This is a genomic window from Actinomadura harenae, assembly GCF_003696215.1.
Lineage (GTDB): Bacteria > Actinomycetota > Actinomycetes > Streptosporangiales > Streptosporangiaceae > Spirillospora > Spirillospora harenae.
Genome location: NZ_RFFG01000045.1, coordinates 1 through 55,409, shown reverse-complemented (window position 1 = coordinate 55,409; position 55,409 = coordinate 1). Strand labels below are relative to the sequence as shown.

Below are 55,409 nucleotides of genomic sequence, written 5' to 3'. Positions count from 1 at the left end.
GGTGGCTCGGACGGGACGACGCGTCCAAGCCGTCCTCGACGACGCTCCGCCTGGCGAGCCCGGCGCCCGCGCCGTCCGACTACTTCGCGGGCAGCCCGGCCGCCGCCTACCAGGACGGCGAGGCCGGGATCGCCATGCCCGCCGCCCAGGCGATGGCCGGTCTGACCAGCACGGACGTCGAGGCGGCCTACGCGCGCATCAAGCGGATCCTCGTCGCGGCCGACCTCGACCCGGCGACCGTCTACGCCGGTGACGTCAAGCCGCTCGCGGCCACGCTCGACCCCGAGCAGGCCAAGGGCCTGTCCTCGCGGCGGGTCTGGACGAACGCGTTCGCGCCCGGCTCGGCCGTGGCCGCGACGCCGACCGTGAAGGTCCACGGCACGGTCACGCCGTCCGCGGCCAAGGACGGCCTGAGCGTGCGGACCGACCACAACTTCGTCTACGCCGTCCACCCGCCGCAGCGCGCCGACCTTGTGCAGCGGGTCGTGGTGCGACGGTCGGTCACGTTCACGGTGACCCGCGACGGCGGCGACGTGCGCGTGTGGATCAGCCAGATGGGACGTAGCGCCGCGCCCGCGCCCTGCATGTCCACCGACGGCTGGATCCACCCCACCTACCCCGGCGACCCGGGCGGCGGCGGCACCTCCCAGACCGAGGACCCCTACGACATGTCGCAGCCGCCGGTCTTCGACGGCGGCTGCCGCCAGGTCACGGGCACCTGACCCGGACGAGATCGATCATGAGCCGAAGCGCCCTCGCCTGCGCCGGGCTCAGGCCGCCGGGCACCTCGTCCAGCCAGGACGCGTCGCCCGGCTGCTCGCGCATCATCGCCGCCATCTCGTCCGGGACGTGCGCGGCGAGGTCGCGGGCGAGCTCGCCGACGCGGGGGTCGTCCGCGTCGGCGTCTGCCAGGGCGTCCAGGCGGGCGTAGAGGGCCTCGGCCATCGCCTGCGCCTCGGCGTCGGCGAGCGGTTCCAGCATCGCGGCGACGCGGTCGCGGTCCGCGTCGCCGGCGACGGCGTCGACGAGGGTGAGCATCTCGCGGTCGAACTCGGCGAACCGCGAGCCGGGCCGCGAGCCGGACCCGTCCGGGAGGACGTTCAGCACCGCGGCCATCCGCGGCGACACCGCCGAGTCGGGGCCGAGGTCCGGGTCGGCGAGGAGCTCGGCGAGGCGGTCGCGGCGCTCGGCGATGTCCCGCTGCTGCGCGGCGAGGTCGGCGTCCAGCCCGGTGAGGATCTCCCTCAGCTCGCCTCCCGTGCCGCTCCCGCCGACTGCCAGCACGTCGCGGATCTCGTCCAGCGACAGCCCGAGTCCGGCCAGCCGCCGGGCCCGGGCCAGCGCCACCGCGTCCCTCAGGTCGTACTCGCGGTAGCCGTTCGCGCGCCGCGTCGGCTCGGGCAGCACCCCGGTGCGGTGGTAGTGGCGGACGGTCCGGGTGCTCACGCCGACGATGCCGGCCAGTTCTCCGATGCGCATGAGTCCATGGAAGACCTTGACGCCGCGTCAAGGTCAAACCGAGGTGACCAGGAGTCTGGCGTAGGTGGGCACGAGGGCGCGGCGCGCCTCCGTGCGGCCGACGATCCGGTAGGGGCGGCCCGGCGTGTGGAGGGCCCGCAGGGTCGCCGCGACCTGGGCGCGGGCGATGGCCGCTCCGAGGCACAGGTGGCGTCCCGCGCCGAACCACAGCTGCCGGGTCTCGCGGACGTAGGGACGCGTGATGTCGAACGGCCCGGCCGCGTTGTTCGCCAGGTGGGTGAGCAGCAGAACGCGTTCGCCCGCGAAGAGGCGCGCGTGCGGGGTGAGCCGGACGTCGCGGGCCACGTGACGGCCGATGACCGGCGCCGGGGTCGCGACGCGCAGCCCCTCGCGGACGGCGTCCGGGAGCAGGCCCGGCTCGTCCAGGAGCAGGCGCTGCTGGCGGGCGTCGTGCAGGAGCGCGACCGTGCGCAGCGTCCCGGACACGCCCGTCTCGGTGCCCGCGACGACGAGCAGCGTCGCGAGACCGCGCGCCACCTCCTCGGGGAGCCCGAGCATGCGGCAGCGGCCCAGCAGGGTGGACGGCCCGGACGAGCGGTACGCGGACGGGACGGCGGCGGTCAGCTCGTCCACGATGGCATGGGCCTCCGACAGGACGCGCGCGGGAAGCCGGGTGGACGACGTCGTGCCCAGGGCGAGCGACGCCAGGTTCTCGCCGAGCGTGAACAGGCGGCGGTAGTCCTGCGGGGGGAGTCCGAGCAGGTCGCAGACCATGCGCCCGGCCAGGACGCGGGCCGTGTCGGCGAGGTCGACGGTCGCGCCTCCGGCGAGGGCGTCCGCGAGGCGCGCGTGGTGCGGGCCCTGCGTCCGCGCGATCAGCGCCCGCGCGGCGTCCTCGGTGAACAGGTCCCGGACGGACGAGCGCAGCTCGGTGTGGGCCGGCCCGTCGAAGAACCGTCCCATCTCCGGGCCGAACAGCTGCGCCCACAGGTGCCCGACGCCGCCCTCGCCGCCCATCGTGAACGTCGCGTGGTCGTTGAGCACCCGCCGGGCGAGGACGGGATCGGTCACCACCCAGCCCACGCGCGGCACCCGCGTCACCGGTCCGGCGTGCCGGAACGCGCAGATCAGGGCGTACAACCACGGATTGGCGGCCCAGAGCAGCCGGGCCTCGTTTCTGGTCAGCACGACCTTGATCCTTCCGACCGGGACGGGCCGCCGTATGGGCGAAGGTACTCAGGCCGGGATGAGTGCCCCGCACACCCTCACCACGTACGAAGCACCTGGTGAGGGCACGGGCGGCGGGCGACTCTGGAGGGGAACCGCCCAGACCAGAGACCCGGGGGACGACCGTGATCAGAGCGCGCATCGCCGGCGCCGCCGCCTACCTGCCCGAGACCGTGCTGACCAGCGCGGACGTGGAGGCGCGGATCGAGGGCCACCGGCCGCACCCGACCATCGTGGAGCGGATGACCGGCATCCGCGCCCGGCACGTCATGCGGCCCGACCAGCAGGCGTCGGACCTGGCGGTCGAGGCCGCCCGGCGGCTCGGCGCGGACCCGGCGAGCCTGGACCTGCTGGTCTTCGGGTCCGCCTCGCAGGACCTCGTCGAACCCGCCACCGCGCACATCGTCGCCGCCAAGCTCGGCGCGACCTGCCCGGTCTTCGACGTCAAGAACGCCTGCAACAGCTTCCTCAACGGGCTCCAGACGGCGGACGCGCTGATCCGGACGGGCCAGGCCGAACGGGCGCTGGTCTGCACGGGCGAGGCGCCGTCCCGGGCCGTCCGGTGGCGGGTCCGCGACCGGGCCCAGTTCGTCGACGCGTTCGCCGGGTACACGCTGTCGGACGCGGGCGCCGCCGTCCTCGTCGAGGCCGACCCGGACGGCCGCGGGATCTTCTACCGCGACTTCGCCGCCGTGTCGTCCGCGTGGGGTATCGGGACGCTGCCCGGCGGCGGGTCCATGCGGCCGCGCGACCCGGACGCGACGTACTTCAGCGGGGACGGGCGGAGGCTGAAGGACGCGTTCCTGGCCGCCGGACCCGAGATCTTCCTGACCGCGCTGGAAAAGACCGGCCTGACCTGGGACGACTTCGCCGTCGTGGCCGTCCACCAGGTGACGCTCCCCTATCTGGAGGTGCTGCGGTCGCTCCTCGGGATCCCGGCGGAGCGGCTCGTCGTGACGCTGCCGGAGCACGGGAACATGGCGTCCGCGACGCTGCCCGCGCAGCTCGCCGCCGCCTGGCGGGACGGCCGCTGCGGCCCCGGCGACCGGGTCGCGATGATCGGGCTGGCGGGCGGCGTCAGCCTCGGCGTGACCTTCATGGAGCTGTGATGGACCTCTGGGTCGTCGTCCCCGCCTACAACGAGGAGCGCTCGATCGGCGCGACGCTCCGCCGCCTCGCCGAGCAGACCGACCCCGGGTTCACCGTGGTCGTCGTCGACAACGCGAGCACCGACCGGACGGCCGAGGTCGTCCGGGACTTCGCCGCCGCGCATCCCAAGCCCGGCATCCGGATCGTCCACGAGCCGGAGAAGGGCACCGGCGCCGCCGCCGACACCGGCGTCCGGCACGCGATCTCCGCCGGGGCCACGCACGTCGCCCGCACCGACGCCGACTGCCTGCCCGGACCGGGCTGGGTCTCCGCCGTGAAGCGCGCCTTCGACGACGGGCTCGACATGGTCAGCGGGCCTCTGCGCCCGCGCACCGACGAGTTCCCGCTGAGGTTCTGGGAGCGGCGGCTGCTGCCGTCGGTCATCTCGGTCGCCGCCCTCTTCGGACGGTTCCGTCCCGGCAACCAGGACCCGCTGTTCCTCGGGCCGTACGTGATGATGCCGGGCTGCAACGTCGCCATCACCGCCGACCTGTACGAACGCTCCGGCGGCTTCCCGCGCACCCGCATCGAGGACGTCCACGAGGACCGCGCCCTGGTCAACCGCGTCCGCTACCTGACCGACCGGTACGGCCTGCGCCCGGACGTCGTCGTCTACGGCTCCGTCCGCCGCCTCCGCGCGTTCGGCCTGGTCCGCACCCTCGGCTGGTACGCCGACCACCGCTACCGTCCGCCGATCGTCGACATCCGCTGAAGGGAGGCAGGCACGTGGGATCGCCTTTCGCGCGGTTCGACTGGGAGACGCGGCTGTACCTGGCGGCGCATCCGGTGGCGTACCCGCTGCTCCGCGGGCTCGCGCGGCTCGGACCCGTCGTCCGGGTGCCGGGCGTCGGGGTCGTGGTGAACGACGCCCACCACGCCCGCGACGTCCTGATGGACGGCGAGACGTTCCGCAAGGACGGCCCGGGATCGCCCGGCGAGCTGTGGACGCCGGTGCTCGGCCCGTCCGTGCTGCTCAACATGGAGGGCGACGCCCACCGCGCGCTGCGCCGCCGCCTCACCGGCCTCTTCGCGCCCGGCTACGCCGAATCCCTGGTGGACGACGTCCTGGCCGTTCCCCTCAGGGACGTGTCGGACCGGCTCGCGCGCGGCGAGGAGGTCGACGTCGTCGCGCTGATGCGCGTGATGGCGGGCGCGGTGATCAGCCGGGTCATCGGACTGGAGACGGCGTCCGAGCACGACTACCGCGCCCTCTTCGAGGCGGGCGAGCGGATCGTGTCGATGATCTCCCTGCGGACCCGGCGCCTCACGCCGTCGCAGATCGCGCGCGCACGAGCCGTCCTGAACCCGCTCGGCGACATCGCCGCGCAGGCGTACGCCGAGGGCTCGCCGTCCACCGTGATGGGCCGCATGCGGACCCTCGGCCTCACCGAGAGCGAGGCGCGCGGCGCGGCCGGCGCCTTCTTCCTCACCGGGACCGAGACCGTCGCCACCCTCGTCCCGCGCCTCATCGCCCTCCTCCACGACACCGGCACGATGGACGCCCCCGACCTGGACCGCGCGATCGACGAGGCCATGCGCGTGACGACGCCGACGCCCGTCATGCTGCGCAGCGTCCACGCCGAGACCCGGATCGCGGACGTGGCCGTGGGGCCCGGCGACCGCGTCCTCATCGCCACCTCCAACTGCTGCCGCGCGTACGGCCCGTTCGACCCGAGCCGGCCCACGCCGCCTGAGCTGCGGCGACTCTGGTTCGGGGCGGGTCCGCACTTCTGCCTCGGTTACCCGCTCGCCCTGGCCGAGACCCGGGCCGTCGGCCGCGCGCTGCTGGCCGCCGGGCCCCTGACGATCACGCACCGGACCGCCGCCCGGGGCGTCCTGATCCCGACCTACCGCCACCTCCGCGTCCGCCGCGGTGAGGAGAACGCCCGATGACCCTGATCCGACGCCTCCTGGACCAGGCGGCGCGCACCCCGTCCGCCGTCGCGCTCGTCGCGGGCGACGGGACCGAGATGACCTACGGCGAGCTGCGCCACCGGATCCTCGCCGTCCGGCACGGGCTGCGGGCGAACGGCATGCGGGCGGGGGACGGCGTCCTGTTCTCGGTGCGGCCGTCCCGGGACAGCCTCGTCCTGGCGCTCGGCGTCGTCGCCGCCGGGGGAGTGGTCGTGTTCGCCGACCCCGGTGCGGGCCCCGAGATGTTCGCCGCCCGCCTCCGCCTCGCGTCCCCGCGCTGGTCGGCGGCCGAATCCGTCCTGTACGCGGCGAGCCGCCTCCGGCCCGTCCGCGCCCTGGCGCGCCGCCGCGGCCTCCTCCTGCCCGACCTCGCGGACCTTCCGCTCCGGCACATCCACACCGGGCCCCGCCTGCCCGGCGTCCCGCGCGACTCGCTCAGCCTCCACAGCCTCCTGACCGGGCACGACGCGTCCGACCCCGGCCCCGAGGCGGACCCCGATCCGGACGCGCCCGCGGCCGTCATCTTCACCTCCGGGACCACGGCGAAGCCGCGGGCGGTCGTCCACACCCAGGCGTCGCTCGTCGCCGCGCTCGACCTGTTCCGCGAGCGGCTGCCTCTGGGGCCGGGCGACGTCGTCCACACGGACCAGCTGATGCTCGGGCTTCCGACGCTGGTCTCCGGGGCGCGCTGGTCGATGCCGCCTCTGTCCGCGTCGCCGAAACGGTTCGCGCTGCAGCTCCGCGAACGCGGCGCGACGCACACCTTCTGCGTCCCCGTGCACCTGGCCGAGGTCTTGGACGCCGAGCCGTTGCTGCCCAAGTCCTTGCGCTACGTCCTGCTGGGTGCCGCGCCCGCTCCGGCCGGTGTGCTGAGGCGCGCGATCGAGGCCGCACCGCATGCGGAGGTGCTCTCCGTGTATGCGATGACCGAGATCCTGCCTGTCGCCATTGCGTCCGCTCAGGAGAAACTCGCCCACACCAGTGGTGGCGACAACCTCGGCACCCCGCTCGTGCACACGCGCGTAGCTTCGGACGGCGAACTCTGGCTCTCCGGCCCGAACCTGTGCCGCGGCTACCTCGGCGAACCGCCGCTCACCGAACTCCCCACGGGCGACCTCGTCCGCAGGGAAAGTGACCGGCTGGTACTCATCGGCCGCAAGAAGGACATGCTCATCCGCGGCAAGTTCAACTTGTACCCGGGGCTCTACGAACCCGCGATCACCACCCTGGACGGCGTGGACGAGGCCGCCATCGTCGGCGTCCCCGACCCGGAGACCGGCGACGAGGAGGTCGTCCTCGCCGTCACCGGGACCGCCACCCCCGATGAGCTGCGGCGACGTCTCCCGCAGCTCATCGACCACGACGCCCTGCCGGACCGGATCGTCGTCCTGCCGTCCCTGCCGCGCTCCGGCCGGACCCGCAAGCTCGACCGCGACCGGCTGCGGGAGGCCGTCCTGCCGCGCGAGGCCGTCCGATGAGGATCGCCGTCACCGGCGCGTCCGGCTTCGTCGGCGGAGCCGTCGCCCGCGCCCTCGCCGCCGCCGACCACGACGTCCTCACCTTCGGACGCCGTCCCGGCCACCGCTTCTGGGACATCACCCACGGCCCCCTCGGAACCCCGCCGCCCGTCGACGCCGTGATCCACTGCGCGGGCGGCGTCACCGACTGGGGCCCCGCTTCCGACCTGTTCGCCGTCAACCTGCTCGGCACCCGCAACGTCCTCGCGACCTGGCCGGGCGCCCGGTTCGTCCATGTCAGCACGGCGAGCGTCTACGACGCCCGCGTCCCGCATGTCATGACCCCCGAGTCCGCGGGTCCCGCCGTCCGGCACCTCAACGCGTACAGCGCGTCCAAGGCCGCCGCCGAGCGCCTCGTCCTGAGCCGCCCGGACGCCGTCGTCCTGCGTCCCCACGCCGTCTACGGGCCGGGCGACACGACGCTGCTGCCCCGTGTCCTGTCGGCCGTCCGGGGGCCTGTCCTCCCCGCCGTCGGCACCGGCCGTCAGCGGATCAGCCTCACGTCGATCGGCAACCTCGTCCACGCCTGCCGTCAGGCCCTGACCGGTCCGCCCGGCGTCTACAACGTCACCGACGCCGAGCCCGTCCTCCTCGACACGGCGCTCCGCGCGCTCTTGGCCGAGCGAGGCGTCCGGGCCCGCCCCCTCTACCTTCCGCACCGTCCGGCCAAGGCCCTCGCCGCTCTCGCCGAGGGCACCTACCTTCTGGCGCGCAGCCCCCGCCCGCCCCACCTGACCCGCTACGCCATCAGCCACCTCGCCCAGCACCGCACCTACGACATCACCGCCGCCCGCGCCGCCCTCGCCTACCTCCCCGCCGCCACGAGCTTCAAGGGGGCCGCTACTTGGTAGCCCCCGGCGTCTACGGGCGCAGCGAGATGAAGAGGGCCTCGCCCTGCTTCTGGTAGCCGACGCGTGCGTAGACGCTGGCCGCCCGGTCGTCGGCCGGGGTGAGGAACAGGGTGGTGATTCCGGCTCGTGCGCCCGCGCGGGTGAGGGCGGCCGTGACGGCGCCCCCGACGCCCCGGCGGCGGTGGGACGGGGCGGTGGCGATGCCCGCGACCTCGGCGACGCCCGACTTCGGGGCGAGGAGCATGCCCGCGCCGATGATCTCGCCCGAGGTCGTGTCGCGGGCGGCGGCGACCAGGCCGTCCCCGGCGAGGACGCGGCGCAGGCGCGTGAGGTCGTGCTCGGCGGGCGGGGGCGCGCCGAACGCGGCGTTGGTGACCCGGGCGACGGCCCACAGGTCGTCCGTCGCGGACGCGGGGACGAGGCCGACGCCGACGCCGACGCCTGGGCCGACCGGCGCGTCCACGTCCTCGGACGGCGGGCGGACCAGCAGCGGGAAGCGGCCCTCGGGGGTGAACCCGGCGGCGAGGAGGGCGGCCTCGACCCTCGGCGCGGCGCGCGGGACGTATTCGAGGCGGGGAACGCGGGACCGGTCCCGGAAGGCCCTGATCAGGGCGTCGATCTCGTCCGCCGTCGGGTCCGCGTCGTCGTCGGGGACGGCGAAGTTGAACGGCAGGTCGGGATCGTCCGCGTTGATCTTGGCGGTGAACGGCCCGACCCGGAGCCGCTGGTCGTCGGGGATGGTCCGCAGGAACGCCTGCACGTCGTTGATCAGCACGACCGCGCAGGCTACGCCGGACGCGGCGGCGGCGGCCAGCGATTTTGCGGGTCGGCCCCGGGACGCGCGAGGGCGTTCCGGGGCCGGGGGCGGAGGGTCAGGAAATGGTGCTGCCGCCGTCGACCGGGAGGATCGTTCCGGTGACGTAGTCGGCGGTGACCAGGTAGGCGATCGCGTCCGCGACCTCCTCGGGACGGCCGGGGCGCGGGACCGGCAGCGCGCCGGTGAAGCGGCCGAACGTCTCGTCACGCTGGTCCTCCGGGACGAACGACCACCAGGGCGTGTCGATCAGGCCCGGGGCGACGACGTTCACGCGGACGGGCGCGAGCTCGGCGGCGAGCGGCGGGACGGTCCGCTCGATCGCGCCGTTCACCGCCGCGAGCACGGCCGTGCCCGGGTTCGCCGCGCGGGCGGACGCGGCCGACAGCATGGTGATCGAACCCTTGACCTTGCCCTGCGACAACCGGATCGCCGACAGGTACGCGAAAAGCTTGCCCTCGAACATCCGCCGGACGGCGTCGTCGCCGACCTCGGCCACCGGGCCCAGGGCGTCCGCGCCGGGGCTGAAAGCGAGGACCAGGTGGTCGAACTCCCCGGTCCGCTCGAAGAACTCGCGCACCTGGGTCTCGTCGGTGCCGTCGACCTGCTCGGCGGCGGAAACGGTGGCCTTGAGCTCGGCGAGCTTCTCGGGGGCACGCCCGGTGACGATCACCTCGGCGCCCTGCGCGGTGAGCCGCTCGGCCGCCGCGCGGCCGATTCCGGACGTGCCACCCATGACTACGACGCGCATCTGCTTACTTCCTTTTCTAGACGGTACGTCTCGATTTTATACGAGACGTACCGTCTTGTAAATTGGCGGGATGACCGGACAACGCGGCCCCGGCCGTCCGCGCAGCGAGGCGGCCCGGCGGGCGATTCTCGAAGCGGCCATGGGCGAGCTCCAGGAGCGCGGGTACGCCGCGCTGACCATGCAGGGCATCGCGGCCCGCGCGGGCGTGGGGAAGCAGACGGTCTACCGCTGGTGGCCGTCCAAGGCGGAGGTCGTGCTGGAGGCCATGGCCGGGCTGGTGGAGGCGGCGGTCGCCGTCCCCGACGAGGGGTCGCTCGGCGCCGACCTGGACGTCTTCCTCGCCCCGACCTTCCGCCAGCGCGGGCAGCGCGCCGCCCTCGTCGGGCTGATGGCCGAGGCGCTGCTCGAACCGGGGTTCGCGGCGCGGTTCCGGGAGCGCTTCCTGCTCGTGCGGCGCGAGGTGTTCCGCTCGATCCTCGACCGCGCGGCCGCGCGCGGCGAGGTCGCGCCGGACGCCGACCCCGAGCTGCTGACGGACCTCGTCTACGGCGTGCTCTGGTACCGGCTCATGCTGGAGCACGCCCCGCTCGACGAGGAGCTCGGCCACCGGCTGAGCCGCCTGGTCGTCCGCGAGGCCGCCGATCCGTCCTGACCGTCCCGGTCCGGGGAACTCAGTCGTCGATCGTGACGCCCAGCGCGGTGGCGAAGGACGGCAGTAGCGAGCGCGCGTCGGACGGCCCGACCGTCGCGCCGTCCAGGCCGTCCACGCCGCCGAGGCCGGACAGGTCGCACCCGTCGAACCGGACGTCCCGCACGGACGCCTGGCTGAACTGGGCCGCGACCAGCGCGCAGTCCTCGAACCGGACGTCGCGCAGCTCGGCGTTCTGGAAGTTCGCCTCGGTGAGGTTGCAGTCGCGGAACACCACGTTCCGGAGCACCGCGAAGCGGAATCCGGACAGGTCGGCGCGGCAGCCCTCGAACGTCACGTCGCGCAGGCCCGACTCGGTGAACTGCGTGCCGGTCATCCGGCAGGTGGTGACCGCGGTGTTGAAGAAGCGGGAGTCGAACAGCCGCAGGTTGGCCAGGTCGCAGCCGCGGAACGCGACGTCGGCGAAGCCCGCGCGGTGCAGGGTGAGCCCGGCGAGCCGCGTGTCGGTGAAGCGGCAGCGCTCGAACGTGACGTCCTCCGGGTCCTCCCCGGGGGTGACCAGGTCGAGCGCGCCGTAGTCCAGGGTCAGGAACTTGGCGTCGTGGACGAGTTCGGCGTCGTCGCGCCCGGCGGGGACGAGCCCCTGGGGAAGACGCGGAAGGCGCGGGAGGCGCGGAAGGCGCGGTTGCCGGGGGGAGCGCGGACTCGTGCTTGACGCGGACATGCCGCCGACCGTACCCGACCCGGCCGTACCCTGGCCGGGTCGTATTCCCGGGGGACGGAGGGCGTGGCGCGGTGCCGAAGAAGGTCGATCACGAGCAGCGGCGCAGGCAGATCGCCGGGGCGCTGCTGCGGATCGCGGGCGCGCGCGGGCTCCAGGCGGCCACGATGCGCGAGGTCGCGGCCGAGGCGGGGGTGTCGGTCCGGCTCGTCCAGTACTACTTCGAGAGCAAGCTGGAGCTGCTCCTCGGCGCGGTGCCGTTCCTGGGGGAGCAGATGTCGGCGCGGATGGTCTCGCGGATCGCCGAGGAGAGCGGCGGCGCGTCCCCGCCGCCGCCGCGCGCGGTCCTGGAGGGCGCGCTCACCGCGGTCATGCCCCTGGACGACGAGGGCCGGCGGCTCTGGCGCACCTACAACGCCTTCTTCCTCCTCGTCCTGGACGATCCCGGCTTCGCCGAGCGGGTCGGGTCGCCGCACCACAGCGCGACGGACCGTTTCCTCGCCGAGCACATCACGCGCGCGCAGGAGGCCGGCGAGATCGACCCCGGCCTGGACGCGCTGACCACGGCCGCCGGGCTGTTCACGATGGCGCAGGGGCTCGGCTCCGGCGTGATGGCCGGGCACCGGGACGGCGCGGAGGCCCGCGCGATCCTCGTCTACCACCTGGACCGGCTGTTCCGGCGTTAGTGATACGCCTGTACCATTTCTAAGTGGTACAGGCGTATCATCATGCTCGGGAGGGCCGCCGCATGCCGACCGCACCGTCCGCACCGATCCCGCGGATCGCAGCCGACGAGTTCCACGCCCCCGGCGGGGAGCTGTTCCAGTGGGGGCCGCTCTGGCCGGGTGTGCTGCCCGACTGGATCACCAAGCCGGTGCTGCTGATCGTGCTCTCGGCCGTGGCGGTGATCGTCTTCTCCTGGCGCGCGTTCGGGCGCCCGGCGCTCGTCCCGCGCGGGGTCCAGAACCTCGGGGAGGTCGGCCACCTGTTCGTCCGCGACCAGATCGCGCGGCCGATGATCGGCGCGGACGGCGACCGGTGGATGCCGTTCCTGCTGCCGCTGTTCCTGTTCGTCCTCGCCATGAACCTCATGGGGGACGTGCCCGTCCTGCAACTGCCCGCGACCTCGCACTTCGCGATGCCGCTGCTGCTCGCGCTGCTCTGCTACGCGCTCTACCTGGTTATCAGCGTCCGCGAGCAGGGGCTCGCCGGATACCTCCGGAACATCATGTTCCCGCCCGGCCTGCCCGTCTGGGTGTACGTGTTCTACGCGCCGATCGAACTGCTCCAGCACCTGGTCCTGCGGCCGTTCACGCAGTCGGTGCGGCTGTTCGCGAACATGTTCGCCGGGCACATCCTGCTGGCCTTCTTCGCGACCGTGGCGTGGTGGTTCCTCCTGGAACGGCCCACGGTCGCGGGCCTCGGGCTGGGCGTGGTCGGGGTGCTGATGTCGGTGGTCCTGACCGCCTTCGAGATCTTCGTCCAGGTCCTTCAGGCGTACATCTTCACGCTGCTCGCCGCGTCCTACATCGGCGGCGCGCTGCACCCCGACCACTGAGGCCGTCCGGCCCGGGTCAGTGGCGGGCGGTGATCCGGGTCGGGAGCGCCACGAAACCGCGGTCGTTGGACGAGTAGATGCGCTTCACGCCCGCCTCGTCCACCTCGAAGTCGGCGACGGCGGACGCGATCTCCGACAGCGCGATGCGCGCCTCCAGCCGTCCGAGCGCCGAGCCCAGGCAGTGGTGGCGGCCGATGCCGAACGACAGCGCCCGCCCGGTGTCGCGGTCGAGGTCGAAGGTCTCCGGGTCCTTGAAGACGCGCGGGTCGCGGTTCGCCGAGCCCAGCAGGGCCAGTACGCGGCCGTCCTTCGGGACGGTGACGCCGTGCAGCTCGACGTCCTCGGTCGCGGTCCGCGCCAGCGCCTGCGTGGACGGGTCGTACCGCAGGGTCTCCTCGATCCACGCGTTCACGCGGCCGCCGCGCAGCGCCGCGGCGCGGGCGTCCGGGTGCGTCCAGGCGGCGTGCCAGCAGTTGCCGATCAGCAGCATGGACGTCTCGATCCCGGCCCCGACCAGCAGGATCAGCACCCCGACGATCTCCTCGGGGGTCAGCCGGTCCTCGCCCTCGCCGACGTCCAGCAGGCCGGACAGCAGGTCGTCGCGGCGCTCCCCGGCGCGCTCGATCGTCAGCTGCGTGTAGTAGCCGACGAGCTCGCCGATCGCCTGCAGCGCCTCCGGCGGCAGGTCGGTCACCGGGCCGGGGACGTCCTCCGGCCGGTGCATGATCGCCGAGCCGAGGTCGCGGACCCGGTCCCGGTCGGCCTCGGGGACGCCGACCAGCTCGGAGATCACGTCGGTCGGGAACCGGGCGGCGAAGTCGGTCATCAGGTCGAACTCGCCGGCCTCCAGCAGTGGCGCGAGGTGGCCGCGCGCGATCTCGCGCAGGCGCGGCTCGAGCGCGGCGATCCGCCGGGCCGTGAACGCGCGGGACACCAGGCCGCGCATCCGGGTGTGCTTGGGCGGGTCCATCGCGACGAACGAGAAGAACCGCTCCGCGTCCGGACCCCAGAACGCGGGCTCGATCCGCAGCCCGTTCACGCTGGAGAAACGCGCCGAGTCGCGCAGCGCCGCCTCGACGTCCTCGTGCCTGGACAGGACCCAGATGTCGTCCTCGTCGTTCCGGTGGACCGGGGCTTCCTCGCGCAGGCGCTCGTACACCGGGTACGGGTCCTTCTGGACATCGAAGTCGAACGGGCTGTAACGGACACTCATGGGGAAGGGCCTTCCGCGTCGTCGCGACCGAAGAGTGAGACGATCATGGCTGGAAAAGTCCCGGCGATCCACCCCGAAACGCGTGAACCCGGTGACGTCCGGCACAATTGATCACGCATCGACCCGCTCGAAAACGAGGTGCACCGTGAGCGCCGAGCGCGCCCCCCGTGGGATCGACCCCAGCAAGCCGCATCCGGCCCGTCGCTACAACTACTGGCTCGGCGGCAAGGACAACTTCCAGGCCGACCGCGTCTCCGGCGAGGCCGTCGCGTCCGGCTTCCCGACGATCCGGCACGCCGCGATCGAGAACCGCCGGTTCATGCAGCGCGCCGTCCGGTACCTCGCGGAGGAGGAGGGCATCCGGCAGTTCCTGGACGTCGGCACCGGCCTGCCGTCCGCGGGCAACGTCCACGAGATCGCCCAGGAGATCGACCCGGCGAGCCGCATCGTCTACGTCGACAACGACCCGATCGTCCTCGTGCACGCGCGCGCCCTGCTGACCAGCTCGCCCGAGGGCGCGACCGCCTACCTGGACTCCGACCTGCGCGAACCCCGGCGCATCCTCGCCGACCCGGCCCTGCACAAGACCCTCGACCTGACCGAGCCGGTCGCGCTGATGCTGGTCGCCATCACCCACTTCCTCACCGACGAGGACGACGCGTACGGCACCGTCCGCACCCTCGTCGACGCCCTCGCCCCGGGCAGCTTCGTCGTCATCACCAACGCCACCCAGGACCACCTCACCCCCGAGGAACGCGCCGCCGTGGACGAGGCGAACCAGCGCAGCGGCATCCCCTTCCGCAACCGCTCCGCCGACGAGGTCGCCCGCTTCTTCGACGGCCTCGACCTCCTCGCCCCCGGCGTCGGCTCGGTCATCGACTGGCGTCCGGACCCCGCCCGCGACGACCACGCCCCGACCGTCAAGCAGGTCTCCATGCACGGCGCTGTAGCCCGCGTCCCCTGACCGGCGTCAAGACGCGCGGTCACGCTGGCGATTTATGTGATTACATAGAGTGCCTAGCGCCCCGCGTGGGTTTTCGGCAGGCTTGAGGGGGAAGCCCGAAGTAGGGGGAGGTTAGAGAAGCGATGCTGCTGAGTTTCCGCGCGGCTAACCACAGATCGATCCGGAGTGAGCAACAGCTGCTGCTCACTCCGTCCTACGCTTCGGACCTTCCGGACGCGACCCCCCGGCCGGCGCTCCCGGTGGTCGGCATCTTCGGGCCCAACGCCTCCGGAAAGTCGAACGTGTTCGATGCCTTCCGGTTCGCCCAGGCGATGGTGATCGGCTCGTTTCGTGAGAGCGAGCCCGACGAGGGGGTGCGCCGCTACCCGTTCGCCGGAGCGGACGGCAGTCCGTCCAGTTATGTGACCGACCTGTCGATCGACGGCGACCACTTCACGTACGGGTTCTCCGTGGACGACGGCGGCGTGGTCGAAGAATGGATGTACAGCTATCCGCGCGGACGTGAGCGCACGCTGTTCCACAGGCGGCGGGCGGACTATCGGTACGGCGAGAAGACGCCCCAGAGCCTGAAGGACATCGAGCAGTTCACCGAGCCGAACGTGCTGTTCATCTCGGTGGCCGCGAGGGCGCGGCAGGAGTCCGTCCGGCCGGTCTATGACTGGTTCGCCCTTACCGACTTCCGCGACCAGTCCACTGGGGGCATCCGCCGTTACCGCCTGTTCCAGGAGCGGGTGCTACGGCGAGCCGGATATCTCGACCGGCTCTCCGTTCTCCTTCGTGCGGCGGATACGGGCATCGAACAAGCGGAGATCCTCGAAGAGGGGGATGGCGAGTACCAGGCGCGTATGGCTCGCTTGGAGGCGGGGGTGCAGGGAGGGCTGAGTAAGGAGAGGCGCCGCGTCCTGAGCCTCCGCCACCGGAGTGAGGACGGGACCTTCTCGCTGAGCGTGGATGAGGAGTCGGCCGGAACAAAGGCGCTGCTCGACCTGAGTCTCCCGGCGTTCGCCTCCCTCGACCGGGGCACCCTGCTCATGGTGGACGAGCTGGACGCGAGCCTGCATCCGTTCCTGAGCGCCCAGTTGATCAGGCTCTTCCAGGATCCTGAGACCAACCCCCGGGGTGCCCAGCTCGTCTTCACCAGCCACGACGCCTCACTTCTGGGACGGATCCAGGGAGCGGAAGTGCTCCATCGCGACCAGATCTGGTTCACTCAGAAAGACGATTCGGGGGAGACGGAACTCTTCCCGCTGTCCGAGTTCAGGCCGCGGAAGGACGAGAACCGAGAGCGGCGTTACCTCGCGGGGCGATACGGTGCGGTGCCTGTCGTGAACGACGAACTCTTCGTCGCCGCCCTCGCAGCCCGTGAGGACCCCCCCAATGTCTCCAAGAGTTCCGAAGCCCAGCGGATCCAGGCGAGAGAACGATCCCGTGTCCAGGACCACGGACCTGCGCCGTCGTCCAAGCGGTTCGAAGGACGAGCGCCGTAGTTACCTGATCCTCTGTGAAGGTAAGACGGAGAAGCTCTACTTCACCGGAATGCGCACACGTCTGGGTCCGGAGCTCGCCGTGGACGCGCCGGGCGGAAGTCATGTGGAAGTGGTCCGGGAGGCCGTCCGCAGGTGTGTCGACGAATACGACGAGGTCTGGTGTGTTCTCGACACGGAACTGGACGGCGATCTGATCGAGCGGATCCAAACCGCGGCATCGGAGGCCCGTGTCGACCTCGCGCTTTCAGCGCCGAGTTTCGAAACGTGGCTGCTCCTGCACCTGAAGGATTGCGCGTCCCCTTTCGCCTCTGCCGAGCAGGCGAAGAAGGCACTCGCGGTCACCTGCCCCGGCTGGAGCGAGGCGAGGACCAGGTTCGCCGACTTCAGGAAGGGCGTGGACGACGCGTGTGATCGCGCCAGGAAGCTGCACGGGGGTGAGCGGGACCCGCGGTTGAACCCCTTCACTGATGTCTGGAGGCTCGTGGAGAGCATCCTCCGGTAGCGGCTACTGGCGGGAGAGGACGCGGGAGGCGCCGGCGATGATGGTGGTGGCGAGGATCCAGCCGGAGGCCGTGAGGGCGGCGGCGAGCCACTGGTAGCCGCCGCGTGGGGCGAAGCCGTCCTGGCCGAAGCTCACGATGGGGACGAGCAGGTCCAGGGCGTAGAGGAACGGGTTGAACTCCGGTGCCTCGTCCTTCTTGAGGGGTGGCGGGTGATGTCCGGCGAACACGACCGTTCCGAGGGCCAGCAGGGCGATCAGCCATGTGGCGGCGCGTTGGGGTCGGTAGCCGTAGCCGACCGTCCAGTCTTGGAGGTAGCCCCAGATCTGCAGGGGAAGCTGTTGCCCGCTGCGGCGGCGGCGCTGTTTCGCTAGCAGGACGTTTCGTGCCGCGGCGTCGTGGCCCGTTCGCTGGTAGAGGGCGGCCAGGTGTTCGTAGGGCTGCGGTATGTAGCCGTCGGTGTCGCGTGTGAGCAGCTGTAGGCGGTCGGCCACGGGTGTTGGGCGGTGCAGGGACTCGTAGGCGAAGCCGTCCAGGCGCACCGAATCGGGCCAGGCGGTGGGGAAGTCCGCGAGGACGCCGGTCGAGGCGTGCCGGAGGTCGGCCTTGCCGAGGATCGTCGTCGTCCGGCCCAGGCGCAGGATGCCGGAGCGTGACCGCTTGAGTTCGAGGTCGCCTTCGATGCGCGCTCCGTCGAAGCACAGGTCTCGGGCGATCTCGGCCGAGGTGAACGAGACGCGTCCCGTTGCCGTGAAGCCCTTGCAGCAGTCGACGGCGCCGTCCGCCTTGACGCGCGCGGCGCTGAGGGCGGCGCCCTCCGGGTTGGAGACGTGCGCGTTCTGGAAGGTGATGCCGCCCCGGACGCCGGCGTCGATCATGTGGATCTCGCCGGTCACCCTGGCCTCCTCCAGCATCAGGGGGCCGTTCAGTGTCGCGCCGGGCAGGGACAGCGCGACGCGTCCGGGGTTGGAGAGGCGGGCGCCGCGCAGGAAGAGGTTGCCCTTCACGCGCATCCCGCCGAACGTCAGCTCGCCGTCCGCCGAGAAGCCGTCGCACAGGCGCGCGCTCTCGCCGATCTCGCTCTGGACGGCGTAGAGGGCCGAGGCCCCGGGGTTGGACAGCGTCGCGCCCTCCATGAGGAGGGCGCCGGTCAGGGTGGCGCCGCGGATCGAGAGGCGGCCCTCGGTGGTGACGGAGGACATCTCGAGGATGCCGTCGACCTTGAGGGCGTCGGCGTGGAGGGCGTCGTGGCCGGGGTTGGAGAGGCGGGCGCCGGTGAGGTCGCAGCGGCGGCCGATGCGGGCGTCCTGGAGGCGGAACTCGCCGGACGCCTCCATGCGGTGGGCGAACAGGCCGTCCTCGGCGGTCAGGCCGTCGCCGTCGAACGCGACGCCGCCGGGGGCGGCGAGGCGGGCGCTGGAGAGGTCCAGGATGCCGCCGACCTTGGCGACGTTCAGGCGGACCGGGCCTTCGACGTGGGATCCGCGAAGGCTGAGGCCGCCGGTGATCTGGGTGCCGACGGCCTGGAGGGCGGGGAGGCGGGTGCGGGCGAGGGTGAGGGTGGGGAGGCGGGCGCCGTCCAGGACCGGGGGGTGTTCGAAGGCGCAGCCGACCAGGATGAGGGGGTGCGGGACGGTCGCCAGGGACAGGTCGAGGAGTCCGGTGATCCGGGCGTTGAAGAGGCGCACGGCGGGCGTGCGGCCCAGGGTGCCGGGGCGGGTGCTGAGGGCGAGGGCGGCGAGGACCTCGGCGCGGACGGGTTCTCCGGCGAGGTCGACCGGTAGGGAGTCGGGGAAGGCGTCCCAGACGCGTTGCTCGGGAGCGGTCAGATCGTCCACACCCGTGGGACGCCCGGGAGAGGGCCGCGGTTTTCGCGGCCCTTGGCCTGCCCCGGTCAGCGCCTGTCCCCGTCAGCGCCTGCCCAGGTCAGCGCCTGCCTCGGTCAGCGTTGGTCGAGACCGGACCCCGGGGGAGGTTCGGGGGCGTTCAGGACGGCCTCGACGGCGGGGACGCCCCAGCCGTAGGCGAGCTTGTGGACCTCCAGGACGAAGAAGGACTCGGTGGAGACGACGCCGTCGATCTGGTGGAGGCGGTGGTTCATCAGGTCGGTGAAGTGGCCGGTGTCGCGGCAGATGACCTCGGCCATCACGTCGTAGCCGCCCGCCGTCATGATCACGTAGGACGTCTCGGGCAGGTCGCGCAGGGCGCGGCAGACGCGCGGGGCGGCGCCGGCCGCGACCTTGATGCCGATCATCGCGAGCCGGTCGAAGCCGATGTTCAGGGGGTTGGCGATGCCGACGACCTGCAGCACGCCGGACTCCTCCAGGCGCTGCACCCGGTACCGGACCGAGGACGCCGGGATGCCCAGCTCCTCGGCGATCTGCGCGTAGGGACGTCGGCCGTCGGCCTGGAGGATCGCGATGATCCGGCGGTCGATGTCGTCCAGGGAAGCCGTGCTCATCCGGGATGTCCGTTTCTGCCGTGGAGGGTCCGGGCGGACCCATGATGCCGGGTCAGGAGTCGAAGCCGAGGCCGAGTCCGTCCAGCAGGCGCAGCCAGGCGTTGCGGCGGCCGGTGCGGTCCTCGTGGTTCAGGGACAGGCGGGTCGCCTGGACGCCCAGGTAGCGGACGGGTTCGGGCGGGAACGGGACGGGCGGGCGGCGGATCATCGCGGGCCGGGTGCGTTCGGTGTCACGTCCGGCGAGCAGGTCGAGCATGACCTCCGCGCCGTACCGGGTGGCGGAGACGCCGAGGCCGGTGAAGCCGAGCGCGTAGCCGATCCGCCCGCCGGACGCGGTCCCGGCGAACATGCAGAACCGGGTCGTCGAGTCGATCACGCCGCCCCAGGCGTGGCTGAACGGGACGTCCGCGAGCGACGGGAACGCCTCGGCGAACTGCGCGGCGAGCTTCTCGAACGTCTCCGGACGCTGCGTCAGCGCCTCGTCGACGCGGTTGCCCCAGTGGTAGATCGCGTCGTAGCCGCCCCAGAGGATCCGGTCGTCCGGGGTCTTGCGGAAGTAGTGGAACTGGTTCCCCGCGTCGGACAGGCCGTGGTCGCCCGTCCAGCCGATCCCGGCGAGCCGGTCGCGGGTCAGCGGCTCGGTGACCAGGGCGTAGTCGTAGACCGGGATCCAGCTCAGCGCGAGGCGGCGCAGCAGCGGGCGGTAGACGTTCGTGGCGAGCGCGACCTGGACGGCCGACACCTCGGCGTAGGGGGTGACGAGCCGGACGCGTCCCCGGCGCGGGGTGACCAGCTCGGTGACCTCGGTCCGCTCGGCGATGCGGACGCCCGCGCGCAGGCACGCGTCCCGCAGGCCCCAGACGAGGCGGGCCGGGTCGAGCGTCGCGTAGTCGTGCACCATCAGGCCGACGGACCAGAGCGGCGAGTCGACGTGTTCGCGCAGGTCGGAGCCTTCGAGGAGGGTGGCGCGTTCGCCGTGTTTCGCGGCGAGCGCGGCGGCGGAGCGCAGGCCGTCCTCCTGCCAGGGCGTCGCGGCGAGCGCGACCTTGCCCGCGCGGCGGAAGTCGCAGTCGATGCCGAGGGCGTCGATGTCGCGTTCCATCGCGTCGAAGTTCGCGAGGCCGAGCCGCTGGAGCTCGCCGATCTCCGCGGGCCACCGCTCCGCGCCGTTCGCCAGGCCGTGCGTGATGCTCGGCGAGCAGAACCCGCCGTTGCGCCCGGACGCGGCGTGCCCGCAGGTCTCCTGCTCGACGACCAGGACGTCCAGGTCGGGACGGCGGCGCTTGGCGAGCAGGGCCGTCCACAGGCCGGTGTAGCCGCCGCCGACGACCGCCAGGTCGCAGCGGGTGTCGGACGTCAGGCGGGGGAGCGGCGCGGGGCGGTCCCGGTCGAGCCAGAACGGGACGGCGGCCGTGCGGGCCAGGTGGGAGCGGTGGCTCATGCGAATCCTTCGCGGGCGGACGAGCAGGACGGGCCCCGGCCCCGGACGAGGGGGATGGAGCCGGACCCCGGACGAGGGGGACGGAGCCGGACCCCGGACGGGCGGGGAGCCCGTCCCCGCCCGTCCGGGGCCCGTGGCGGGGACGGGGTCAGAGGGAGATGACGCCGGTCCGGGTGTCGGTCATGTCGAGCAGCGTCCACTTGCCGCCGATGCGTCCCCAGCCGGTGCCGCGGCCGCCCGCGCCGCCGAACGGCATGTTGACGTCCCACCAGGAGTTGGAGTCGTTGACGATGACCTGGCCGACGGCCATCTCCTCCATGAAGCGGAACGCCTTGGTCATGTCCTTGGTGAAGACCGCGCCCTGGAGGCCGAGCGCGTCGTCGTTGGCGATGCGCAGCAGGTCGTCGTCGTCGCGTCCGGTGATGATCGGGACGACCGGGCCGAAGGACTCCTCGCGGGACAGCAGGCTGTCCTCGGGGACCTCGTCCACGACGGTGAACTCGTAGTACAGGCCGGTCGGGGCGTCGGCACGGCGGGCCCCGCCGAGGAGGATCTTCGCGCCGCGCTCGCGGGCGTCGGCCATGTGCCGGTCCATCTTCGCGGCGACGCCCTCGTTGTTCAGCGGGCCGAGGTTGACGGCGGCGTCGAACGGGTCGCCGAGGACGACCGTCTCGGCGGCGCGCAGCACCTCGGCGACGAACGCGTCGTGCACGTCGGCGTGGACGATGACGCGCTCGGTGGCGCAGCAGACCTGGCCCGCGCACAGGTAGGCGCCGTCGACGGCGGCGCGGGCGGCCGCGGCGAGGTCGGCGTCGGCGAGGACGACGACCGGGCCGTTGCCCGAGCACTCCATGACCGAGCGCTTCAGCCCGGCCATCTTCTGGATCCGCGCCCCCGTGGCGGACGATCCGATGAACCCGATCGCGTCGATCCCGGCGTGCGTGACCAGGGCCTCGCCGGTGGCGCCCCCGCCCGGGACGACGTTGACCAGCCCGGCCGGGACGCCCGCCGCGATGAACGCCTCCATCGCCGCGAGGACGGTCAGCGGGGTGTTCTCCGGCGGCTTGACGACGTGCGCGTTGCCGGTGGCGAGGCCGGGCGCGACGAACTCGGCGAGCATCAGCAGCGGGAAGTTCCAGGGCGTGATGATGCCCCAGGTGCCGACGGGCCGGTGGTAGGTGAACATCCGCTTGGACGAGTCGGTGGACGGCAGCGTCTCGCCGTGCAGCCGGACGGCGTCCTCGGCGTGCAGGTGGAAGAGCTTGGCGGCCTCCTCGATGTCGGCGACCGACTCGGCGAGGGGCTTGCCCTGCTCCAGGGTCTGGAGGCGGGCCAGCTCGTCCACGCGCTTGGCCAGCTCGTCGCCGATCCGGTGACAGAGGGCGGCGCGTTCCCAGACGTTGGTGGCGGCCCAGGCGGGCTGCGCGGCGCGTGCGGCGGCCACCGCGGCGTCCACGTCGGCGGCGGTGGCCTCGGGGATCGCGCCCGCGCGCTCGCCGGTGGCGGGGCTGATCACCTCGACGATCCCGGTGCCCTGGCCGGACACGTAGGCGCCGTCGACGAAGAAGCTGCTGGTGGTCGTCATGGGATGACCCTTCCTGCTCGGGGTGGCCTCCCACCCTGCAATCAGCAGAAGATTCCTGTCAAGACTCACGATCCAACATCTCTGAACTTGATCTTGTGCGGAATCTTCAGTCTTGACGGGCTTCTTTTGTCGGATCTATAACGAGTGGCACCGCTCACACCACCCCGACGCAAGGACCCCGCATGACGGCACACCCCGAGACCGTGGCGACCGACCCGCCCGCGCTGCAGAAGAAGATGCGCTGGTGGGACGGGTTCGCGATGTCCCTGACCATGCCCGCGGCACTGATCGCCTCGCTCGGCGCGTCCATCGGCGGCCTCGGCGCCTGGGGCGCCATGGCGATCTGGGCGCTGTCGATGGTGCTCGCCACCGCGACCAACTGGATCTACACCGAGCTCGCCGCGATGTTCCCCGAGTCGTCCGGCGGCATCGCGCACTACGCGGCCGAGGGGTGGCGCAGCCGCGCGCCCGTCGTCGGGCCCATCGCCAGCATCGGCTACTGGTTCCCCTGGACCACGGCCCTCTCGGTCTACGCGGGGATCATCGGCTCGCTCGTCCAGGCCCAGTGGTTCCCCGACCAGGACTGGAAGTGGACGCTCGGCCCGGTCGAGCTGACCTTCCCGATCCTCGTCGGCCTGGGCGTGATCTTCCTGCTGTTCTGCGCCGCGATGGTCGGCCTGCACGCCGCCATGTGGGTCGTGTACGTGACGGGCGGCGTCCTGCTGATCCCGCTCGCGGTGTTCATCGTCGGGCCGTTCGTGACCGGCGACTGGCACGCGTCCGGCCTGCACTGGAACCTGCACGGCATGGGCGGTCTGCGCGAGGCGCTCGTCTGGCTGTACGTCATGGCCTGGACGTCCTTCGGCGTCGAGGTCTGCGCGACGTTCGCCCCCGAGTACAAGGACACCGTCCGGGACACCTCCCGCGCGCTGCGCGCCGGCGTCCTGTTCTCCCTCGGCGTCTTCGTCCTGCTGCCGCTGTCCCTGTCCGGCTACGTGGGCGAGCAGAAGATCGGCGCGGAGCCGACCACGTTCTACGTCGGGGCGTTCCAGAAGCTCATCGGCGGCGCGGCCGACCTCATGGTCGTCTTCCTCATCGCCTCGCTGCTGCTCATCATGATCACCGGCCTGGCGGACGGCTCCCGGGTCCTCTACAACATGGGCACCGAGGGCACGACGCTCAAGCAGGTCGGCAAGCTCACCAAGCGGGGCGTCCCGGCGCGCGCGCTGCTCGTCGCCCTGGTGATCAACGCGTTCGTGCTGCTCGTCCTGAAGACCCCGCTGGCGATCATCGTGACCGGCAACCTCGGCTACATCCTCACCCACGTCCTGGCGATCTCCGGCTTCGCCCTGCTCCGCAAGGACCGCCCGGACGCGCCCCGCCCGATCCGCCTCCCCGGCTTCTTCGTCCCGCTGGCCTGGCTGCTCGCCGCGTTCCTGCTGGTCGTTCTCGTCGTCGGCGCCACCGGCTTCTCGATCACCGGCTACGGCGGCTACAAGGAACTCGGCATCGCCCTCGGCGTCCTCGCCCTCTCGGTCGTCCTCTGGCTCTACCGAACGAAGGTCCAGGACAAGCGCTGAATCAGGCGCTGCCCCGGCCTGCTTCGGACGCTTCACGAAGCAGGCCGGGGAGCCTTCAGGGAGAGCCGCTTCCGGCGCCGCTCTCCTCGGAGCGAGTGCGGCGGCAGCGCTCCAGGAGCGGTCCGAACCGGCTGTCGAGGGGGAGCGTTCGGGCGCGCGCCTCGATCGACACCTGGGTGTCGGCGAACACCTGATCCTCGACGCGGGTCTGCACGTCGAGCGGCACCCGGAACGTCCGCATGGCCTCGGTGTAGGCGTCGGCGACGACGGTCCGCGCCGCCCGCAGCGCCTCGTCGGCGGGCCTCTCGGACAGCGGGATCAGGGCGGGCGCCGCCCTCTCGGCGGCCATCGCGTTGATCAGCCCGACCTTCACTGCGTCCTGGTCGTGGTCGATCAGGGCCGTCCGATACGACGCCATGACCACCTCGGCCATCCTCCGGGGCCGGGCCGGTGTGCCAGGGGACATCGGCTGATCGCTCACGTCGACTCCTGCCGGATGAGCTGCCGACGGATCCTGTCGGACGACAGCGGACCTCCGTCGCCGCCGCGCATGCCCACCACGACCAGCAGTTCGCGGCGGAGGAACCGGATCGGCCCCTGAGGGTGTTCCTGCCGGAACGACACGAGTCCTTCCGTCGCCCAGCTGTGCAGCGTCGCGATCGTCACGTCGACCAGCAGCGCGGCGAAACGCGGCACCATCCAGCCCTCGTCCACGAAGGCGGGAACGCCGTAGGTCCGAGCGACCTGGCCCTTCACCGTCAGCGGATAGTTCTCCGGGGTCAGCGTCGTCCCGGGGGCGGTGCTCACCGAACCGCCTCGCGCTGGCGGATCTGGTCGTTGAGCTCCCGGACGATGACCGTCGCCGCCTCACGCAGGTTGTTCGCCGCCGCGAACGGGGCTCTGTCGTCGCCGCCCACGAACCACCACGCGCCGCGCGCGTAACGGCACCCCACGGTCACCGCCGCGACCGGCAGCGCGTTCGTCCGGTTCCCGACGGCGGCGACGGCGACCACGTGCATCACGATCTCGTGGCCCCGGTAGCTGTAACTCGCGGACAGCCCTGCTGGGAGCCGTCCGGCGAGATGGGTCAGGTAGGCCATGCGCTCCCGATTGGGCACCGCCAGAGCCACGCCGGCCGTCGAGTCCGGCACAGGCGGCGCGACCCGCGCCCCTTCGTTCCTGATCGAGTGTCGCCCCGACATTTCACCCTCCCTGCGGGTTGACGACGCGCCGGACGGCGGCGGCTGCCTGGTCGATGTCGTCGGGCAGCTCGTCCCCCCAGGACCAGTACGCGACGACCGAGCCGTCCTCACGACGGCCGGCCCGAATCACCTCGTTCAGGTGTCCGGTCACCCCGACCGCCAACAGCACCGGCGGACCGCCGATCCGCTGCTGCACCGTGGCGCGCTCACCGAGACCGCGCACAGCCTCCGCAAGCTCGACCAACAGCTCCTCCTCGTCGTCTAGGAGCAGGGTTTTGGGAATCGAACTTTCGTTTGTCTGACTGGTATCGAGCGACATGGCAGTTGTCCTCTGATCTCCACGGGGGTGGACGCGAACGGGGTGGGAGAGGTGAGACGGCATGGGCCGCCTGTGATCACAGATTGTTGTGATTCACCTCCGGCGTGCTTCCGAGTAGAGCACTATGAAACCTGCACTTCAAGCGAACGAAGGGAATCGCCGCGACGAATTTCCGCAGCTCAGAGGCCCATTGCGAATCGGGTGCGGGGATGCTTTCATTTCGAGTGAAAGACCACCCCGCAGTGAAGTGGAGGTGAAATGGATGTCCGAAATTCAGACGGGATCGACCGCGTAGACAGCTCGGCCGGTACCTCCGGCAGCTCCGTACCGACGCCCGCATCACGGTGCGGGCCGCCGCCGAGGCGCTGGAGTGGTCGGAGGCGAAGATGTGGAGGATCGAGACCGGCATTACCTCGCTGCGCTCGCTCGACGTCGAGGCCATGTGCCGTGCCTACGGCGCGCCGGACGACATGCGCGTGGCCCTGATGGGGCTGGCCAAGGAGACCAAGGCCAAGGGGTGGTGGCACGCCTACGGGGACGTCATCCCTGACAGCTTCGATCTCTACATCGGCCTGGAGGAGGCCGTCGAGACGCTGGAGGAGTACTCGCCCGAGCTGGTTCCGGGCCTTCTCCAGACGCCGGACTACCACCGGGCGCTCTTCCGGAAGAACAGGCCCGACCTCCAGGGTGAGGAGGTGGATCGTCGTGTTCAGCTCCGCGTTCAGCGGCAGCGCCTGCTCACCCGGTCCATCGCGCCGCCGTCCCTGCGGGTCGTCCTGAACGAAGCCGTCGTCCGCCGGGTGGTCGGCGGGGTGGACGTCATGTCGGACCAGCTCGACCGGCTGGCGGAGATGAACGACCGCCCCAACGTCTCCATCCGGGTCGCCCCGTTCTCGGCGGGAGCGCATCGCGGGGCCGACACAGGCCCGTTCATCATCATGCGGTTTCCCACCACAGGGGACGGACGCGATCACGAGCCCCCTACCGTGTACGTGCAGGGCTTCACCGGAGCCCTGTACCTGGACAAGGCCCATGAGATTCATCGCTATGCCGAGGGGTGGGCGCAGATCTGGGACGACGCCCTGCCCGAAGGGGACAGCACGGCGCTGTTCCGGCAGATCGCAAAGGAGTGGAACGATGACTGCTGACTTCAGCGCGGCGACCTGGCGCAAGAGCAAGCGCAGCAACACCGAGCAGGCGTGCGTGGAGGTCGCCACCGTGCCGACGGCCGTCGGCGTCCGGGACAGCAAGAACCCCGAGGGCGGCCACCTCACGATGGACCGAGCTTCCGTCGGAGCCCTGATCGCCAAGGTGAAGGCGGGTGACCTGGACTTGTAACGCACTCCGTTCGGAGAGACGGTGTCAATGCGGGCCGAGTCTGTTCGAACGCGCTCACTGCTGAGGACTTGGTGGCGCACGTTCAGTAAAGGCGTTGGAGGCACTGTGAAAACGTCTGGGCTCTCTGGATGGCGCAAGAGCAAGCGCAGCAACACCGAGCAGGACTGCGTGGAGGTCGCCACCGTACTGACTGCTGTCGGCATCCGGGACAGCAAGAACCCGGATGCGGGACACCTGGAGCTTGACCGCCCTGCGTTCGCGGGGCTTCTGGCTCGCGTGAAGTCGGGAGACCTGTCCCTGTAGCCCCCCGCGATGGCCCCGGCGGACGGGATCCGCCGGGGTCGCTGTGGCGCGGCCTGGGCTACTGATGAAGCTGGAGGCAGGCGCTTTCAGAAGTCAGCGGCATCAGTCGAGTAATCGGTCCCCGAGCCTCCTTCGGCACGAGGTGTGCGGCGGGTAGCGGTGCCGGGAGCGGAGTTCCCAGAGCGTGCGGCGAAGCGCCGACGAAAGTCAGCGAAGGTGGGGAAGGCGGCGGTGTCGACCGTTCCTGCGTGTTCGTACTGCTCTAGACACTCGGTGAACAGGTGCCGGCGGTACAGCCATTTGCCCGCCTTACCTTCGGGTGCGTCGTCGGGCGAGGCGTGGGCAGGGCGGGTGAGGGCGAGGAAGAACATGCTCTTGATGACCAGGAACTCCCCGAGGAAGGCGCTGGGCCGCTGGGCCAGGAGCGGCCCGGCCGCGTCGTCGACGGCCGCCAGGTAGGTGGAGCGTTGCGCGGACGTGGGGGAGTAGCGGCCTGTGCCGCCGCCGAACGCGATGATCTCCAGGGCCGGGACGACGTCGTAGCCGACGGGGGCCAGACCATGGTGCTGCCAGTCGATGACACCGGTGGGAAAGAGGTTCGGCAGGCCGTAGTCCAGGCTGGACGCGCACAGCGGCAGGTCCTCCAGTCGCCGCAGGGCGGTCGCGATCACCTTTCGGCGGTGCGGGGATTCCAGGTCGGGGCTCTCAGCCCACACGGCGGCGGTGTACCCGGCTCTCTCCGCGAACTCGGCCAGCAGCGTGGCGGAGGTGGCCATCGGGTGGGCGGCCTGGGCCCGCAGTAACTCGGCCGACACCTGCGCCGCCGTTGCGGCGACCTCGTCGTCCAGTAGACCGCCGGGTACGCCGTCCGCACGGCGGTCGGCCATCTGGTGCAGCGACGAGCCGGGCAACGCCTCCTCGACGAAGAAGCCCGACCCGTCGCCGACGTGCCCTTCTTCCAATATCTGCGGAACCGGGTAGCCCATCGTCCGAACGCGGCGCAGGAACGCTGCTTCAGCCAGGATCTCTGGTCCCGTCCGCTTGAAGCGGCTGCCGTCAGCTGAACGCCACACCGCACCGTCGCCTCCGGTCCGGTGCTGCACCAGCTCCCAATTCTCAAAAGTCACGACATTCCCTCTCGGTCGCTTCACCTACCGGTTCCCAATATCCATGGGTTAGGCGAGGCGGAGGGCTAGGAAGAAGTCGACTCGGTCTTCTAGGCGGGACAGGTCGCGGCTGGTCAGTTCCTCTATTCGCTGGATTCGGTAGCGGACGGAGTTGACGTGCAGGTGCAACTGCTCGGCGCAGCGCGTCCATGAGCCGGAGTGCTGGAGGAACGTCTCCAGGGTCAGGACCAGGTCGGCCTTGTGCTCTTCGTCGTAGGTGCGCAGCGGGTCGAGGAGGCGGACCTTGAACATGTGGCGGACGTCGTCGGGGACGGACGCCAGCAACAGGACGTGCGTCGCCAGCTCGTCATGCCGGACCACCGACACCGCGTCCCCGCGTCCGGCGGACAGCCTCCGGGCGTAGCGTGCCTCCTCCACCGCCCCGCGCAGCTCCCCGGCGGTGACGACGTCGCTCACTCCGACCGCCAGGCGGTCGCCGCCGAGGCCGGGGGCGAGGGCGTGCAGTGTCCGGTGCACCTCGCCTGCGACGTCCTGACCTGGTTCGACCTGGACCAGCGCGATCGCCTCGTCGTCCAGGAGGCCCACGACGGGGTCGTAGGGAAGCGTTTCGCGCAGGACGGTTCGCAGTTCGCCGGGACGCAGGCGTCCGGACGAGGTCGCCGACACGATGGTGAATGTCGCCGACGCGTCCAGGCCGGTCAGTTCGAGGCGGGGGACGACCTCGTCCGCTGCCGCTCCTGCCACCACCAGCCGGACGAGCTCCTGCGTCAGGCGTCCGGGGACGCTCAGCCGGTCGTCCTGCCGGGCCCGTTCCAGCGCGACGATCGCGGTCAGCTCCGAGACCAGCGCGCGGCGTTCGGCCGGCCAGTCGGCGAGGTCGCCCGCGCAGGCCACGAACCAGTCGGCGACGCGCGCGGTCGTGTCCGGTGCGACGGGGAACAGGGAGAGGTCCGCCGGGGCGTGGCGGTGGGGGAGGCGGGGTGCGGTGAGGAAGGCGTGGGCGAGGTTCGCCGGGGCGGCGGGGGGAGTCGGGCCCGCGACGACGCGTCCGGTCGGGGTGAGGACCCAGCAGCGCATTCCTAGATCTCTGTCGAGTAGCTCCAGGACCGGCCCGAGGCCAGCGCCTTCCGTCACTCCTGCCACCAGGCGCCGGTGGCGGTCCAGGACGGCGGTCAGGTCGGCGGCGCGGGCGCTCGACAGCCGCCGGGCGACCTGCTCGGTCACCGTCGCGAACGCCACGTCCTCCGGCACCCGGAACAGCGGGATCCGGTGCCGCGCGCATGCCTCGACCAGGTCGTCCGGGATCGTCCCCTTCACGGCGTCCCAGGCGGCCAGCGCGGACACCCCGGCCCTGGCCAGGGCCCGGACGAACACCTCCGAGTCGCCCGGGGACGTCCGCCACATGATGCCCGTCAGCACCAGCTCCCGCCCGCTCAGGTAGCGGGACGGGTCGAGCAGGTCGGTCGTCACCACCCAGCGGATCACCCGGTCGAGCTCGTCGTCGCCGGTCACCAGCGCCAGCCGGAGCTCGGGCACCTCCAGCAGGGAACGCAGCCTCATGGGGTCGAACGTAACCCACGGGTCGAATCCGGTGGAGATTGGAGCAAAGCACGAAATTCGTTCGGTGGGTTCGGGTGGACTTCGGACGTCCTGTGCCTCGACCGGGCGGGGCGCGGCTGTGTGTACTCGAGGTGATCCACCCGAGGGGGCCGAGTGCTGGACCGCCTGAACGCGCTGCCGACGATGGTGGCCGAGGCCGAGTTGCTGACGTGCTGTGCCTCGCGGCGGTGGGCCGTCGAGGTCGCGGGCGGGCGGCCCTACGCGAGCCTTGCCGCGCTGGCCGAGGCGTCCGGGAAGGCCCTCCAAGATCTTGACTGGACGGACGTCCTCGAGGCGCTCGCCGCGCATCCGCGCATCGGGGAGCGGGTGGCGGGTGGGGAGCGTGAGGCGCGGTGGTCTCGGGGGGAGCAGGCCGGGGCGGCGGGCGGTGGGGATGCCGTGCAGGCGGCTCTGGTCGAGGGCAACCGCGCCTACGAGGAGCGGTTCGGGCATGTGTTCCTGATCTGCGCGACCGGGAAGACCGCTGAGGAGATCCTCGCTGACCTGCGCGTTCGCCGGGGGAACGACGACGGGACGGAGGTCGCGGCCGTCCGGTCCGAGCTGGCCGCGATCACCGCGCTGCGGTTGGCCAAGCTGATCGGAGGGGCCTGAATGTCGCTCTCCACACACGTGCTGGACGCAGCGAGGGGCCGTCCCGCCGACGGCGTCGCCGTCCGGCTGGAACGCCGCGAGGACGGCGCCTACCGGAAGATCGCCGAGGCCCGCACGGACGCCGACGGACGGATCCGCGACTGGGGCGGTGCGGAGATCGCCGCCGGGACGTACCGGCTGGTCTTCGACACGGAAGGGCTGTCCGACTTCTATCCCGAGGTCGCCGTGGCGTTCGTGGTCGACGACCCCGGACGGCACTTTCACGTGCCACTGCTGCTGAGCCCGTACGCGTACTCGACCTACCGAGGGAGCTAGCCGATGGCCATCGTTCTCGGCCCCAACCGTTACGGGAAGGCGGAGACGCGCGTCGTCCGGGTCACCAGGGACGGCGGCCTCCACCACATCAAGGACCTGAACGTCGGCGTCTCCCTCTCCGGGGACATGGAGGACGTCCACCTGTCCGGCGACAACGCCGCGGTGCTCACCACGGACGCGCAGAAGAACACGGTGTTCGCCTTTGCCCGGAAGCACGGCATCGGGGAGATCGAGGACTTCGCGCTGCTGCTCGCGCGGCATTTCGTCGACTCGCAACCGACGATCCACCACGCGCGCGTCGAGATCGAGGAGTACGCCTGGGACCGCGTCCCGGTCGAGGACGGTCCGCCGGGCGAACGGCATTCGTTCGTCCGCGGCGGCGCGGAGACGCGGACCTGCCTCGTCCACAGTGACGGCACCGGCGGGGAGGAGTCGGTGGTCTCGGGCCTGAAGGACCTGGTCGTCCTGAACTCCACGGGCAGCGAGTTCCACGGCTTCATCAAGGACGCGTACACGACCCTCGCCGAGACCGACGACCGGATCCTCGCGACGGCCGTGACCGCCCGGTGGAGGCACCGGACGGTCGGCTCGGACTGGGCGGCCTCGTACACGCGGGCCCGGAAGGGTCTGCTGGACGCGTTTGCCGGGACGCACTCCCTGTCCCTCCAGCAGACGCTGTACGCGATGGGACGTCGCGTCCTGACGGACGGCCCGGAGCTCTGCGAGGTGCGGCTGGTGATGCCGAACAAGCACCACTTCGCCGTCGACCTGTCCCCGTTCGGGCTCGACAATCCCAACGAGGTCTTCTTCGCCGCCGACCGCCCGTACGGCCTGATCGAGGGGACGGTCATGGACGACGTCGCGCCGGGTTCCACCTCGGCCTGGAAGTGAGAGTCTGGAAACATGGACTTCCTACGGCCTCTGACCTGGGCTGACGCCCTCGCCGCCAAGGCCGCGCACCCCGGTGCGACGCCGATCCAGGGCGGCACGGACGTCATGGTCGAGATCAACTTCGACGCGCGCCGCCCGGAGGCGCTGCTCGACCTCACCTCCGTCCCGGAGCTGACGGAGCACGAGACCCTGGAGGACGGCACGCTCCGCGTCGGCGCGGGCGTCCCGTACGCCCGGCTGATCGCCGACCTGGGGGACCGGCTGCCCGGCCTCGCCCAGGCGGCCCGGACGGTCGGGTCGCCGCAGATCCGCAACCGGGGCACGGCCGGCGGGAACCTCGGCGCGGCCTCGCCCGCCGGGGACTGCCACCCGCCGCTGCTCGCCTCGGACGCGGTCGTCGAGGCCGAGTCGTCCGCGCGCGGAACGCGGCTGATCCCGGCCGCCGAGTTCTACCTGGGCGTGAAGCGGAACGCGCTGGAGCCGGACGAGCTGATCCGCGCGATCCGGACCGCCCCCGCGTCCGGGCCGCAGTACTTCTCGAAGATCGGCACCCGGAACGCCATGGTCATCGCGGTCTGCTCGTTCGCGATCGCCCTGCACCCGGGTGAGCGCCGGGTCGGGACGGGCGTCGGGTCGGCGGCGCCGACGCCGCGCCGCGCGACGGCCGCCGAGGAGTACCTCTCCGGCGAACTCGACTGGGACGGGCGCGGCCCGCTGCCGGACCCGGTCGCCCGGCGGTTCGGGGAGCTCGTCCGGGAGGCGGCCGCGCCGATCGACGACGTGCGCGGCACCGCCGACTACCGCAGGCACGCCCTGGCGGTCCTGGCCCGCCGCACGCTGGCCTGGGCCTGGAACGACCATCGCGCGACCAGGGAGGAGGCGTCCTGATGAGGGTGAACGTCATCGTCAACGGCGCGACCAGGACCGTGGACGACGTGTGGGAGGGCGAGTCCCTGCTGTACGTCCTGCGGGAGCGGATGGGCCTGCCGGGCTCGAAGAACGCCTGTGAGCAGGGCGAATGCGGTTCCTGCACGGTGTACCTGGACGGCGTCCCGGTGTGCTCGTGCCTGGTCGCCGCCGGGCAGGCCGAGGGCCGCGACGTCCGCACGGTCGAGGGCCTCGCGCCGGACCGGGACGGGCTGGACCCCGTCCAGCGGGCGTTCCTGGAGGCGGGCGCCGTGCAGTGCGGGTTCTGCACGCCCGGCCTGATCGTCCAGTCGCACGACCTGCTCGAACGGGTGCCCGAGCCGTCCGACGCGGAGATCCGCGAGGCGCTCGCGGGGAACCTGTGCCGCTGCACCGGCTACGAGAAGATCCTGGACGCGGTGCGGCTGGCCGCGCGCCGGAAGGCCGGTGCCGAATGATCACCCGCCCAGTGATCGTCATCGAGAACGCGCACGTCGTGACCGTCACCGGGGACGAGCACCCCGGCGGCCACGTCGTGATCGAGGGCGACCGGATCACCGCCGTCGGTCCCGGCCCCGCGCCGGCCCTCGACCATGCCGAGCGGATCGACGGATCCGGATGCCTCGTCACGCCCGGCCTGGTCAACACCCACCACCACCTGTACCAGTGGGCGTCGCAGGGCGTGTCCCCCGACCACACGCTGTTCGAGTGGCTCGTGGCGTCCTACCGGGTGTGGTCGATGATGGACGCCGAGGTCGTCGCGGGCGCGGCGTCCGCCGGGCTCGGCTGGCTCGCGCGGTCGGGCTGCACGACGTCCACCGACCACCACTACATCTTCCCCAGGGGACGCGGCGACCTGTTCGCCGCCGAGATCGAGGCAGCGCGGGAGCTCGGGATCCGGTTCCACCCGTGCCGGGGCTCGATGGACCGGGGCCGCTCCCAGGGCGGCCTCCCGCCGGACTCGGTGGTCGAGGACATCGACACGATCCTGAGCGAGACCGAGGCCGCGATCGACCGGTACCACGACGCGTCTCCCGGCTCGATGCTGCGGATCGCCGTCGCGCCCTGCTCGCCGTTCTCGGTCAGCCGGGACCTGCTCGTCCGGTCGGCGGACCTCGCGCGCGCCAAGGGCGTCCGCCTGCACACCCACCTCGCCGAGACCCTGGACGAGGAGGAGCACACCCGCGAGCAGTTCGGCATGACCCCGACCGAGTACATGGACTCGATCGGCTGGCTCGGCCCGGACGTGTGGCTCGCCCACTGCGTCCACCTCCAGGACGCCGACATCAAGCGGTTCGCGGAGACCGGGACGGGCATCGCGCACTGCCCGTCGTCCAACGCGCGGCTCGGCGCGGGCATCGCCCGGGTGTCCGCGCTGCTGGAGGCGGGCGTGCCGGTCGGGCTCGGCGTGGACGGCGCCGCGTCCGCCGAGATGGTGCCGCTCGCCGGGGAGATCCGGCAGGCCATGTACATGCAGCGCGCGGTGCACGGCCCCACCGCGCTGACCGCCCGCCGGGCGCTGGAGATGGCGACGCTCGGCGGCGCGCGCTGCCTGGGCCGCGAGGACGAGATCGGGTCGCTGGAACCCGGCAAGCTCGCCGACATCGCGCTCTGGCGGGTCGACGGCTTCCACACGGCGGTCGACGACCCCGTGGTCGCGCTCGCCTACGGCGGGACGCCGCCCCTGGAACGCCTGCTCGTCGGCGGCCGGACGGTCGTCCGCGCCGACACGCTCGTCTCCGTCCCGCAGGACGAGGCCGGACGCCGCGGCGCCGCCGCGCACCGCCGCCTCATGACGCTCGCCGAGGAGGTGCTGTAGCCATGGCGACACCGGTCAGGACGCCGGGCGGAACACCGGTCAGGACGCCGGGCGGAACACCGGTCAGGACGCCGGGGAGGACGCCGGTCAGGTCGCCGGGGCACGTGGCGGCGCACGGCCACGGAGGCGTGGGAGACAGCCCGCCGCGCCCGGACGGCACGCTCAAGGTCGCGGGCGAGTTCGCCTACGCGTCCGACCTGTGGATCGACGGGATGCTGTGGGGCGCGACGCTCCGCAGCCCGCACCCGCGCGCCCGGATCGTGGCGCTCGACGTCGGGCCCGCGCTGGCGCTGCCGGGCGTCCGGGCCGTCCTCACCCACGAGGACGTCCCAGGCAGCAGGTTCTTCGGCATCGACGGCACCGGGGACCAGCCGGTTCTCGCCATCGACCAGGTCCGGCACGAGGGCGAGCCGATCGCGCTCGTCGCCGCCGACCATCCGGAGACGGCGCGGCGGGCGCTGAAGCGGATCGCGGTCGGGTTCGAGGTGCTGGAGCCGATCACGGACGCGCGGGCGGTGATCGCGGACCCGGAGGGGCTCCGCGTCCAGCCGCTCGGCGGGATCACCCGGTACCAGCCCGTCCGCGTCGGGGACGTGGACGCGGCCCGCGCGCGGGCCGAGGTCGTCGTCTCCGGCGACTTCGAGGTCGGCATCCAGGACCAGGCGTTCCTCGGCCCCGAGTCCGGCCTGGCGATGCCGTCCGAGGACGGCGGGCTCGACCTGTACGTGTCGACGCAGTGGATGCACAACGACCTCAAGCAGATCGCGCCGTGCCTCGGCCTCGCCGAGGACGAGATCCACATGACCCTCGCGGGCGTCGGCGGCGCGTTCGGCGGACGCGAGGACCTGTCCATGCAGATCCACGCGGGCATGTTGGCGCTGCACACCGGCAGGCCGGTGAAGATGTCCTACAACCGGCACGAGTCGTTCTTCGGGCACGTCCACCGGCATCCCGCGTCGATGCGCTACGAGTACGGGGCCACGGCGGACGGCGGGCTCGTCTACGCGGACGTCGAGATCGTCCTGGACGGCGGCGCGTACACCTCGTCCACGCTGAACGTCACGGGCAACGCGGCGTCGCTGGGCGTCGGGCCGTACGAGATCCCGAACATCCGCATCGACGCCTACGGTGTCTACACGAACAACCCGCCGTGCGGTGCGATGCGCGGGTTCGGCGCGGTGCAGGCGTGCTTCGCCTACGAGGCGATGATGGACAAGGTCGCCGCGGCCTGCGGGCTGTCGCCACTGGAGGTCCGGCGCCGCAACGCCGTCTCCCAGGGCTCCAGGCTGGCGACCGGGCAGGTCATCGACGCGCCCGCGCCCCTCGCCGAGATGCTGACCCGCCTGGAGGCGATCCCGATGCCGCCCGCGGCGGACGCCTCCGACCTCCGGAACCTGCCGGGCGGCGTCTCCCAGACCACGCACGGCGAGGGCGTCGTCCGCGGCGTCGGGTACGGCGTCGGCATCAAGAACATCTGCTTCTCCGAGGGCTTCGACGACCTGTCGACCGCGCGCGTCCGGCTGGAGGTGATCGGCGGCGAGGCGACCGCGCTCGTCCACACCGCCGCCGCCGAGGTCGGGCAGGGCCTGGTCACTCTGGAGGCGCAGATCGCGCGGACGGAACTGGGCGTCCGCCGGGTGACGCTCGCGCCCGCCGACACCACCGTCGGGGACGCCGGGTCGTCGTCGGCGTCCCGGCAGTCGTACATGACGGGCGGCGCGGTGAAGACCGCGTGCGAGGCGGTCCGGGGCGTCCTGCTGGAGCGGGCGGCCGCGCGGTTCGGCCACCACGACCTGACGCTGGTCGGCGGGACGGTCGTGTCGCGGGAGGCCGGGGAACTGGCGTCCCTGGAGGAGGTCCTCGGGGACGCGGTCATCGAGGAGACCCGCGAGTACCACCACCGGCCCACGCAGAAGATGGACCCGGCCACCGGCCAGGGGAACTCGCACACGCAGCTCGCCCTGTGCGTGCACCGCGCCGTCGTGGACGTCGACACCGAACTCGGCCTGGTCAAGGTGGTCGAGATGGCCGCCGTCCAGGACGTCGGGAAGATCCTCAACCGGCTGTCGCTGGAGGGGCAGATCCACGGCGGCTCGGCGCAGGGCCTCGGCCTCGCGCTGATGGAGGAGATCGTGGTGTCCGGCGGCGTCGTCCGGAACCCGTCGTTCACCGACTACCTGATCCCGACGATCCTCGACATGCCCCCGATGCGGCTCGACATCCTCGAGAACCCCGATCCCGCCGCGCCGTACGGGCTGCGCGGCGCGGGGGAGCCGCCGACGCTGTCGTCCACCCCCGCCATCGTCGCGGCGATCCGCGACGCCACGGGCCGGGCGCTGGGCCGGGTTCCGGTCCGCCCGGAGCACATCGTGGCGTGACCAGGGGAGAAGGGGGGACGATGCGGAACCATGTGGTGATCGCGCCCGACAAGTTCAAGGGGTCGCTGACGGCGGCCGAGGTCGCCGCGCGCGTGGCGGCCGGGCTGCGGCGCGCCCGTCCCGGCGTCCCGCTCGTGGAGCTGCCCGTCGCGGACGGCGGCGACGGCACCGTCGACGCCGCCGTCGCGTCCGGATTCTCCCGGGTCGCGGCGACGGTGAGCGGGCCGACCGGGGAGCCGGTCGACGCGTCCTACGCGGTGCGCGGGACGACCGCCGTGGTCGAACTGGCCGAGGCGTCCGGGCTGCGGCGGCTGCCCGGCGGCGCACCCGCGCCGCTCACCGCGTCCAGCCGGGGGACGGGCGAGCTGGTCGACGCGGCGCTGCGCGGCGGCGCGCGGCGGATCGTCCTCGGCCTCGGCGGGTCCGCCTGCACCGACGGCGGCGCGGGGATGGCCGTCGCGCTGGGCGTCCGCTTCCTGGACGCGGACGGTGCCGAGCTGCCTCCGGGCGGGGCCGCGCTGCGACGGCTGGCGTCGGTCGACGCGGGGTCGCCGCCGTCCCGGCTCGCGGACGTCGAGGTGGTCGTGGCGAGCGACGTCGACAGCCCGCTGCTCGGCCCGGACGGCGCGGCCGAGGTGTTCGCGCCGCAGAAGGGCGCGTCCGCCGCGCAGGTCCGGGAGCTGGAGGAGGGCCTCGCGCGGCTCGTGTCCGTCGTGCGGGACGGCGGTTCCGTCGCGGAGCGGGCGGGGGCGGGAGCGGCCGGAGGCGTCGGGTTCGGGGCGATGGCGTTCCTCGGGGCGTCCGTCCGGCCGGGGATCGGGTACCTGCTCGACCTGCTCGGCTTCGCGGACGCGGTGCGCGGCGCGCGGCTCGTCGTCACGGGCGAGGGCTCACTCGACCCGCAGTCCCTGCGCGGCAAGGCCCCGGTCGGCGTCGCGCGGGCCGCGGGCCGGCAGGGCGTCCCCGCGATCGCCGTCGCCGGACGCCTCGCCCTGACCGGCGCGCGGCTCCGCGAGGCCGGCCTCCGCGACGCGTTCGCGCTCACCGACCTCGAACCCGACCCCGCCCGCTGCGTCGCGGCCGCGGGACCGCTGCTGGAACGTCTCGCGGCCGAGCGCATAGCGCCGTCCTGGCTGACCGAGTGAGGAGAGCCGACCGAGTGAGGGAGAGGCGACCATGCCCGACGACCTGGTGATCCGCTCGCGCCGCGCCGTCCTGCCGGACGGGGAGCGGCCCGCCGCCGTCGCCGTCCGGGACGGGCGGATCACCGCCGTGGCCGACCACGCGGCCCCGCTGCGCGCGGGAGCCGAGGTCGACCTCGGCGACCTCGCCCTGCTCCCCGGCCTCGTCGACACCCACGTCCACGTCAACGAGCCAGGCCGGACGGAGTGGGAGGGCTTCGCGACCGCGACCCGCGCCGCCGCGCGCGGCGGCGTCACGACGCTCGTCGACATGCCGCTCAACTCCCTGCCGCCCGTCGTCGACCCGTCCGCGCTGAAGGTGAAGCGCGCGGCGGCGTCCGGGGCCGTCCACGTGGACGTCGGGTTCTGGGGCGGCGCGGTGCCCGGGAACGTCCCCGAGCTGCGCCCCCTGCACGCGGCCGGGGTGTTCGGGTTCAAGTGCTTCACGGCCGACTCGGGCGTCCCGGAGTTCCCGCCGCTGACCCCGGACGGGATGGACGAGGCGTTCCGCGAGATCGCCGCGCTGGACGGCCTGGTCATCGTCCACGCCGAGGATCCGGCGGCGCTGGCCGAGCCGTCGTCGGGCGCGTACGCCGACTTCCTGGCGTCGCGTCCGCCGTCCGCCGAGCGGTCCGCCGTCGAGCGGGTCATCGGCCTCGTCGAGCGGACGGGCGTCCGCGCGCACATCCTGCACCTGTCGGCGGCCGACTGCCTGGAACCCCTGGCCGAGGCCCGGGAACGCGGCCTCCCGATCAGCGCCGAGACCTGCCCGCACTACCTCACCCTCTGCGCGGCGGACGTCCCGTCGCCGGACGCCACGGCGTTCAAGTGCTGCCCGCCCATCCGCGACGCCGCCAACCGCGACGCCCTCTGGGCGGGCCTGGCCGAAGGCGTCATCGGCTGCGTCGTCACCGACCACTCGCCCTGCACGCCCGAGCTGAAACGCGGCGACTTCGCGACGGCGTGGGGCGGCGTCTCGTCCCTGCAACTCGGCCTGCCCGCCGTCTGGACGGCGGCCCGCGCGCGCGGCCACTCGCTCCGCGACGTCGTGCGCTGGATGGCCGAGGGGCCGTCCGCGCTGGCCGGGCTGACGTCCCGGAAGGGGCGCATCGCCGTCGGCAACGACGCGGACCTGGTCGCGTTCGCCCCCGACGAGTCCTTCACGGTCGTCCCCGGCGACCTCGAACACCGCCACCCCGTGACGCCCTACGCGGACCGCACGCTCACCGGCGTCGTCCAGGCGACCTGGCTGCGCGGCGAGACCGTGACCGGTGTCCCGCGCGGCGTCCTGCTGAGCCGACCCGACCGCCGCCGAACGGAGCCGTGACTTGACCGACCTCTCCCCGACCGACCTCTCCGCGACCCAACTCTCCGCGACCGACCTCTCCGCGCTCCCGGACCTCGCCCTGCGCACCCTGGGCGGGTCGGTGCTCGCGGCGAGCGACGAGTCGTTCGCCGCGAAGGAGAACCTGATCAACCCGTGGACGCCGAGGTTCTCGCCGGAGACGTTCGGCGTGAAGGGCCAGGAGTACGACGGCTGGGAGACCGCCCGCCGCCGTCCCTGCCGCGACGGCGTCCCGGGCGACCCCGGACACGACTGGGCGCTCGTCCGCCTCGGCCTGCCCGGCGTGATCCGCGGCGTGGTCGTCGACACGGCCTGGTTCAAGGGCAACTACCCGCCGCACGCCTCGGTCGAGGCGTGCGCGCTCGACGGCCATCCCAGCCCGTCCGAGCTGGCGGACGCCGACTGGACGGAGATCGTCCCGAGGAGCCCGCTCACGGGAGACACCGCTCACGCCTTCCCCGTGGACGTCGAGCGCCGCTTCACCCACGTCCGGCTGCGCATGCTCCCGGACGGCGGCATCGCCCGCCTGCGCGTCCACGGCGAGGTGGTCCCGGACCCGTCGTTCCTGACCGGCCTCACCGTGGACCTGGCCGCCCTGGAGAACGGCGCGCGCGTCACCGGGTGCAGCGACATGTTCTATTCGTCGCCCGAGAACATGCTCTTCCCCGGCCTCGCGCGCAACCAGTCGGAAGGCTGGGAAACGGCGCGCCGACGCGACGACGGAAACGACTGGGTCGTCCTGAGAATGGCCGCGCCGGGCAGGATCGCCGTCGCCGAATTCGACACGACGCACCTCAAGTTCAACGCCCCGGCGGCGGTCTCCCTCTCCGTGAGCGCCGACGCGGAGACCTGGCGGGAGATCCTGCCGAGAACGCGCCTCCAGCCTGACACCCGGCACCGTTTCCGCCTCGATTCGGACGTCGAGGCCGGCTATGTCCGGGCCGATGTCCACCCGGACGGGGGCCTCGCCCGGCTCCGCCTCTGGGGCACCCTCACCCCGTCCGGGGAGCGGGCCGTCCGGGAGCGGTACGAGGCCCTGACCTGAGCGTCCGTCCGGGCCGCGACCGGCCCGGACGACCCTCCGGGGATCAGTAGCCGAACTGGCCGGGCTTGTAGTCGCCGCCGACCTGCCTGTTGATGACGCCCATCCGGTTGCTGGCGTTGATGAGGGCGACGACCACCAGCAGCGTGGCGAGCTCCGACTCGTCATAGTGCCGGGCGGCGTTCTCCCACACCTCGTCGGGGACGCCCCTGCCGTCGGCGATCCGCGTCCCCTCCTCGGCCAGCTCCAGCGCCGCGCGCTCGGCGTCGGTGAAGACGTTCGACTCGCGCCACGTCGCGACCAGGTTGATGCGCGTCGCGGTCTCGCCGCCGTGCGCCAGGTCCTTGGCGTGCACGTCGGTGCAGTAGCCGCAGCCGTTGACCTGGGAGGCGCGCAGCATCACCATGTCCCGGGTCGCCGCCGGGATCGTCGACTCCTTGATGATCGCCATGCTGGCCGAGGCGAAGTGCTTCAGCGCCTTGCCGGTGACCGGGTTTCCCATCAGATCCACGCGAGCCATCACGAACTCCTTTGGTGCTCTAAGAACGATTCGCCATGAAGATGCCGCCCACCCTTCTCGCGTGACAGGTCGCCGATGTGACCTGTGCCATAAGGAGACGTCCTCAAAAAGGAAATGGCCCCGCATCCGGAGTGGATGCGGGGCCGTTTCCCGTGTCAGTCCTCGGCCTTGTCCTTCCGGGGGGCCGAGAGCGCTTCGGCGATGGCGCTCTGCGGGGCCGGCGGCGGAGCCTGCCGCGCGGGCTCGGACGCCTTGGCGGTCAGCGACTCGGCGACCGACACCGGCGGGACCCAGCCCGGCTCGGGGGCCGGGGGCATGGACGGCAGGGACGGCAGGGACGGCTTCGACGGCGAGATGAGCCTCGGCGCGGTGGCCGCCGCGGGCCGGGCGGCGCCGTCGCTCCCCGGGGTCAGGACGCGGGGATCGCGGTCCGGGATGAGGCCGGGCGCGGGCCTGACCGCGGGCGACGGGACGTCCATCTTGCGCCGGGACGCCTTGCGCGACCGCGACCGGGAGCCACCGCCGCCGCCGCGTCCGCCGCCGCCCATCGCGCCCATCGGGATGCCGACCATCGGGACCACGTTCTGGTTCGCCTGCCCGGAGGCGGCATGGTCCGCGGCCTTGTCGTCCTTCTTGCCGTCCGGGGACGGATCCGCGGAGGCCAGCCGGACGCCGCGGTCCCGGGGCGGCGGGGCGTCGGCCGCGCCGTCGATCCTCTCCGGGAACGCGTGCCACAGTTCGGCGATGCGGGCGTCGAGGCGCCGCATGAACTGGTCGACGTCGTCCGCGGGGGTGCCGTGGTCCGGGGCGTTCTCGACGTACCAGGGCAGGATCTCGCCGCCGTAGGCGCGCAGGGCCTCGCCCATCGTCCGGGCGGCGGCGAGCAGGTGCTCGGCGTCGGTGAACAGGCGGCGGAGCGCGGCCAGGGACGGCGACGACGCGGCGGCCTCGTCCTCGGCGTGGCGGCGGACGAGGTGGAAGAGCAGGTCGCGGAGCTCGGCCAGGCGGCGGGCCGCGTCCTCGTAGGAGGCGGCCGCGGTCGCGATCTCCGCCGGGTCGGTGGCCTTCAGCAGGTCGCGGACCCTGTCGGCGTCGTCATGCCCGCCGGGCGTGCCGGCCGGGGGGTTGCCGGTGCGGATGGGAGCGTGGCGGGGGTCGGTCATGGGGTCTCCTGTGGAGCGCCGCCGAGGAGTTCGCCGACGTGCCGGACCCGGTCGACGGTGTCGTCCTCGGCCTCCTGGACGGTGTCCGCCGTGCGTTCCAGGGCCTCGGCGGCGGCCAGGACCTCGGTGAACAGCAGCCGGTAGGCCGCGCTGAACTCGGCGTGCCCGCGCCCGGCGGTCTCGGCCAGGGTCCGCGCGGCGTCCCAGCCGCCGAAAGCGGCGGCGGGCGTGTTCGTCCGGACGGTCACGTCGGGCGGGGATCCCGGCCCGCTGGGGCGCGCGAGCTCCCGCCGGAGCAGCGCCGCCGCTCCCCGGGCGAACTCGTGGTCGTGCGCCGTGCCCCCGTGGTTCGGTTCGGTCACGACTCTCTCCCTGGTGATCGGTAGAGGCCGCCATCCTGGCGGAGCGCCGCCACCCGGGTCAAACCGGACGGCGGCCACGTCCCGGACCATTACGGACGGGTCCCTTGGGCGTCCACGGCATACCCGAAGGTCACCGGCGCGATCGGCCGCCGCGCCGCACACGGACGAGGCCCCCGCGTCCACGCGGACGCGGGGGCCTCGGTGTGCGTGTCAGCCCTCGGCCGGGGGCTCCTCCTCCAGCAGGTCGTCGAACTCGCCGTCCTTGACACCGGCGACGAACGCGTCCCACTCGGCCTCGGTGAAGTAGAGCACGGGGCCGTCGTCGTCCTTGGCCGAACGCATCACGACGGCGCGCTCACCGAACTCCTTGTGGTTCACCGGGACGTCCTTGCCGTCGATGAACTCGATGATGACGCCATCGGTGACGATCGGTTCCTGGTTGTTCACTGCCACCCCTTCGAGGCCGGTCCGCGGACGCTCCCCACCCTAGAACGCGGGGCGCTCCGGTGGTCCCGCGAACGCTACGGCCCCCACGGCGAAGGGAGGATGTCAACGCGTCCTCTCACGGAAGGCCGACCATGCTCCCCAGACAAAGGAACCGCACCCGGTGACCGCCCTGACCACGCGGACCGGCACGGACACCGATGCCGGCACCGGCACCGGCACCGATGCCGCGGCCATCGAGCGGTCGCTGCGGGAGCCGGAGTCCTTCGCCGGGATCTTCGATCGCCACTACGACGCGATCCACGGATACGCCGCGCGCCGGCTCGGCCCGGTGGCCGCCGACGACGTGGCCGCCGAGACGTTCCTGATCGCCTTCGACCGGCGCGGGGACTACGACCTCCGGCGGCCGGACGCCCGCCCCTGGCTGTATGGCATCGCGTCCAACCTCATCGCCCGCAGACGCCGCGCGGAGGCGCGCCACTACACGGCCCTCGCCCGGACCGGCGCGGACGGGCCGTCCGAGGGTCCCGAGGAGCGGGCCGCCGACCGCCTCGACGCGAGCGCCGCGCGGAGGCCGCTCGCCGCCGCGCTCGCCGACCTGAACGACGGCGACCGGGACGTCCTGCTCCTCGTCGCCTGGGCGGGCCTCACCCCGACGGAGGCGGGCGAGGCGCTCGGCCTGCCCGCCGGGACGATCCGCTCCCGGCTGCACCGCGCCCGCACCCGCGTCCGCGCCGCGCTGCCCGACCACCTGAAGGAGTCCGCATGAACGACCTGGAGAGCCTGGACGAGCTCTGGCCCGCCCCGGACGCCCCGTCGCCCGCGTCCCGCGCCGCCGCCCGCTCCGCCCTCATGGACCGCATCACCCTCGCGTCCACCCCCGAGGCCCTCGCCTCCGAGGCCCCCGCGCCCGCGCCCGTGCCCGCCCCGTCCCGGCGCCGGGGACGCCGGCGGTGGGTGTTCGGGCTGGTCGCGGTGGGCGCCGCGGCCGCGACCGCCGCGGCCGCCTTCGCGATGGCGCCGGCGTCCGAGCACCGGGGCGGCGGAAGGGTCAAGCTCGTCAGCGCGAACATCGTGCTGGACCGCGCGGCCGCCGCCGCCGAACGGCGCCCGTTCCAGGCGCCCCGACCGGACCAGTGGATGTTCATCGAGGAGCGGGGCGTCACGGACCAGTTGGCCCTCAAACCCGGGCCGTACTCTCTGCTGGGCCTCAGCCGACGGTGGATCAGGGGCGACGGGACTCAGGAGGTCTCCTGGGACGCCAGGTCCAAGAAGCTGGCCCCCGCGCAGCACCCCGTCGGCCGATCGCTGGTCGGCGGCTATACCTACATTTCCAAGCTGCCCACCGACCCGGACGCCCTGAACGCCGCGGCTCGCGAACAGTTCCCCAAGAACTGGCCCGAGAGCACCAAGAAGCAGATGGCCCATTCGTACCTGAGCGGGATCCTGGCGGAGAGCATGCCGCCGCCCGCCTTGCAGGCGGCGATCTACAAGGCGCTGAAGCGGACTCCCGGCGCGAGGGTCGACCTCGCGGCGAAGGATCCGGTGGGCCGGCCCGCCATCGCGATCAGCTGGTACTTCGGGGGGGACCTGCGCAGTGAGCTCCTGATCGACCCGTCCAGCTACGCCTACCTGGGGAGCCGCATGACCGCCTTGAAGCCGCTGACCCGGCCCCGCAGCACGGGGACGGTCGTCCTCCCGGCGGGCACCGTGCTGACGGCCGGCGTCCGGCTCCGGTCCGCGATCGTGGATAGGGCGGGGCAGCTGCCCGGCTAGAGAGGGCCGGGCGGCCGTGCGGCTAGAAGTCGTGCAGGAGGCGCGCGGCCGCGACCTCGAGGCGGGCCTGGACCTCGTCGGCGGTGGCGTGGCCGCGCAGCATCTCGATCATCTCCATCGTCCACACGCTGGCCAGGGCCTTCGCGAGGACGTACCGGCGGTCGCCGGGCGGGACGGCGACGTCGCGGCCGACGGACGCGCGCAGCAGCAGCCCGGTCATGCGGTCGCCGAAGTCGGTCTTGACGTCCGACAGGAGCAGGGACCGGATCAGCGCCTCGGCGAGCTCGGGTTCGCGCATGAGGCCGCGGGTCGCGCGCATGAGGACGTCGACGGCGCGCCGGTGCGCGGCCTCGGTGCGCGGCGGACGGCGCTCGATGCTGCCTTCGAGCAGGTCGAGCTCCTCGCTGACGACCGCGACGACCAGGTCCATCTTGGACGGGAAGTAGCGGTAGAGGGTGCCGAGGGCGACCCCGGCGCGCTCGGCGACCGTGCGCATCTGCATCGCCTCGACGCCCCCGCGGGACGCGAGCGCGGCGGCGGCTTGGACGATCCGCCGCCGCCGCTGGTGCTGGCTGCGCGACCGGGCCCCGCCACGGGGGGCGCCGTCGGCGGGATCCTCGGTCGGCTGGTCGCCGTTCACGGTCTGTTCTGCACTCACCGGCACAGCTTACAGGGAAGACAGGAACGTGTTACTTGATTGTGCTTCGGTGCGTCGTCCAGGTGGCGGCTCTCAGCGGTCGGAGGGGGTGAGCGCCCCTATGGACACAGACTAGAATCTGTTCTAGTTTTGCGGCCGGGAGGTGACGCCGGTGACCGTCGCGGATCTGCTCGCGGCCCGCGCCGCGGACGACCGTCCGGGGCTCTCCTGCGCCGACGACGGACGGCGGTGGAGCTGGCGCGAGGTCGTCGCCGAGTCCGCCGCCCGCGCCGCGTGGATGGCGGCCCGCCGACCCGGCGAGCGCCCGCTGCACGTGGGCGTGCTGCTCGACAACGTGCCCGAGCTCGTGTTCCTGCTGTGCGGGGCCGCGCTGTCGGGGAACGTCGTGGTCGCGCTGAACCCGACCCGCAGCGCCGCCGAGCTCGCGGACGACGCCTGCCGCGCCGACTGTGACCTGGTCGTCCACCAGCCGGAGTACGCGGCGCTCGCGCAGGGGACGGCCGTCCGCACGCGCGGCTTCGCCGACCGCACCCGCGAGGTCGTCGAGCTCGCCGACCACGAGCGCGCCGTCGCCCCCTTCCGGGGGACGCCTTCGCCGGACGGCGCGGAGATCGACGACGCCACGCTGATGATGCTGATCTTCACCTCGGGCACGTCGGGGCGGCCGCGGGCCGTCCGGGTGACGCACCGCAAGGTGACCGTGCCGGGGGAGAACCTGGCGGGACGGCTGCTCGGCCCCGAGGACGTCGTGTACTGCCCGATGCCGCTGTTCCACTCCGGCGCGATCATGGCGGCGTTCGCGCCCGCGCTCGTCGCGGGGGCCGAGCTGGTCGTCCGGTCGCGGTTCAGCGCGTCGGGGCTGCTGCCGGACGTCCGCGCGCACGGCTGCACGTACCTGCACTACGTCGGCAAGGCCCTGTCGTACGTGGTCGCGGCGCCGGGCAGGCCGGACGACGCGGACAACCCGCTGAGGATCGCGTTCGGGAACGAGGCCGCGCCGCTGGAGCAGAAGGCGTTCGGCGAGCGTTTCGGGTGTTTCGTCATCGACGCCTACGGTTCCACGGAGACCGCGATCGCGTTGTCGCCCGACCCGTCCGGGCCGTCCGGCGCGCTCGGGAGGCTCGCGCCCGGGATCAAGATCCTCGACCCCGGGACCGGCGCGGAGTGCCCGCCCGCGCGCCTCGACGCCGCCGGGCGCGTCACCAACGCGGACGAGGCGATCGGCGAGCTCGTCAACACCACCGGCGACGGCCTCTTCGACGGCTACTACAAGGAGGACGCCCCCGACCGGCTGCGCGACGGCATGTTCTGGAGCGGCGACCACGTCTACCGCGACGAGGCCGGATACGTCTTCTTCGCCGGGCGCGCCGCCGACCGGCTCCGCGTGGACGGCGAGAACTTCGGGGCCGTCCAGGTCGAGCGGGTCCTCGCCGCGTTCCCGGGCGTCCGGCAGCTCGCGGTGTTCGGCGTCCCGGACGCGGCGTCCGGCGACCAGGTCATGGCCGCGCTCGTCACCGACACCGGCGACTTCGACCCGCGCGCGTTCGCGATGTTCCTGCAGCAGCGCGACGACCTCGGCCCGAAATGGCCGCCGCGCTACGTGCGGGTGACGCGGGAGCTGCCCGCGACGCCGTCCAACAAGATCCTCAAACGCGCGCTGGCCCGGGACGGCTGGCGCACCGGAGACCCGGTGTGGTGGCGGCCCGGCCGCGACCTCGCCTACCGCCGGATGACCGCCGTGGACGCCGCGACGCTCGCCGCCGAGTTCCGTCGGCGGGGACGCCTGCACCTCCTGGAAGGGAGCGCCTGAGTGGAATTCGACCTCGACGAGGCCCAGCGCGAGCTGCGGAGCCTCGCCGCCGACCTCCTCGGCCGGGAGGCCGCGCCGCAGCGCCTGGAGGCGTTCGAGAAGACCGGCGCGGCCTACGACCCGGCGATCTGGAAGGCGCTCGCGCAGGCCGGGCTGCTCGGCGTCGTGGTGCCCGAGGACCGGGACGGCGCGGGCCTCGGCCCGGTCGGGATGACCGTCCTGCTGCGGGAGGTCGGCGCGCACGTCGCGCCCGTCCCGGCGTACGCGACGCTCGCGCTCGCCGCCCTGCCGATCGCCCTCACCGGCACGGACGAGCAGAAGGAGCTGCTCGCGGGCGTCGCGTCCGGCGAGACCGTCCTGACCGGCGCGTACCGGGAGGCCGGGCCGTCCGGGACGGTCGGGACGACCGTGCGCGGCGGGCGGCTGACCGGGACCAAGACGTTCGTCCCGTACGCGGACGAGGCGTCGCACCTCCTCGTCCCGGCGAGGGCGGACGACGGAACGGTCCAGGTGCACGTGGTCGAGCGGTCCGAGGCGCGGGTCGCGCCTCAGCCGTCCGCGACGTCCGAGCCGCTGTCGCGGGTCGAGCTGGACGGCGCGCACGGCACCCCGCTCGGCGCGGGCGGCTGGGACGCCTTCCGCCGCTCCGCCGTCACGGGCGCCGTCGCGCTGTCGTCCGGGGTGATCGAGGGCGCGCTGAAGCTGACCACCGAGTACGTGAAGACGCGCGAGCAGTTCGACCGCGCGCTCGCGCAGTTCCAGGCCGTGACGATGCAGATCGGCGACGTGTACATCGCCAAGCGCGCCCTGGACGTCGCGGTCTGGGCGGGCGCGTGGCGGTTCGAGACCGGCTCAGCGGACACCGGCGACACCGACGAGGTCCTCGCGATCGCCGCGTACAACGCGTCCGACGCGGTGGTGAAGGCGCTCTACACCTGCCAGCACCTGCACGGCGGCATCGGCCTGGACGTCACCTACCCGCTGCACCGCTACTTCGCCTGGGCCAAGCAGATCGGGCACCTGCTCGGCGGCGCGGAGGACCAGCTCGACACCCTCGGCGCGCTCGTCGCCGCTCAGGAGGTTCTGTAGCCGATGTTCATCGATCTCACGGGCGAGCAGAAGGCGCTCCGCGCCGAGCTGCGCGACTACTTCCGCGGCTGCCTCACCAAGGACCAGCGCCGGAGGATCGCGGACGACCCGTTCGGCGGCCACTACATGGAGCACTGCAAGCGCCTCGGCCGGGACGGGATGCTCGGCGTCGCCTGGCCCAAGGAGTACGGCGGACGCGGCTACGGCCCGGTCGAGCAGCAGATCTTCGCCAACGAGATCGCGCGTGCCGAGGTCCCCTACCCGATCATCACGCTGAACTCGGTCGCGCCGACGATCCTCCAGTACGGCACGGACGACCAGAAGGCGTTCTTCCTGCCGAGGATCCTCGCGGGGGAGTGCCACTTCGCGATCGGCTACAGCGAGCCGGGCGCGGGCACGGACCTGGCGTCCCTGCGCACCACGGCCGTGAAGGACGGCGACCACTACGTCGTCAACGGCCAGAAGATCTTCACGTCCGGCGCGCACTACTCCGACCACGTCTGGCTCGCCGCCCGCACCGACCCCGACGCGAAGAAGCACAAGGGCATCTCGATGCTCATCGTCGACTGCAAGGACCCGGGCTTCTCCTGGACGCCGATCGTCACCATGGACGGCCGCCACCACACGAACTCGACGTACTACCAGGACGTCCGGGTCCCGGCGGACATGCTCATCGGCGAGGAGAACAAGGGCTGGGACCTCATCGTCAACCAGCTCAACCACGAGCGGGTCACGCTCGGCCCGGCCGGGAACATCGGCCACACCTACGACCGGTTCGCCGCGTGGGCGCGCACCGCCGTCGGACGCCACGGGCGCCCGCTGATCGAGGAGCCCGCCGTCCGGCGCGCGGTCGCCCAGGTGTACGCGTACCTGCGGGTGAACGAGCTGCTGAACTGGCAGGTCGCGGCCAACATGGACCTCGGCTGGCTGGGCGCGGCCGACGCGTCCGCGACCAAGATCTACGGTTCGGAGCGGATGCAGGACGTCGGCCGGATCGTCGGCGACACCCTCGCGAGGTTCGGCGATCCCGGCGACCCGGCGACCGCCGAGTTCCTCGAGGTCCTCGACCACGGCGTCAAGGGCGCGGTGGTGCTGACCTTCGGCGGCGGCGTGAACGAGATCCAGCGCGAGCTGATCGCCATGATCGGCCTCGGCCTGCCGCGGGCCCCCCGATGACGGGTCCCGTGCGCGACGAACCGGCGGCGCGCGAGGGATCGACGCTCCACGAGGAGCTGACCGCGCTGGCGGAGCGGCTGGCGGCCCTCGGCGAGCGGCCCGCGCCGCCCTGCCCGGACGCCGTCAACGCGCCGATGATCCGGCACTGGACGCAGGCGCTCGGCGACACGTCCGGCGCCTGGGCGGACGTGGCCCCGCCGGCGATGATCCAGGTCTGGTCGATGCCCGGCCCGGTCGCGAAGAAGGCGGGCTCGATCGCGGACGATCCGCTGCGCCTGCTCGACGAGAACGGCTACACGGGCGTCGTCGCGACCAACTGCGACCAGACCTACGACCGGTACGTGAAGGTCGGCGAGCGGCTCCGGTCGACGATGCGGTTCGGCGGCGTCGCGGGCCCGAAGCGGACGGCCATGGGCGAGGGCTACTTCGTGACGTGGTTCCAGTCCTGGTACGGCGAGGACGGCGAGCGCGTCGCCGAGATGCTGTTCCGGGTGCTGAAGTTCAAGCCGAGGCAGCGCGCGGCAGGCGGAGGTAAGGCATCTGCCGCGAAACCCGGCCGGTACCCGCTGCGGCCCACGATCGGCCTGGACACCCGGTTCTTCTGGGACGGCGTGAACGACGGCGAGCTGCGGATCCAGAGCTGCGCCGACTGCGGCGCGCTCCGGCACCCGCCCGGCCCGATGTGCCCGGCGTGCCACTCCACGAACCGGACGTACCGGACGGCGTCCGGACGCGGTGTCGTGCACAGCTTCGTCGTCCACCACCATCCGCCCGTCCCGGGCCGCACGCCGCCCTACGTGGTCGCGGTCGTCGAGCTGGAGGAGGGCGTCCGGATCCTCGGCAACGTGATCGGGTGCGAGCCGTCCGAGGTCGAGGTGGACCTGCCCGTCCGCGTCGCCTTCCAGCGCATGGACGACGACCTCGTCCTCCCGCAGTGGACCCCGGCGAACGCCCCCGAACCCGAACCGGCGGAAGAGCCGGAAGCCGATGCCGACGGGCTGCGCATCGAGCTGACCCCGACGTTCGTCATCGCGTCGGCGCTCGCGACGCGCGACTTCACACCCGTCCACCACGACATCGAGCTGGCCCGCGCGCAGGGGGCGAAGGACATCTTCGTCAACATCCTGACGTCGATCGGGCTCGTCCAGCGGTACGCGCTGGAGACCGTCCCGGGGGCGGTGCTGGAGAGCGTCAGGGTCCGGCTCGGCGTCCCCGCCTACGCGGGCGACGCGCTGACGCTCACCGGCGAACGCGCCGCCGACGGCACGCTCAGGGTGCGCGGAGCGGTCGGCCTCGGCGACCACCTGACGGCGACCGTCACGTTCAAGGAGGACGCCCAGTGAGCCTGTCCGGGAAGGCGGCGATCGCCGGGATCGGCGCGACCGAGTTCTCCAAGGACTCCGGCCGCTCCGAGCTCCGCCTGGCCGCCGAGGCGTGCCTCGCCGCGATCACCGACGCGGGCCTGACCCCCGCCGACGTGGACGGCCTGGTCACCTTCACCGCCGACGCGAGCGCCGAGATCGCCGTCCAGCGGGAGCTCGGCATCCCGTCGCTGGGGTTCTTCTCCCGCGTGGACTACGGCGGCGGCGCGGCCTGCGGCACGGTCGCGCACGCCGCGATGGCCGTCGCGACCGGGCAGGCGGACGTCGTGGTCTGCTACCGGGCGTTCAACGAGCGGTCCGGGCACCGGTTCGGGCAGGCGAACAAGGGCGGCGGCGCGGGCTCGCTCGGCATGGAGTTCTCCTGGCACCTGCCGTTCGGGTTCGCGACCCCGGCCGCGTGGGTCGCCATGCAGGCCCGCCGCTACCTGCACGAGTACGGCGCGACCAGCGAGGACCTCGGACGCGTCGCCGTCGCCATGCGCAGGCACGCCGCCACGAACCCGAAGGCGTGGTTCCACGGCCGTCCGATCACGCTGGAGGAGCACCAGGCGTCCCGGTGGATCGTCGAGCCGCTGCACCTGCTCGACTGCTGCCAGGAGTCGGACGGCGGGCAGGCGATCGTCGTCACGAGCGCCGAGCGCGCCCGCGACCTGCCGAACCGTCCCGTCCTGATCGCGGGCGCGGCGCAGGGCACCGGCCCGGACCAGATGATGATGTTCTCCTACTACAGCGGCGACCTGGCCTCCCTGCCCGCGATGGGGAGGGTCGGCGAGCGGCTGTGGCGGCAGTCGGGACTCGGCCCGGACGACGTCCAGACCGCGATCCTCTACGACCACTTCACCCCGTTCGTCCTGATGCAGCTGGAGGAGCTGGGGTTCTGCGGACGCGGCGAGGCGAAGGACTTCCTCAAGGACGGCGGGATCGAGCTCGGCGGGCGGCTGCCGCTGAACCCGCACGGCGGCCAGCTCGGCGAGGCCTACATCCACGGGATGAACGGCATCGCCGAGGGCGTCCGGCAGGTCCGCGGCACCGCGGCCAACCAGGTCCCGGACGTGACGAACGTGCTGGTCACGGCCGGGACCGGCGTCCCGACGAGCGGCCTGGTCCTCACCGCGGGCTGAGGCCCCCGACGAGCGCCGGTGCCCGCGGCCCGGCGGATCGGATCGGGCCGGCGATCGGGATCAGCGGTCTCCGAAGCCCTTGTCCAGGACCTCGAACGCGGCGTCCAGGATCTCGGAGAACGAGCCGAACCCGCCGACGCCGGTGCGGTAGGCGTCGGCGGCGATCATGAACGCGGTCGAGGCCATCGCGGCGAACATCCGGGGCCGCAGGTCGGTCTCGGGGTCGGCGCCCATCCGCTCGGCGACCGCGCGGGTCATCTCGTCGTTCTTGCGGCGGGTGCGCTCCATGCTGCCGGCGCGCAGGGACGGGCTCTCCTCGGTGAGCCGCATGAGGCAGTCGAACCGGGAGAGGGGCCGGTCGGCGCCGCCGTCGGCCTCCATGGCCTTCACCATGAGGGTTCCTGCCGACCGCATCGCGGTGAGCACCGACTCCTCCGCCGGACGCGCGGAGAACGCCTCCAGCATGGCGTAGAACTGCTCCTCCTGCGTGGTCAGCGCCACGTCCTCCTTGGAGGCGAAGTAGCGGAAGAAGGTGCGGGCCGACACGTCCACGGCGTCGGCGATCTCCTCGACGGTGGTGGCCTCGTACCCCTTCTCGCCGAACAGCCGGAACGCGGCGTCCAGGAGGGCCTCGCGGGTGGCCTGCTTCTTGCGTTCGCGCCGTCCGGGAGGCGGGGTGGGGTGGGTCTCAGGAGCGGGCGCGGTCATGGCCGGATTGTAGCGGGCCATCCGACCCCCGTCCAGAAATCTGTCACCGTGTGTCTTACGTCATGAAGTGAACTATGGCGGTTGACGACATGTGTCACTGCATGACACTTTGAGGTCCACCAACCTCCCTCAGCAAGGACACGTCATGGCACAGACATCGAGCGCTGAAGTCCTTCCGCCGCCCACCGGCGCACCGCCCCGGGCGAGGCCGGGCCACGGGCACCCCTGGCTGACCCTGGTCGCGGTCGCGCTCGGCGTGATGATGGTCGGCCTGGACGCCACGGTCGTCTCGGTCGCCAACCCCGCGATCGCCCGCGACCTGCACGCCTCGCTCTCCGGCCTCCAGTGGGTCACCAACGCCTACCTGCTGGCCCTGGCCGTCTCGCTGATCCCGGCCGGGAAGATCGCCGACCGGTTCGGCCGCAAGCGCACCTTCCTCGCGGGCGTGGTCGGGTTCGCCGTCGCCTCGGTCGCCATCGGGCTGTCCGGCGGCCTCGGCATGGTCGTCTTCTGGCGCGTGGTGCAGGGCTTCGCGGGGGCGCTCCTGCAACCGGCCAGCCTCGCCCTGCTGCGCAACACCTTCCCGGCCGAGAAGCTGAACGCCGCGATCGGCATCTGGGGCTCCACGGTCGGCATCTCCATCGCGGGCGGCCCGATCGTCGGCGGCCTGCTGGTCGAGCACGTCAACTGGGAGTCGGTGTTCTTCCTCAACGCCCCGCTCGGCGTCGTCGCGCTGCTGACCGGCCTGTGGGTGATCCGCGAGTCGCGGGACGAGGAGGCCGCCGGATCGTTCGACCTGCCCGGCGTCGCGCTGCTCACCGGGTCCCTGTTCTTCCTGGTCTGGGGCCTGATCAAGGCCGGTGAGCACGGCTTCGGGCACACCACCCCGCTCGCCTCGTTCGCCGGGGCGGCCGTGGTGGGCGCCGCGTTCGTGGTCAACGAGCTGCGCGTCGAGCGTCCGCTGCTGCCGCTCTCGCTGTTCCGCTCGGTGTCGCTGTCGGCCGCGACCCTGCTCATCGTGCTCGGCTTCTTCGCGATGTTCGGGACGATCTTCTTCATCACCCTGTACATGCAGGCCGTGCACGGCATGACCCCCGTCCAGTCCGGCGTCCGGATGCTGCCGATGACCGGGATCTTCATCGTCGCCTCGCCCATCGCCGGGTTCCTGACCAGCCGGTTCGGCCCGCGTGTGCCGCTGGCGCTCGGCATGGCGTTCACCGCCGCCGCGATGTTCGGCCTCTCCCGGATCGGGGTGGACGCCCCGTACGGTCAGATCTGGCCGTGGTTCGTCCTCGTCGGGCTCGCGTTCGGCATGGTGATCGTCGCCGGGACCGAGGCCATCGTCGGGAACGCCCCCGCGCACCTCGCCGGTGTCGCGGGCGGCCTCCAGCAGACCGCGTCGCAGCTTGGCGGCGTCCTCGGCACCTCGGTGCTCGGCGTGCTGCTGTCGACGAAGGTCGGGAACGTGCTCACCGACCGGCTGACCGGCGCGGGCGTCCCGGCCCCGGCGGCGCACCGGCTCGCCGGGCAGACCGGCCTGGTCTCGCAGGGCGTCGCGCCCGTTCCGCCGGGCACCCCGGAGCCGGCCGCGCACGCGATCACGACCGGCAGCCACCTGGCCTTCATGGACGGCTTCCAGAGCTCGCTGACCGTCGCGGGCGTCGTCGCCGCCGTCGCGGTGCTGGCCGCACTGGCCGTCCGCAAGGGGCAGAGCCCGGTCGAGGGGGTCGCGGTCGGCTGACCTGCGCCGATCTTCACCCCACACCTATCGGGATCGCCACAGCCTGCTAACCCTGGGCGATCCGCGGGCCCGTGCCGCGTTCTCCCTCCGACGGCGGAGGGGACGCGGCACGACGCGCGAGGTGGGCGGGGGTGCCGGGAGGGTGGCGGGTCCGGTGGGGCGAGTCTGGCGGCACCGTGTGTTCGCGCGGGAGTTTTCCCGGTATGGGCAGTATCACCCGTGCGGCCGAACTAGCCTGCCGAGCGTGATGGGTGGCTTCCTCCGGCGGTATCCGATGCCGCTCGCGTTCCTCGTCCTTTTCGCCGCGACCGGGTTCGTTCAGCTCGCGCTGCTGACCGGGCCCGCCCGCGAGTCGCTGATCGCCTGGGCCAGCACCAACCTGGACAACCTGTCCTGGAATCCGGTCGGCACGCTGGTCACCTCCGCCTTCGTCGCCGAAGGGGAGAGCGCCGCGCAGGTCGTCCAGCTCGGGGTGATGGCCCTCGGCCTGTTCCCGCTCGCGCGCCGCTTCGGCAACCTCCGCGCCGTCCTGATCGTGGTCTCCGCCCATGTGGCCGGGACACTGGTCAGCGAGGGGCTGACGGCCGTCCGGCTGGCGTTCGGCTCGGTGAGCGCGTCGGTCCGCGAGATCAGCGACGTCGGGCCGTCCTACGTGCTGGCGGCGGCGCTGCTCGCGACGATCCTGTTCGGGCCGGGCCGTGTCGCCCGGATCCTGGCGGCCGCGAGCCTGGCCGCGCTGTCGCCGTACCTGTTCGAGGGCCTGACCAGCCTGGACGTCGCCGCCGTCGGGCACGTCGTCGCGATGGGCACCGGCGTCGGGCTGGGCGGGCTGATGGCCCTGCGCGACCGCCGCACCCGGTTCGCACTGCCCGCCCTCGCCCAGATCGGCCCCGGGCCCGCGATGTCGGCGACGTCCGCCGCCTACGCCCGCCGCCGTCGTGCCGTCCGCCGCGAGGCCCTGCCCGTCGCCGCCTGATCCGGAGACGCAGAACGCCCCGCCGAGACTCTCGGCGGGGCGTTCTCGCTGGTCGGTCAGTCGCCGTTCGGCGCCGGGGTGGGCGTGTCCGGGCCGGGCGCGGGGCTCGGCTCGGGCTGCCCCGGCGGGACCGTGGGCGGCGGCGACGTCGGGCCGGTCGTCCCCGGGTCGGTGGGCGGGGTGGTGCCGCCCGGCGGGGTGGACGGCGGGGACGTCCGCGGCGGCGTGCCACCGGTCCCCGGCCC

Annotated in this window: 58 protein-coding genes and 1 pseudogene (1 of these 59 running past the window's edge); 36 read left to right on the top strand and 23 right to left on the bottom strand. The window is 72.7% G+C overall.

Annotation, left to right across the window (positions count from 1 at the left end):
- Positions 1-722: the 3' portion of a hypothetical protein gene (locus tag EBO15_RS24020; protein ID WP_122196696.1), read on the top strand. The gene continues 217 nt to the left of window position 1, outside the view; the window shows 722 of its 939 coding nt (coding positions 218-939); its start codon lies beyond the left edge, outside the window; its stop codon occupies positions 720-722.
- On the opposite strand, the gene EBO15_RS24015 is transcribed toward EBO15_RS24020, so the two are convergent.
- Together EBO15_RS24015 and EBO15_RS24010 are read right to left on the bottom strand one after the other, a co-directional pair.
- Positions 709-1,479: a MerR family transcriptional regulator gene (locus tag EBO15_RS24015; RefSeq protein WP_122196695.1), complete on the bottom strand. Its 771-nt coding sequence runs from the start codon at positions 1,477-1,479 to the stop codon at positions 709-711. The two genes, EBO15_RS24020 and EBO15_RS24015, sit on opposite strands and share 14 nt — an antisense overlap.
- Positions 1,480-1,512: 33 nt before the next feature.
- Positions 1,513-2,667, bottom strand: a complete 1,155-nt coding sequence (locus tag EBO15_RS24010) for a cytochrome P450 (RefSeq protein WP_122196694.1) — start codon at positions 2,665-2,667, stop codon at positions 1,513-1,515.
- A gap of 164 nt (positions 2,668-2,831) precedes the next feature.
- Between EBO15_RS24010 and EBO15_RS24005 the strand changes: the two genes are divergently transcribed.
- Genes EBO15_RS24005 through EBO15_RS23985 form a run of 5 tightly spaced genes read left to right on the top strand, consistent with a single transcriptional unit; the run spans position 2,832 to position 8,137 of the window.
- The gene (locus EBO15_RS24005) at positions 2,832-3,815 is read left to right on the top strand and encodes a 3-oxoacyl-ACP synthase III family protein (RefSeq protein WP_233616400.1); all 984 of its coding nucleotides are present in this window, start codon (positions 2,832-2,834) and stop codon (positions 3,813-3,815) included.
- The gene (locus EBO15_RS24000; RefSeq protein WP_122196693.1) at positions 3,815-4,567 is read left to right on the top strand and encodes a glycosyltransferase family 2 protein; all 753 of its coding nucleotides are present in this window, start codon (positions 3,815-3,817) and stop codon (positions 4,565-4,567) included. The genes EBO15_RS24005 and EBO15_RS24000 overlap by 1 nt, the downstream gene beginning before the upstream one ends.
- A 14-nt stretch (positions 4,568-4,581) precedes the next feature.
- Positions 4,582-5,748: a cytochrome P450 gene (locus EBO15_RS23995; RefSeq protein WP_122196692.1), complete on the top strand. Its 1,167-nt coding sequence runs from the start codon at positions 4,582-4,584 to the stop codon at positions 5,746-5,748.
- Positions 5,745-7,247 carry a class I adenylate-forming enzyme family protein gene (locus tag EBO15_RS23990; protein WP_122196691.1) on the top strand — a complete coding sequence of 501 codons (1,503 nt, stop codon included), beginning with the start codon at positions 5,745-5,747 and terminating at the stop codon, positions 7,245-7,247. Before EBO15_RS23995 ends, EBO15_RS23990 begins: the two co-directional genes overlap by 4 nt.
- The gene (locus tag EBO15_RS23985; RefSeq protein ID WP_122196690.1) at positions 7,244-8,137 is read left to right on the top strand and encodes an NAD-dependent epimerase/dehydratase family protein; all 894 of its coding nucleotides are present in this window, start codon (positions 7,244-7,246) and stop codon (positions 8,135-8,137) included. The genes EBO15_RS23990 and EBO15_RS23985 overlap by 4 nt, the downstream gene beginning before the upstream one ends.
- A 10-nt stretch (positions 8,138-8,147) precedes the next feature.
- On the opposite strand, the gene EBO15_RS23980 is transcribed toward EBO15_RS23985, so the two are convergent.
- On the bottom strand, positions 8,148-8,912 hold the full coding sequence (locus EBO15_RS23980; RefSeq protein ID WP_158628341.1) for a GNAT family N-acetyltransferase: 765 nt from the start codon (positions 8,910-8,912) through the stop codon (positions 8,148-8,150).
- Between the two features lie 97 nt (positions 8,913-9,009).
- Entirely contained in the window at positions 9,010-9,702 is a 693-nt protein-coding gene (locus EBO15_RS23975; protein WP_122196688.1) for an SDR family oxidoreductase, read from the bottom strand.
- Positions 9,703-9,772: 70 nt separating this feature from the next.
- On the opposite strand from EBO15_RS23975, the gene EBO15_RS23970 reads away from it, so the two are divergent.
- Complete coding sequence (locus EBO15_RS23970; protein WP_199744766.1) at positions 9,773-10,354, top strand: TetR/AcrR family transcriptional regulator; 582 nt, start codon at positions 9,773-9,775, stop codon at positions 10,352-10,354.
- A 19-nt stretch (positions 10,355-10,373) separates the two neighbouring features.
- Here EBO15_RS23970 and EBO15_RS23965 read toward each other — a convergent pair whose 3' ends face one another.
- On the bottom strand, positions 10,374-11,075 hold the full coding sequence (locus tag EBO15_RS23965) for a pentapeptide repeat-containing protein (RefSeq protein ID WP_122196687.1): 702 nt from the start codon (positions 11,073-11,075) through the stop codon (positions 10,374-10,376).
- Positions 11,076-11,146: 71 nt separating this feature from the next.
- Between EBO15_RS23965 and EBO15_RS23960 the strand changes: the two genes are divergently transcribed.
- Positions 11,147-11,758, top strand: a complete 612-nt coding sequence (locus EBO15_RS23960; protein WP_199744765.1) for a TetR/AcrR family transcriptional regulator — start codon at positions 11,147-11,149, stop codon at positions 11,756-11,758.
- 62 nt (positions 11,759-11,820) lie between these two features.
- Positions 11,821-12,630, top strand: coding sequence for a F0F1 ATP synthase subunit A (gene atpB / locus EBO15_RS23955; protein ID WP_122196686.1), 810 nt, complete (start codon positions 11,821-11,823; stop codon positions 12,628-12,630).
- A 16-nt stretch (positions 12,631-12,646) separates the two neighbouring features.
- Here atpB and EBO15_RS23950 read toward each other — a convergent pair whose 3' ends face one another.
- Positions 12,647-13,843 (bottom strand): cytochrome P450, encoded by a 1,197-nt coding sequence (locus tag EBO15_RS23950; protein WP_122196685.1) that lies wholly within the window; start codon positions 13,841-13,843, stop codon positions 12,647-12,649.
- Positions 13,844-13,988: 145 nt separating this feature from the next.
- Here EBO15_RS23950 and EBO15_RS23945 point away from each other — a divergent pair, with 145 nt between their 5' ends.
- The 3 genes from EBO15_RS23945 (at position 13,989) to EBO15_RS23935 (ending at position 16,796) form a co-directional block, all read left to right on the top strand.
- Positions 13,989-14,807 (top strand): SAM-dependent methyltransferase, encoded by an 819-nt coding sequence (locus EBO15_RS23945; RefSeq protein ID WP_233616399.1) that lies wholly within the window; start codon positions 13,989-13,991, stop codon positions 14,805-14,807.
- Between the two features lie 122 nt (positions 14,808-14,929).
- Positions 14,930-16,294 (top strand): AAA family ATPase, encoded by a 1,365-nt coding sequence (locus EBO15_RS23940; protein WP_122196683.1) that lies wholly within the window; start codon positions 14,930-14,932, stop codon positions 16,292-16,294.
- On the top strand, positions 16,236-16,796 hold the full coding sequence (locus EBO15_RS23935) for an RloB family protein (RefSeq protein WP_158628340.1): 561 nt from the start codon (positions 16,236-16,238) through the stop codon (positions 16,794-16,796). Before EBO15_RS23940 ends, EBO15_RS23935 begins: the two co-directional genes overlap by 59 nt.
- A gap of 3 nt (positions 16,797-16,799) precedes the next feature.
- Here EBO15_RS23935 and EBO15_RS23930 read toward each other — a convergent pair whose 3' ends face one another.
- The 4 genes from EBO15_RS23930 to EBO15_RS23915 form a co-directional block, all read right to left on the bottom strand.
- Positions 16,800-18,632: a hypothetical protein gene (locus tag EBO15_RS23930; RefSeq protein ID WP_122196681.1), complete on the bottom strand. Its 1,833-nt coding sequence runs from the start codon at positions 18,630-18,632 to the stop codon at positions 16,800-16,802.
- Between the two features lie 104 nt (positions 18,633-18,736).
- Complete coding sequence (locus EBO15_RS23925) at positions 18,737-19,255, bottom strand: Lrp/AsnC family transcriptional regulator (RefSeq protein ID WP_122196680.1); 519 nt, start codon at positions 19,253-19,255, stop codon at positions 18,737-18,739.
- A gap of 52 nt (positions 19,256-19,307) precedes the next feature.
- Positions 19,308-20,696 carry an NAD(P)/FAD-dependent oxidoreductase gene (locus EBO15_RS23920; RefSeq protein ID WP_122196679.1) on the bottom strand — a complete coding sequence of 463 codons (1,389 nt, stop codon included), beginning with the start codon at positions 20,694-20,696 and terminating at the stop codon, positions 19,308-19,310.
- A 148-nt stretch (positions 20,697-20,844) separates the two neighbouring features.
- Entirely contained in the window at positions 20,845-22,281 is a 1,437-nt protein-coding gene (locus EBO15_RS23915; RefSeq protein ID WP_122196678.1) for an aldehyde dehydrogenase family protein, read from the bottom strand.
- 182 nt (positions 22,282-22,463) lie between these two features.
- Here EBO15_RS23915 and EBO15_RS23910 point away from each other — a divergent pair, with 182 nt between their 5' ends.
- On the top strand, positions 22,464-23,861 hold the full coding sequence (locus tag EBO15_RS23910; RefSeq protein WP_122196677.1) for an APC family permease: 1,398 nt from the start codon (positions 22,464-22,466) through the stop codon (positions 23,859-23,861).
- Between the two features lie 55 nt (positions 23,862-23,916).
- Here EBO15_RS23910 and EBO15_RS23905 read toward each other — a convergent pair whose 3' ends face one another.
- From EBO15_RS23905 to EBO15_RS23890, 4 genes are read right to left on the bottom strand one after another with little or no spacing between them, the layout of a single operon-like run.
- Complete coding sequence (locus tag EBO15_RS23905; RefSeq protein ID WP_147481631.1) at positions 23,917-24,342, bottom strand: hypothetical protein; 426 nt, start codon at positions 24,340-24,342, stop codon at positions 23,917-23,919.
- Positions 24,339-24,668, bottom strand: coding sequence for a hypothetical protein (locus tag EBO15_RS23900; RefSeq protein WP_122196675.1), 330 nt, complete (start codon positions 24,666-24,668; stop codon positions 24,339-24,341). The genes EBO15_RS23905 and EBO15_RS23900 overlap by 4 nt, the downstream gene beginning before the upstream one ends.
- Complete coding sequence (locus EBO15_RS23895; protein ID WP_147481630.1) at positions 24,665-25,063, bottom strand: hypothetical protein; 399 nt, start codon at positions 25,061-25,063, stop codon at positions 24,665-24,667. Before EBO15_RS23895 ends, EBO15_RS23900 begins: the two co-directional genes overlap by 4 nt.
- A 1-nt stretch (position 25,064) precedes the next feature.
- On the bottom strand, positions 25,065-25,382 hold the full coding sequence (locus EBO15_RS23890) for a hypothetical protein (protein WP_122196673.1): 318 nt from the start codon (positions 25,380-25,382) through the stop codon (positions 25,065-25,067).
- Between the two features lie 308 nt (positions 25,383-25,690).
- Between EBO15_RS23890 and EBO15_RS46860 the strand changes: the two are divergent.
- The 4 genes and pseudogenes from EBO15_RS46860 to EBO15_RS23875 form a co-directional block, all read left to right on the top strand.
- Positions 25,691-25,855: pseudogene (locus EBO15_RS46860) on the top strand (helix-turn-helix domain-containing protein); the annotation flags it as partial.
- Positions 25,853-26,530: a DUF5753 domain-containing protein gene (locus tag EBO15_RS23885; RefSeq protein ID WP_325051936.1), complete on the top strand. Its 678-nt coding sequence runs from the start codon at positions 25,853-25,855 to the stop codon at positions 26,528-26,530. The pseudogene EBO15_RS46860 and the gene EBO15_RS23885, both read left to right, overlap by 3 nt.
- A complete protein-coding gene (locus EBO15_RS23880; protein ID WP_122196672.1) occupies positions 26,520-26,720 on the top strand; it encodes a DUF397 domain-containing protein in 201 nt (66 codons plus the stop codon). The genes EBO15_RS23885 and EBO15_RS23880 overlap by 11 nt, the downstream gene beginning before the upstream one ends.
- Before the next feature lie 27 nt (positions 26,721-26,747).
- The gene (locus EBO15_RS23875) at positions 26,748-27,023 is read left to right on the top strand and encodes a DUF397 domain-containing protein (RefSeq protein ID WP_122196671.1); all 276 of its coding nucleotides are present in this window, start codon (positions 26,748-26,750) and stop codon (positions 27,021-27,023) included.
- Positions 27,024-27,109: 86 nt separating this feature from the next.
- Here EBO15_RS23875 and EBO15_RS23870 read toward each other — a convergent pair whose 3' ends face one another.
- Entirely contained in the window at positions 27,110-28,150 is a 1,041-nt protein-coding gene (locus EBO15_RS23870; RefSeq protein ID WP_122196670.1) for a phosphotransferase, read from the bottom strand.
- Positions 28,151-28,198: 48 nt separating this feature from the next.
- Positions 28,199-29,710 (bottom strand): PucR family transcriptional regulator, encoded by a 1,512-nt coding sequence (locus EBO15_RS23865; RefSeq protein ID WP_122196669.1) that lies wholly within the window; start codon positions 29,708-29,710, stop codon positions 28,199-28,201.
- 153 nt (positions 29,711-29,863) lie between these two features.
- On the opposite strand from EBO15_RS23865, the gene uraD reads away from it, so the two are divergent.
- The 10 genes from uraD to alc all read left to right on the top strand — a co-directional run bounded on the left by uraD (position 29,864) and on the right by alc (position 40,241).
- Positions 29,864-30,361, top strand: coding sequence for a 2-oxo-4-hydroxy-4-carboxy-5-ureidoimidazoline decarboxylase (uraD, locus tag EBO15_RS23860; RefSeq protein WP_233616396.1), 498 nt, complete (start codon positions 29,864-29,866; stop codon positions 30,359-30,361).
- On the top strand, positions 30,362-30,676 hold the full coding sequence (gene uraH, locus EBO15_RS23855) for a hydroxyisourate hydrolase (protein WP_122196668.1): 315 nt from the start codon (positions 30,362-30,364) through the stop codon (positions 30,674-30,676). It abuts the gene before it with no gap.
- A 3-nt stretch (positions 30,677-30,679) separates the two neighbouring features.
- Positions 30,680-31,567 carry a factor-independent urate hydroxylase gene (gene pucL, locus EBO15_RS23850; protein WP_122196667.1) on the top strand — a complete coding sequence of 296 codons (888 nt, stop codon included), beginning with the start codon at positions 30,680-30,682 and terminating at the stop codon, positions 31,565-31,567.
- 12 nt (positions 31,568-31,579) lie between these two features.
- Positions 31,580-32,455 (top strand): FAD binding domain-containing protein, encoded by an 876-nt coding sequence (locus EBO15_RS23845; RefSeq protein ID WP_122196666.1) that lies wholly within the window; start codon positions 31,580-31,582, stop codon positions 32,453-32,455.
- Positions 32,455-32,931: a (2Fe-2S)-binding protein gene (locus EBO15_RS23840; protein ID WP_122196665.1), complete on the top strand. Its 477-nt coding sequence runs from the start codon at positions 32,455-32,457 to the stop codon at positions 32,929-32,931. Before EBO15_RS23845 ends, EBO15_RS23840 begins: the two co-directional genes overlap by 1 nt.
- Complete coding sequence (locus tag EBO15_RS23835; RefSeq protein ID WP_122196664.1) at positions 32,928-34,292, top strand: 8-oxoguanine deaminase; 1,365 nt, start codon at positions 32,928-32,930, stop codon at positions 34,290-34,292. Before EBO15_RS23840 ends, EBO15_RS23835 begins: the two co-directional genes overlap by 4 nt.
- 128 nt (positions 34,293-34,420) lie before the next feature.
- Entirely contained in the window at positions 34,421-36,670 is a 2,250-nt protein-coding gene (locus tag EBO15_RS23830) for a molybdopterin cofactor-binding domain-containing protein (RefSeq protein WP_378238937.1), read from the top strand.
- Between the two features lie 20 nt (positions 36,671-36,690).
- Positions 36,691-37,815: a glycerate kinase gene (locus EBO15_RS23825; protein ID WP_199744764.1), complete on the top strand. Its 1,125-nt coding sequence runs from the start codon at positions 36,691-36,693 to the stop codon at positions 37,813-37,815.
- 31 nt (positions 37,816-37,846) lie between these two features.
- Positions 37,847-39,178 (top strand): allantoinase AllB, encoded by a 1,332-nt coding sequence (gene allB / locus EBO15_RS23820; RefSeq protein WP_122196662.1) that lies wholly within the window; start codon positions 37,847-37,849, stop codon positions 39,176-39,178.
- 1 nt (position 39,179) lies between these two features.
- Positions 39,180-40,241, top strand: a complete 1,062-nt coding sequence (gene alc, locus EBO15_RS23815; RefSeq protein ID WP_122196661.1) for an allantoicase — start codon at positions 39,180-39,182, stop codon at positions 40,239-40,241.
- Positions 40,242-40,284: 43 nt separating this feature from the next.
- On the opposite strand, the gene EBO15_RS23810 is transcribed toward alc, so the two are convergent.
- The 4 genes from EBO15_RS23810 to EBO15_RS45430 all read right to left on the bottom strand — a co-directional run bounded on the left by EBO15_RS23810 (position 40,285) and on the right by EBO15_RS45430 (position 42,730).
- Positions 40,285-40,758 carry a carboxymuconolactone decarboxylase family protein gene (locus tag EBO15_RS23810; RefSeq protein ID WP_233616395.1) on the bottom strand — a complete coding sequence of 158 codons (474 nt, stop codon included), beginning with the start codon at positions 40,756-40,758 and terminating at the stop codon, positions 40,285-40,287.
- A gap of 155 nt (positions 40,759-40,913) precedes the next feature.
- On the bottom strand, positions 40,914-41,921 hold the full coding sequence (locus EBO15_RS23805; RefSeq protein ID WP_122196659.1) for a hypothetical protein: 1,008 nt from the start codon (positions 41,919-41,921) through the stop codon (positions 40,914-40,916).
- Entirely contained in the window at positions 41,918-42,283 is a 366-nt protein-coding gene (locus tag EBO15_RS23800; RefSeq protein ID WP_122196658.1) for a hypothetical protein, read from the bottom strand. Before EBO15_RS23800 ends, EBO15_RS23805 begins: the two co-directional genes overlap by 4 nt.
- 210 nt (positions 42,284-42,493) lie before the next feature.
- Positions 42,494-42,730 (bottom strand): DUF397 domain-containing protein, encoded by a 237-nt coding sequence (locus EBO15_RS45430; protein WP_199744763.1) that lies wholly within the window; start codon positions 42,728-42,730, stop codon positions 42,494-42,496.
- Between the two features lie 160 nt (positions 42,731-42,890).
- Between EBO15_RS45430 and EBO15_RS23790 the strand changes: the two genes are divergently transcribed.
- A complete protein-coding gene (locus EBO15_RS23790; RefSeq protein WP_233616394.1) occupies positions 42,891-43,496 on the top strand; it encodes an RNA polymerase sigma factor in 606 nt (201 codons plus the stop codon).
- Entirely contained in the window at positions 43,493-44,503 is a 1,011-nt protein-coding gene (locus tag EBO15_RS23785) for a CU044_5270 family protein (RefSeq protein ID WP_122196657.1), read from the top strand. The genes EBO15_RS23790 and EBO15_RS23785 overlap by 4 nt, the downstream gene beginning before the upstream one ends.
- Before the next feature lie 22 nt (positions 44,504-44,525).
- Here the strand turns inward: EBO15_RS23785 and EBO15_RS23780 are convergent, their stop codons facing one another.
- Positions 44,526-45,143 carry a TetR family transcriptional regulator gene (locus EBO15_RS23780; RefSeq protein WP_122196656.1) on the bottom strand — a complete coding sequence of 206 codons (618 nt, stop codon included), beginning with the start codon at positions 45,141-45,143 and terminating at the stop codon, positions 44,526-44,528.
- Between the two features lie 169 nt (positions 45,144-45,312).
- Here EBO15_RS23780 and EBO15_RS23775 point away from each other — a divergent pair, with 169 nt between their 5' ends.
- The 5 genes from EBO15_RS23775 to EBO15_RS23755 are packed head-to-tail and all read left to right on the top strand — an operon-like array spanning position 45,313 to position 51,739.
- Positions 45,313-46,971, top strand: coding sequence for an AMP-binding protein (locus tag EBO15_RS23775; protein WP_122196655.1), 1,659 nt, complete (start codon positions 45,313-45,315; stop codon positions 46,969-46,971).
- The gene (locus EBO15_RS23770; protein ID WP_122196654.1) at positions 46,972-48,060 is read left to right on the top strand and encodes an acyl-CoA dehydrogenase family protein; all 1,089 of its coding nucleotides are present in this window, start codon (positions 46,972-46,974) and stop codon (positions 48,058-48,060) included.
- 3 nt (positions 48,061-48,063) lie between these two features.
- Positions 48,064-49,236, top strand: a complete 1,173-nt coding sequence (locus tag EBO15_RS23765; RefSeq protein ID WP_122196653.1) for an acyl-CoA dehydrogenase family protein — start codon at positions 48,064-48,066, stop codon at positions 49,234-49,236.
- Positions 49,237-49,244: 8 nt separating this feature from the next.
- A complete protein-coding gene (locus EBO15_RS23760) occupies positions 49,245-50,579 on the top strand; it encodes an OB-fold domain-containing protein (protein ID WP_233616393.1) in 1,335 nt (444 codons plus the stop codon).
- Positions 50,576-51,739: a lipid-transfer protein gene (locus EBO15_RS23755; RefSeq protein ID WP_122196651.1), complete on the top strand. Its 1,164-nt coding sequence runs from the start codon at positions 50,576-50,578 to the stop codon at positions 51,737-51,739. The genes EBO15_RS23760 and EBO15_RS23755 overlap by 4 nt, the downstream gene beginning before the upstream one ends.
- A gap of 60 nt (positions 51,740-51,799) precedes the next feature.
- On the opposite strand, the gene EBO15_RS23750 is transcribed toward EBO15_RS23755, so the two are convergent.
- A complete protein-coding gene (locus EBO15_RS23750) occupies positions 51,800-52,447 on the bottom strand; it encodes a TetR family transcriptional regulator (RefSeq protein WP_158628339.1) in 648 nt (215 codons plus the stop codon).
- Positions 52,448-52,592: 145 nt separating this feature from the next.
- Here EBO15_RS23750 and EBO15_RS23745 point away from each other — a divergent pair, with 145 nt between their 5' ends.
- Both EBO15_RS23745 and EBO15_RS23740 read left to right on the top strand, forming a co-directional pair.
- Positions 52,593-54,188, top strand: coding sequence for an MFS transporter (locus EBO15_RS23745; RefSeq protein WP_122196649.1), 1,596 nt, complete (start codon positions 52,593-52,595; stop codon positions 54,186-54,188).
- Positions 54,189-54,435: 247 nt separating this feature from the next.
- Positions 54,436-55,164, top strand: coding sequence for a rhomboid-like protein (locus EBO15_RS23740; RefSeq protein ID WP_325051935.1), 729 nt, complete (start codon positions 54,436-54,438; stop codon positions 55,162-55,164).
- Positions 55,165-55,220: 56 nt separating this feature from the next.
- On the opposite strand, the gene EBO15_RS44380 is transcribed toward EBO15_RS23740, so the two are convergent.
- A partial coding sequence (locus EBO15_RS44380; protein WP_199744762.1) for a hypothetical protein occupies positions 55,221-55,409 on the bottom strand: 189 nt, incomplete at its 5' end.

What these genes read in the sequence shown, in the direction of transcription:
- allB (WP_122196662.1), top strand. Translation starts at nt 37,847, where the DNA reads ATGCCCGACGACCTGGTGATCCGCTCGCGCCGCGCCGTCCTGCCGGAC.
- EBO15_RS23765 (WP_122196653.1), top strand. Translation starts at nt 48,064, where the DNA reads ATGTTCATCGATCTCACGGGCGAGCAGAAGGCGCTCCGCGCCGAGCTG.
- EBO15_RS23965 (WP_122196687.1), bottom strand. Translation starts at nt 11,075, where the DNA reads ATGTCCGCGTCAAGCACGAGTCCGCGCTCCCCCCGGCAACCGCGCCTT.
- EBO15_RS23825 (WP_199744764.1), top strand. Translation starts at nt 36,691, where the DNA reads ATGCGGAACCATGTGGTGATCGCGCCCGACAAGTTCAAGGGGTCGCTG.
- EBO15_RS23785 (WP_122196657.1), top strand. Translation starts at nt 43,493, where the DNA reads ATGAACGACCTGGAGAGCCTGGACGAGCTCTGGCCCGCCCCGGACGCC.
- EBO15_RS23835 (WP_122196664.1), top strand. Translation starts at nt 32,928, where the DNA reads ATGATCACCCGCCCAGTGATCGTCATCGAGAACGCGCACGTCGTGACC.
- EBO15_RS24015 (WP_122196695.1), bottom strand. Translation starts at nt 1,479, where the DNA reads ATGCGCATCGGAGAACTGGCCGGCATCGTCGGCGTGAGCACCCGGACC.
- EBO15_RS23845 (WP_122196666.1), top strand. Translation starts at nt 31,580, where the DNA reads ATGGACTTCCTACGGCCTCTGACCTGGGCTGACGCCCTCGCCGCCAAG.
- EBO15_RS23865 (WP_122196669.1), bottom strand. Translation starts at nt 29,710, where the DNA reads ATGAGGCTGCGTTCCCTGCTGGAGGTGCCCGAGCTCCGGCTGGCGCTG.
- EBO15_RS23985 (WP_122196690.1), top strand. Translation starts at nt 7,244, where the DNA reads ATGAGGATCGCCGTCACCGGCGCGTCCGGCTTCGTCGGCGGAGCCGTC.
- EBO15_RS23910 (WP_122196677.1), top strand. Translation starts at nt 22,464, where the DNA reads ATGACGGCACACCCCGAGACCGTGGCGACCGACCCGCCCGCGCTGCAG.
- EBO15_RS23745 (WP_122196649.1), top strand. Translation starts at nt 52,593, where the DNA reads ATGGCACAGACATCGAGCGCTGAAGTCCTTCCGCCGCCCACCGGCGCA.
- EBO15_RS23915 (WP_122196678.1), bottom strand. Translation starts at nt 22,281, where the DNA reads ATGACGACCACCAGCAGCTTCTTCGTCGACGGCGCCTACGTGTCCGGC.
- EBO15_RS23750 (WP_158628339.1), bottom strand. Translation starts at nt 52,447, where the DNA reads ATGACCGCGCCCGCTCCTGAGACCCACCCCACCCCGCCTCCCGGACGG.
- EBO15_RS23875 (WP_122196671.1), top strand. Translation starts at nt 26,748, where the DNA reads ATGCGGGCCGAGTCTGTTCGAACGCGCTCACTGCTGAGGACTTGGTGG.
- EBO15_RS23740 (WP_325051935.1), top strand. Translation starts at nt 54,436, where the DNA reads ATGGGTGGCTTCCTCCGGCGGTATCCGATGCCGCTCGCGTTCCTCGTC.
- EBO15_RS23890 (WP_122196673.1), bottom strand. Translation starts at nt 25,382, where the DNA reads ATGTCGCTCGATACCAGTCAGACAAACGAAAGTTCGATTCCCAAAACC.
- EBO15_RS23920 (WP_122196679.1), bottom strand. Translation starts at nt 20,696, where the DNA reads ATGAGCCACCGCTCCCACCTGGCCCGCACGGCCGCCGTCCCGTTCTGG.
- EBO15_RS23970 (WP_199744766.1), top strand. Translation starts at nt 9,773, where the DNA reads ATGACCGGACAACGCGGCCCCGGCCGTCCGCGCAGCGAGGCGGCCCGG.
- atpB (WP_122196686.1), top strand. Translation starts at nt 11,821, where the DNA reads ATGCCGACCGCACCGTCCGCACCGATCCCGCGGATCGCAGCCGACGAG.
- EBO15_RS23925 (WP_122196680.1), bottom strand. Translation starts at nt 19,255, where the DNA reads ATGAGCACGGCTTCCCTGGACGACATCGACCGCCGGATCATCGCGATC.
- EBO15_RS23975 (WP_122196688.1), bottom strand. Translation starts at nt 9,702, where the DNA reads ATGCGCGTCGTAGTCATGGGTGGCACGTCCGGAATCGGCCGCGCGGCG.
- EBO15_RS23805 (WP_122196659.1), bottom strand. Translation starts at nt 41,921, where the DNA reads ATGACCGACCCCCGCCACGCTCCCATCCGCACCGGCAACCCCCCGGCC.
- EBO15_RS23895 (WP_147481630.1), bottom strand. Translation starts at nt 25,063, where the DNA reads ATGTCGGGGCGACACTCGATCAGGAACGAAGGGGCGCGGGTCGCGCCG.
- EBO15_RS23990 (WP_122196691.1), top strand. Translation starts at nt 5,745, where the DNA reads ATGACCCTGATCCGACGCCTCCTGGACCAGGCGGCGCGCACCCCGTCC.
- EBO15_RS23885 (WP_325051936.1), top strand. Translation starts at nt 25,853, where the DNA reads ATGCGCGTGGCCCTGATGGGGCTGGCCAAGGAGACCAAGGCCAAGGGG.
- EBO15_RS24000 (WP_122196693.1), top strand. Translation starts at nt 3,815, where the DNA reads ATGGACCTCTGGGTCGTCGTCCCCGCCTACAACGAGGAGCGCTCGATC.
- EBO15_RS23840 (WP_122196665.1), top strand. Translation starts at nt 32,455, where the DNA reads ATGAGGGTGAACGTCATCGTCAACGGCGCGACCAGGACCGTGGACGAC.
- EBO15_RS23950 (WP_122196685.1), bottom strand. Translation starts at nt 13,843, where the DNA reads ATGAGTGTCCGTTACAGCCCGTTCGACTTCGATGTCCAGAAGGACCCG.
- EBO15_RS23810 (WP_233616395.1), bottom strand. Translation starts at nt 40,758, where the DNA reads ATGGCTCGCGTGGATCTGATGGGAAACCCGGTCACCGGCAAGGCGCTG.
- EBO15_RS23940 (WP_122196683.1), top strand. Translation starts at nt 14,930, where the DNA reads ATGCTGCTGAGTTTCCGCGCGGCTAACCACAGATCGATCCGGAGTGAG.
- uraH (WP_122196668.1), top strand. Translation starts at nt 30,362, where the DNA reads ATGTCGCTCTCCACACACGTGCTGGACGCAGCGAGGGGCCGTCCCGCC.
- EBO15_RS23880 (WP_122196672.1), top strand. Translation starts at nt 26,520, where the DNA reads ATGACTGCTGACTTCAGCGCGGCGACCTGGCGCAAGAGCAAGCGCAGC.
- pucL (WP_122196667.1), top strand. Translation starts at nt 30,680, where the DNA reads ATGGCCATCGTTCTCGGCCCCAACCGTTACGGGAAGGCGGAGACGCGC.